The following is a 56,475-nucleotide window of genomic DNA, read 5'->3' on the forward strand; positions in this document are numbered from 1 at the left end:
CAACCGGCCCGCCTGGCGGATCTCCGGGCCGGAACACAAGCCGACCGCGTTCCCCACCTTCGCGATGGCGGCGCTGGCTGGCATCGGCGACCTGCCGGACACGATCATGGACCGGGCGATCGTCATCCGCATGCAGAAGCGCAAGCCGGGCGAGCGGATCACCCCGTTCCGCTCGCGGTACTCCGTGCCGGAACTGCACGCGCTGCGCGACCGGCTGGCCGACTGGCTGGTCCCGCTGCGCGGCACCGTCGCGGGCGCGGTGCCGAAGATGCCCGTCGAGGACCGCGCCGCCGACACATGGGAGCCGCTCGTCATCGTCGCCGATCTCGCAGGCGGGCATTGGCCCGCGCGGGCACGTGCGGCCTGTCTGGCGATGACGCGCAACGAGGTGGTCCAGGACGAGCAGACGACGCTGAAGACGCGGCTGCTGCGTGACATCCGCCGCGTCTTCGACCAGGAGAGCGGCAAGGAGGCTCTGCGTAGCCAGGACCTGCTCGCCGTGCTGATCCAGGATGCCGAGGCTCCGTGGGCGGAGTACGGCACGAAGGGGATGAACGCCTACCACTTGGCCAACCTGCTGCGCGACTTCGGTATCAGCCCGGCCAACTGCCGGTTCGAGAACGGCAGGCAGGCCAAGGCGTACGCCCGTAACCAGTTCGTGGACGCCTGGGCTCGCTACTGCCCGGACCCCGCCCCATCGGTACCCACAGCCGAGGTCCCGGCACGTCCGACCCGGGGCAGGCCGCCCGCCCCTCCGTCCGGGACGCTGCCCACCGGCCCGCCGGGAGGGCCCGCAGGCCCCAGGGCCACTCGCTGACTCCAGGTCCGCATCAATCCGTCGCATCCGTCCCCGCGCAGGTCAGCGCGGGGACGGACCACCTCGGCGTTACGGATCACTCCGTACCTGCGGCCCCCTCCGTACCTGTGCTGACCAGCCACGCGACGGATGCGACGGATGCGACGAAGCCCCACCCCCACGACTGACGGAGCACCCCTATGCCCGAATCGAACGCCGACGACACCACCTCCCGCCGCCGCAGGAAGCTGTTCAGGCTCACCCGACGACCAGCAGCAAGCTGGAGCGAACGAGCCTCTAACGAGGCTTCGTCCGCGCTTGCCCCCGCCCCAGGGGTGGCGGAGGACAAGGCCGAGCGCCAGGGGGCGCCCGAGCCGGGGCAGAGGGTGGCGGAGGACTCTTGCCAGCCCGCCGACTCCGAAGCTCCTCGTACTGAGCCGCAGGCCGACGTCCCACCGCCGGTCGAGCAGCCGTCCTGGCGAGATCTCGACGCCCCCGCGCTGCCCACGCGGATGAACCGCAAGCGCACGGTCGAGAAGCGCGATCAGGAGAAGACCATCCGCTTCACGCGCACGGCGGTTCAGGTGATCAGCGCCGCTGCACACCAGCGCGGTCAGAGGTTCGCCGGGTTCGTCGGGGACGCCGCCCTGGCTGTTGCGCAGGGCAAGGCGGGGATGGTCGGCAGCCCGGAGGACGATCCTCTGCGCCCGCTGATCGAAGCGGTCGAGGCGCAAACCGTCGCGCTGAATCGCATCGGCGGCAACCTCAACCAGATCACCGCAGCCATCAACCGAGGAACCGTGTCCGAGCGCGCCGAGACGGTTCTCGACCGCGTCGAGCAAGCCGCGCAGAACAGCTTCCACCTCATCGACCAACTCCTGGCGGGAGGAAAGGTTCATGGTTCCTGACGTCTCCACCGGCTCCGACAGCTGCGGACTGATCGCCGACCTCTTCGGCCCCGGCCGCCGCGACGAACACACCAACCCCCACATCGTCGCCGCCTGGAACATGGCCGGCGCCCCGGACCCCGGCCGCGACCCGGCAGCCACCTACTCCCAGCTCGCCAAACGACTCGACCACCACGTCGACCTCCGCACCCGCGAGCTGGGCGGCAAGAAGCCGCCACAGCACGTCTGGCACTGCCCGGTCCGCACTGCGCCCGGCGACCGCTACCTCACCGACGCCGAGTGGGCCGAGGTCACCCGCCGCGTCGTGCACGCCACGGGCATCGCCCCCGAAGGCGACGAGAGGGCATGCCGATGGATCGCGGTACGCCACGCCGACGACCACATCCACATCATGGCCACCACTGTCCGCGCCGACGGACGCCGCCCACGCACCCACCAGGACGGCCGACGGGCACAGGCCGAGTGCCGTCGGATCGAAGCTGAGTTCGGTCTGCGCCGCCTGAAGTCCGGCGACCTCACCGCGCCCCGCACCCCCACCGGTGCCGAACGCGCCAAGGCCGAGCGCCAGGGCCAGTCGGTGACGGCACGGCACTGGCTGCGCGAGCGGGCATACGCGGTCGCCGCCGCCGTACACACCGAAGCCGACTACTTCACCGTGCTGCAGTCCCTCGGCATCAAGGTCAAGACACGCCTCGGCCCCGAGAGCGGCGACGTGATCGGCTACAGCCTCGCCGCACCCGGCGACACCAACAGCGCCGGCGAACCCATCTGGTACGGCGGCTCGAAACTCGCCCCCGACCTCTCCATCAACCGCCTCCGCGAACGCCTCCCCGACCAGGAGGTAACCGACGGCCCCAGGTTCGCGGCAGATCCCGCCGAGCCGTGGCAGCACACCATCACCGCGATTCAGACGGCGCACTTCGCCCTCGACTCCGACGACCATGCCGCCGCCCAGGCCCACCTCGCCGCCTTCGGCGACGCCCTCTACAACATCGCCAGCGCCTCGCCCGGCCCGCACCGCGCAGAGCTACGCGCAGCCGCCTCGGCGTTCAACCGCCTGTTGGTGGCCACGGTGATGACGCTGAGGCAATCCCTGACGGGCACGGGGCTGGGATGGGTATGCAGCGTGCTCTGCCACCAAGCCGACCAGACGTCCCGTAGGGCCTCGGCCAAGGGCAAGTCCCAGGTGGTCCAGCCCGCGTGGATCAAGCGGGAGGCGATGAGCTCCTCGTCGATGTGGAGCCGGCCGGTGACGAGTAGGCGAATGATGCGCGGGACGAGGTGACGATAGAGACGAGGGAAGTCTTCCCAATGATCAGGCGTCTTTGCGGCAACCGAGGAAACCAGGTCGTCGCCTATGAGGTGCAGCGGGCCGGAGAGTTCGGCGAAGTCGTGCTCGCTGTAGCAGTACGTGCATCCTGTGACGAGGAAGGGAGCTTCTGAGGCGAAGGCGTGGTCCAGGGCATCGAGAGCTGTCATGAGCTGCTCAGAGCAAGACATGAAGACCTGCCGGGGGACTCCGTCCGGGTGACCGGCGAAGATCGCAGGCTATCAGGCCGTCCCCCGCCTCTCACGGAATACCTCGACGGTCCGAGTGGAGGGGAGCGAAGTTCCGTGAAGGATCTTTCTCCGATCCTCACACGGGCGACTCGATAGGGTCGGGCCATGATGGAGAGTCCCGTGGTCGAGCTGCTTGAGACCGAGTACCGACGTGTTTGGGACCGCTTCTACGACGAGTTCAAGTTCCGGCCGAGTACGAGTTCTTTCAAGTGGCCTGCCATCAAGGAGCCCGTCGCATCGGTTACCTGGAGCCTTGCCGTGCTTGACGACGATCCTGAATACGAGCGTTTGGACCGCTTGGTCGAGGTGGTCGAGCAGGGGCTGAAGTCCTGCATGGGTCGGAGCGGAACACTGCTCGCGCTCGACTGGCAGCACACGTCGTATCGCTTCGCACCGCTGGGCGTCGGCGGCCCCGGGCAGCCGGCCTGGCCTTTGAGCCCGTATCCCGATGGGGATTACTACATCTACCTCTCGGAAGACTTCCGGACGGGCAGTTTTGGGCACCCCTGGGAACAGTCCCTCTGTCTGTTCGGTCAGGAATTCCTCGACGCCGCATCCGCGGAGGTGGAGAAGCTTCTCGGCCAGCCGATCCGTAGGTCCGGCAGGGCAGTCGGCACCGCCTGAGTTGGGCCCCCGACTCCACAGGAACCAGGGAGTCAACCCCACAGCGCATCCTGATGCCCTCGCTGCTCTGCTCGCGGCAGCGAGGGCATGAGCGTCAAACGGCGCGGGCTGTGGGTAACTGCGCGAGCCACTTCGTCACCTCGGTCAGATGCTCGGGCTGCAGCCCGAGATGTGGGTCGGGCTGAACGATCAGTGTCGGCGTTCCGCCGGCGGTACGCTCCGCCGCCCAGTCGTGGTCGAGGCTGGTGAAGTCGTCGTCGATCCAGACGGCGGGGGCGTCTGCCAGCCAGACATCGACGTGGTCGCGTTTCCAGAGGTAGCCGTCGGGGTGGCTGGTGGTGATCTGAGGGCGAGGCAGGTCGAGGTAAGGGAAGCGGGGCAGCCCCAGGAGGGGGCCGATGATCGTGGTGGCGTCCTTGCGCCAGCTCGTGCACCACACGGGGGTGACGATCCCGCTGGTCAGGAGGTCGGTGAGAATGCCGCCCTGTCTCGGGTCGAGCCAGACGAGCACGGGATCGTCAGAGTTCCGACCGGTGGGCAGGACGGTGTGGCGGACGTGGGTGGGCGGGGTGCTGCCGTCGGCGGCCGGGAACGGGATGAGGACGCCGTCGATGTCGAGGAGCAGGTAGGGCAGGGGCATCGTTTCCTCCGTCGGTCAGCGTTTGCGGGCGGTGATCAGGAGGGTGGTGGGCCACGGGTCGCGGCGCGGGTGCCGCAGCTCCACCGTCGAGGTGACGCGCAGGCCGGTCCGGGAGAGGTGGGCTCCCCAGCGGCGGGCGTCGAACTCCCATCGGGCGAGGGGCAGTCGGGTGCGGTCGGGCATGGTGACGTAGTCCTCGCGCGGACGGTCGTCCGTGGATGGATGTCTTCCGGCCCGTGCCGGGTGAGGAACGGAGAAGGCCAGGACACCGCCCGGTCTCAGGCGTCGTGAGACGGCGGTGAGGAGGAGCTCGGGGGCGACGAGGCCGACGGCGCCGAAGACGGAGTAGATCGCGTCGAAGGTCCGGCCGGTGGCCTGCAGGTGGTGCAGTGCGTGCCCGGCGGCAAACGTGGCGCCGTCGATGTGGCCGTAGTGGGAGCGGGCGCGGCGTACCTGGAGGCCGACCAAGTCTACGCCGGTGACGCGGGCCTGGAGGTACTTCGCGAGGTGGGCCACGTTGTGGCCGGGGCCGCAGCCCAGCTCCAGGACGCGTTTGCCGCACAGGTCCCAGCCCAGGATCTCGGCGCCGGGACCGATGCCCGCGTGGGTGCTCCACTCCATCCGGGCAGGCGCGGCAAGGGCGTGTGCGGGGGCAGCGGCTGTGCGCTGGGCTGCGTGGGCGTACCAGGGGGAGACCTGGGCGAGCACCTAGACCTCCAGAAGTTGGACCACGTCGTTCAGGTGGCGGCGGACGACGGGGATGTACGCGGGGTCCTTGGCCGGGTCGTCGATCCAGCGGATGGCCTGCTCCATGAACCACTCCACGGCCCACATGCGGTGCCAGCCCAGTGCCCATGCCTCGGCGGTCAGGCCGCCACGGGCGGCGAGGGCGTCCTCATGACCGCCTGCAGTGACGTATTGCTCCAGGAGCACCCGCATTCGGAAGGGGCTCGGTACGTCGGTGGTGCCGTGGTAGGAGGCGAGGTCGATCAGGCCGGGTCCGGTGAAGGCGCGGGCGAAGTCGAGGAGATGCCAGCCGTTCTCCCCGATGTGGACGCTCGTGGGGTGGAACTCGGAGTGCACCCAGCCGAACGGGTCGAGCGTCGCCCCCTGGACACGGGTCTCGGCCGCGGCGGAGATCTTCCCCAGCGCGGTCTCGATGTCGTCGCAGTCCGTCCAGCGGTCGGTCTTCCGCAGCCGCTGGAGGTGATCGAGGGCTCGGCAGGGCAGGGCTGCGAGGCCGGCACCGTCGAGGAGGGGCAGACCGCCGGCCGGGCGGGCGGCATGGAGCATCACGGCGGCGGCGACACCGTCGAGGTCGTCGGCGTCCCGTACGGGAGTGCCGAGGTCGTCCATGAGCATCCCGAGCCACTTGTCCTGCGTGGCAGTGGCGTGGAGGGCGGGGACCGGGAGGCCGCGCTGGTATGCCGCCCGCAGGGCCTGGGCCTCGCGGTCGAAGGGCTCCTTGGCGTACTTGAAAACGGCTGTGGTGCCGTCGGGGAAGGTGACGCGTTCGACGCCGGACATGCCCCAGACGCGAATCTCGGCACGTTCGGGGAGGGGCTTGCCGACGAGGGTGCACAGGTCGTCCAGCAGGGTGGCGGACAGGCTCTGGTCCATGGGGGTCTCCAGGGGACTGGTGGGCTCCGGGGCGGGCGCGCGCGAGCTGGCCCGCCCCGGAGCCGTACTGGGGTGGGTTACTCGGCTGCGGTCACGCGGCGGGCGTAGACCTGCTCGATCCAGCCCGCCTTGAACTCGGCCAGGTCGTCACGGAAGTTGGCCATCGAGGCACCGTAGGGCGCGACGACGCCGCCGGACTGGTCCGGCACGGACTGGCAGCCGTGCACCAGTCGGCCGCCGAGCGCGGCGTGGGCCTTGATGGACTCGATCCGGCGGTGCTCGTTGAACCAGCCGCCGTGGTAGACCTCGTCCAGCATTCCGCCCGTCTCGTCGTCCAGGTCGAAAACGACGGACGTGGCGGCGGGGAAGAACCAGCACGGGCCGACGTTGGAGATGTGCCCGTCCAGCTCGACCTTGTTGAGCGCCATCAACGTCGCTGCCTCGCGCAACATGCGCAGATGATCGGCAGTGATCTGCGGCAGGCCGAGGCCGGCCAGGTGCTCCTCGCGGAAGAGGTACGAGTACACCCCGTACGCCGTCGCCAGCACGCGGGCCGCGTCGGACGTGGACTCGCCGTGGTTCTTGATGAAGTCGAGCGCGAGCTGCTCGACCGCGCTCTCGGTCGTCTCGTCCACGTCCAGGAGCTGGGCCTTCACCAACTCCCAGTCGGCGACGAGCCAGGTACTGGACTCGAAGCGGAAGAAGTACTCGGCCGGGTCGATGGCGATGCGCCGGCCGTCCACCTGGATGCCAGGCAGGCGGTTCCAGCGGGGGTCGAAGGCGTCGGGCAGCTCGACCGTAATGGTCGCGGTGTCGATGGTGGTCACCGTTTCTCCGTCTCTGATCGTCCGGACCGGGGCACAGGAATGCCCGAGCCCGTTGGGGCGTACGGAACTTGGGGCCGCCCGGCCCGAGAGTGGGGCGGCTGTCGATAAGTGAACCGTCCGCTACGCAGAGTGGGTACGGTGTGACCGAGGTCAAGCGGTATACACGGTTTACGGATTCAGAGCGGAGGCGATCATGCCGACACCGACCAGCGGCAGCTCCCGCCTGCGCGACACGATCAACGCCGCCGGGTGCACGTACGAGACACTCGCCAAGGACGTACGCCGCATCGCCGCCGAGAACGGCGAACTGCTCCAGACCAACAAGTCGGCCATCTCCCACTGGGTGGGCGGTGCCCGCACGCCGTCCGGCCGGGCAGGCCAGTACCTCGCCGAAGCCCTCTCCCGGCGGCTGGGCCGCGTCGTTACCCGAACCGAGCTCGGCCTCCATTCACCCGACACGGAGTCACCACCGGACACCGACCCCGTCACCGCGGTCACCGACCTCGGCCGCGCGGACGTCGAGCGCCGCCGCTTCCTCGCCATCGCCGCCTTCACCACGGCCGGCGTGGCCATGCCACTCCTGCACGACCACGAAGCCACCTCGCGGATGCTCCGTGCCCGCACCGCCCACTCCCTCGTCGGCAGCGACGACATCGACGTCGTACGACAGATCACGGCAGCCTTCAGCGCCGCCGACGAACGGCTCGGCGGCGGGCACGGCCTGACCACAGTCACCGCGTACCTTGCCGACACCGCCGCCCCCATACTGCGCGGCCGCTTCCCCACAGAAGCCTTACGCCAGGCCGCCTTCGGCGCCGTCGCCGAACTCGCCTACCTCGCAGGGTGGAAGCACCACGACCTCGGCCACGAAGGCGCTGCCCAGCGCTACTACCAGGTCGGCTACCAACTCGCCTGCGAAGCCGACCCCCACGGCCACGCCGCCTGGATGATGCGCGCCCTCGCCCACCAGTCCCTCAGCCTCAAGCAACCCCACCACTGTGTGGACCTCGTCAAAGGAGCCCTCACCCGCGGCCTCGGCCACGTGGACGGCCAAACGGAAGCGCTCCTCCACATCACACACGCCCGCGCCTACGCAGCGGTCGGCGAGAACCCATTGGCCGCCCGCGCCCTCCTCCGAGCCGAGGACGCCCTCCTGCGCGAGGACGGTCCCCAGCCCAGCTTCTCCCGCGTCAGCGGCCCAGCAGCCGGCACCGTGGCCAGCCACACCGCACGCACCCTGACCGACCTCGCCGACCACATCGGAACGGAACAGCAGCACCGCGACGCGCTCACCCGCTGGGACCCGGAGAAGTACAAGCGCGTCCACGCCCTCACCCACGCCGACCTCGGCGACAGCCTTGCCGCCCAGGCACGCGCCGACGAAGCCGTCGCCGCCTGGACCCAGGCCCTGGTCCTCATGGAGGGCATGACCTCCGACCGCACCCGCAAGGCCATCACGTCGATCCGCTCCACCCTTGCGGTCTACCAGCGCCGCCGCGTCCCCGGCGCCGCAGATCTCGCCCGCCGCGCCCGCGAGGCCCTCGCCTAACATGCCCAACAACCTGCCCGAAGAAGGGAACTCCGTGACTCAGCAGACCGACAACCGCCCCCCAGCCCTCAAACCGGCGCTCGACTCGATGACGCTGCTGGTTGCGGCCGTCATCGTCCACGACAAGGCCACCAACCGCGTCGTGCTCCTCCAGCGCAGCGAGAACGCCAAGTTCGCCCAGGGCATGTGGGACCTCCCCGTCGGCAAAAGCGAGCCGGGCGAGCCCATCACGGAGACCGCGGTCCGCGAGCTCTACGAGGAGACCGGCCTCACGGTCAAGCCCGAGTCCCTCAAGGTCGCCCACATCATCCACGGCGCATGGGGCGTCGAAGCCCCCAACGGCTTCCTCACGGTTGTCTTCGCCGCCCACGAATGGACCGGCGAACCCGAGAACCGCGAACCCCGCAAGCACTCCCAGGTCCGCTGGGTCGACGCCGACGCCATCCCCGAGAATTTCGTGGACACAACTTCAAGCGCCCTCACCAGGTACCTAGCGGGCGGCCCGGAAGTCTCACTGGATGGCTGGAGCTAGGGACTAAAGGCACTTTGCGGAGCAGGAAACCGCCCTCCCCTCGCTGATTCAGCATCACAGTGCTCCATGAAATTCGGATTCCTAGAAGTTGAGTGCAATGTGAGTAAGGAATTCATCGGCGCCCATTTCATGCGTCGATGCGCCAACCCTCACGAAAAATCGCCCACCGTACGTGATGGGCTTCCCGAGTGATCGCGGCTTCATAACCCAAAGGACCCTGCCATCGCACACGATCGGGCTGAAAGTGTGAGCCAAAGCGGTAGAAAAATCAGAGTCCACTGGAGCGGAACGAATCTTATTCTGCCACTTGAGCCACCACGAGTCGACATCGTGCCCCAGGTGGGCGATCTGCTCCTGTGTCCCTACGACTTGTTTGCCTTGAATCTCGATGGATGACACGCCGAAGAGATCCTCGAGCCGTGCTGCCGCTGAGGTCTTATCCGCAACGCCGATGAGGATGAAACCGCTGGCATCCCTGCCCCAATTAGCCATTCCAACGGCGGCTTGCATTACCTCATCGAAAAGCCCTACGTTTTCGACTGGCGGGTTCGAGAGTTCACAGAAGCCTTGCTTTAGCTCGGCAAGTGGAGCTTCATTTACAGGGCCTTGCAGATAGCTTTCGATCAGGAGTCGAGAATTTAGCTGCTTGGCTGCACTCTTAGGCTCAGGCTTAAAAAACGATTTCCTTAGGCGCCGTTTCACTTCAGGATAGAGAGTTGCCTTTCCAGCCTTCCCCCATGCACTACCCCCAGTGGGGATTGAGAGGCCGCCACCCCAGAAATTATCCAAGACATCCCGGATCGCCTCCATGGAAAGCGGCTGCAACCCATCCACAAATACGAGTTCATAGAAAGAAGCGAAGATTGCCTGGAACTGCCGTTGAGTCCCCTTTTCGTAGGTCTCCAAGTGAACCATGTGGCGGCCGAGAGAGCCGTGATCGCGCATGGCATCGTCGATCAACTCGACAATGGCGACGATGCGTTGCTGCAAGTTTTCGACGCCCACAGCGTTGATTGCCGCCTCGACCTCCGCAGGGGATGCCGACTTGATCCTTCGAGGCAGACCATAGGCTACATCCCGATTCTGCCACCCACTTGTCGGCCAGGGATCGAGAACGGCATCAAGGATCAGGTCTAGGACGACCTCTTCATCGCCAGACGAGCGAATGTCTTCCGCCCCGATGATGTCGTGTCGTGTCCAGAATATCCGATCAAGATCGAGACCGTATTCGAGATCCTTCCGGGAGATGGAGAGCTTCTCCATCTCTCCGAGAGTGAGACTTTCGGTGAAAGTGCCATCACCGCGAATGGTGGCACTGGCACGCCGGACGACATCAACCAGCGGGCCAGTAACACCGGCCTGTCGAATTTCATGCAAACTCAACCGTCTTCCGCCACTGTTAATCCTGCGGAACACTTCATCGATAGATGAAGTGGCAGCATCTCGATAAACCGAGACGGGAATCTGGTAGTTGGCAATCTCCAATGATGCTTCTCGGGGCATTATAGGCTGCTTTTGCTCCAGCTCTCCGGAGTGCAGCTTATCAAGGGTGTCACCCGTAGTCGCCAGATCGAAATACTCGCCTTTATATGGGTACTTATTCTCCATAAAGGAAAAGAAGGCTTCTAGGCGCTGAAGGCCGTCGATCAATTCGTAAATCTCGACGCCGGATTTTTTTCTCTGAGCAAGAAGAATCAGCGGAATCGGTAGCCTATTGACTGCAGAGTCGATTAGTTTCTCTTTTTCGTCCCGCGTCCAAACTAGCTTCCGCTGGTATCGGCGATCGACAATTAGTTTGTTCTTGCAATACTGGTTATAGAGTTGAATGAGGTTCTGTCCCTGCACGGAAAGCTCTGAGCTCTGCATGCGGATCACGCTAGTCCACGGAGCCACGAACTACTCGGTGAATGGCAGAACTGCATGAAGCCTATGGCTTCGCGTCGTGTTGGTGATGAGGAAGCCAGTCGCCTACAGAGGCACGTGCAGGCTCCGGGCAGGCGCTGGGCACCCTATCGTTGTGGTCACGAAGCATTACCACGCCTTCCGTCAGAGGATCCGTACGCCCTTGGATCTCCTCGCTCCAGTGGCGCCTCTCCCCCAGTCCGCACACAGTCCGCAGGACACCCAATCAGGATCGTCGCACCCCATCGCTGGCCAACGGCAAAAGGCCAGGTCAGCGGCCCACGGGGTAGATCCTCGCAGTTCACCGACCTGGCCCATTACTAGGGCCTGTATCGAGTCGTGATCAATCTGCGGGATTCGCCGTCGCTTCGGGGGCGGATCCTGTAGTCCGGTGTGCATGACGCGGAGACAGCTGACGGACGAGGAGTGGGGGTACGTGGAGCCGTACTTGCCGATCGGCGAGTACGGGCCGTACCCCACGAAACTGCGCGAGCAGTTCGAGGGTGTGATCTGGAAGTTCCGCTCGGGCGCGCAGTGGCGGGAGATGCCGGCCGAGTTCGGCGCTTGGCCCACCGTGTACAACCGGTTCCGCCAGTGGCGGGATGCCGGGGTCTTCGAGAACCTGCTGGAAGGTCTGATCGCGAAGGCTGCGGAGCGGGGCGAGGTGGACCTTTCGCTGGTCAGCGTGGACTCCACCACTACACGTGCCCACCACGACGCCGCCGGGATGCGCCTTGATCCGGAGACGCTGGACGCCCTGGAGAAGGCGGCCGAGGAGGAGAGGACCCGCTCAAAGGGGGCGACAGCGAGGAACAAGTCGGGCAGGACACCGACGTCGAGGCCCGGCGGGTCGAACGGCGACGCGTCCGGCGACGCCGCAAGCTCCGCCTGAAGGCCGCCCTGCTCGGCCGCTCGCGGGGCGGGCAGACCAGCAAGGTCCACGTCGCTGCCGACCGCAAGTGCAGACCGCTCGTCCTCACGCTCACCGCCGGACAGGCCGCCGACAGCCCGCAGTTCATCCCCGTGCTCAACAAGGTGCGGGTTCGCCTCCCGGTCGGCCGTCCCCGAACCCGGCCCGACGCGGTCGCCGGAGACAAGGCGTACTCCTCCCGAGGCAACCGCGCCTACCTGCGCAAACGCAGCATCAAGGCAGCCATCCCGGAGAAGAAGGACCAGACCGCCAACCGGAAGAAGAAAGGCCGCCGGGGCGGCCGGCCCCTCACCCACGACGCCGAGCTCTACAAGGACCGCAACACCGTCGAGCGCCTGATCAACAGGCTGAAGGCATGGCGCGGCATCGCCACCCGCTACGACAAGACCCCCGAGAGCTACCTCGCCGGACTCCACCTCCGCGCCTCCATGATCTGGATCAAGGACCTCACGCGAACCACTCATTGATCACAACTCAATACAGGCCCTAGGGAGACCAAGAAGGCTTGATCTCTGGTTAGGCGGTCTGACCTGCGGTTTCGCTGGTCACGCCACCTACCCGCCCGCACCCGGTCCCGCCGGTCGCCGAGAACGGCGTCCGCGCGGGCCGGGTGCGGTCTTTTGCGCCGCGAGGCCGGCCCGTTCTCAGGCCTCGGCCCGGCCGGCCGATTGATACCAGCCACCCGCAAGGGGCTCGTACGTCAGCACCGCACGGTTCTCCCGGTGCAGGAAGTGCGCGGCGACGTCGCGGACCTCCTCGGCCGTGATGTCGAGCAGGTTGCCGAGTGCGCTGCGGGCGAGCTGGGCATCACCGAAGAGCACGGCGTAGCGGCAGAACTCGTCGGCCCGCCCGGCGACCGTTCCCAGCCGGTCCAGCCACTCGCGCTCAAGCTGGGCCTGGGCGCGTTCCAACTCGTCGGGCAGGGGTCCCTCGGCGGCGAATCGGGCCAGCTCCTCGTTGACGGCTGCATCGATGGCCTCGACCTCCCCGGCGGTGGCGTCGCCGACGGCCTTGACGTCGAGCCAGGCCATGGAGGGCGCCCCGACGAGCCGCAGCAGGCCGAACCCGGCCGAGACGGCGAGCCGGTCGCGGCGCACCAGCCGGTTGTGGAGGCGGCTGGACTCGCCACCGCCGAGGACGGTGAGCGCCAGGTCGGCGGCGTCGCAGAGGCGGGTGCCGTCGTGCGGCATCCGGTAGGCGGCCATCAGGGCACGGTTGGGCACGTCCTCGACCAGGTGCCGGCGCTGTTCGCCCGCCATCGTGTCCTCGGGGAGCGCGCCGGAACGCGGCACCGGCCGGCGGTGGTTGGCCGGAATGGACCCGAAGTACTTCTCCACCCAGGCCAGGGTCTGCTCGGGGTCGATGTCTCCGACGACGGAGAGCACGGTGTTGTCGGGGGTGTAGTACGTACGGAAGAAGGCGCGTGCCTCCTCCAGAGTCACCGCGTCCCGGTCCGCGTTGGAGCCGATGGGGGTGTGCCGGTAGGGATGCCCCTGCGGATAGACCAGCTCGACCAGCCGCTCGAAGGCGTCTCCGTAGGGGACGTTGTCGTACCGCTGGCGGCGTTCGTTCCTGACGACGTCGCGTGCCCGCTCCAGCACGCTGTCGTCCACGGCTGCGAGGAGTGAGCCCATCCGGTCGGCCTCCAGCCAGAGCACGAGCTCCAGCTGGTGGGCGGGCACCGTCTGGAAGTAGTTGGCGCGCTCGAAGCTGGTGGTGCCGTTGAGCGAACCGCCGGCTTGCTGCACCAGCTCGAAGTGGCCGTTGTCCATGACCTGGGCCGAGCCCTGGAACATCAGCATGCAGAAGAGGTGCGCCAGGCCCGTACGGCCCTTGGGGTCGTGGCGGGAGCCGGCGTCGTACCAGACGTTCACGGCGGCGACCGGGGTGTTGTGGTCCTCGGAGAGCAGCACGCGCAGGCCGTTGGGGAGGCGGTGCTCGATGATGTCGATGCCCGCTATGGCGGAGGCGGACCGCTCGGCGGCGCCCCTGAGCAGGTCCCCGGCGGCCTGCTGGCGTGCGGCGTGGGCCGCCCCCTGCTGCGCGGCGGCGCCCAGCAGCCGCCGTTCCGCCGTGCGCAGCTGCTCGGCCTCCGGTCCGACCCGGTCGAGGCGGGTCTGCTCGCGCAGTTCCTCCAACTCGCGGATACGTTCCAGGACTTCCGCCTGCAGCGCTCGCTCCCTGGCCTCGGCCTCGGCCAGCTTCCGGCCCACTGTGGCGAGTTCCTCGGCGGGGTCGACGATCTTCTCGGGTGGAGCGGCGTTGTGCGCGAACACGAAGTCCCGGGCCGCGTCGATGCTGCGCTCCTGCGGGATGGGCCGGCGGTCGCGGGCGAGGTTGTCGTGCAGCTGGGAGAACAGCGGGTGCAGCTTCAGCCCGGCCGGCTGGCCGGGAACGCCCGCGTCGACCAGGTCGGCGAGGTACTTGGTGAAATAGGTCTGCGGCTGCGCCGCGTGCGCGTCGGCCTCGTACCAGGCGGTGGCATCGGCGCTGCTGGCGGTCATGGTGTAGGCGCCGGTCCGGGAGGCCCGCTCCAGCACCTCTTCGGGGGAACCGGCGAGGGCGTGGTCGCGGTGGGTGGCCAGCCCGGAGAAGCAGCAGTCGAGCATGACCACCTTGGTGGCGGCGCGGCTGTAGCCCATGCGGCCCGGCGTACGGCGGTGAACGGCAGACTCGTGGTCGCCCGCCGGTGCGGCTCGGTGCGGGAGCCGATCAGCCCCAGACAGAGCTGGTCCTCGTCGTCGATCTGGCCGTGCCCCACGTAGTAGAACAGCGCCACGTCGGTGGTGTCCTCGAACAGGTCGAGCAGACGGTCGGACAGATCACCCGGGCCCGGCTCGTTGGGCAGTACCGCCACCCGGTCCTCCGGCCAGCCGCAGCGCGGGCCGGTGAGCAGCCGGTACATGCGGTTCAGACTGTGCCGGGCGGCGGCGACCGAGGTGAGATGCGTGTAGTCCCACGTGCCGATCAGCACGGCTCGCGAGCGCCCGTAGTCGTGCAGTGGCCGCTGGTCAGTCATCGAGGAGCCGCTCCAGGATCGGCATGACCTCCTCGACGTTGGTGGCGTCGACGGTCACCTTCTTCCCCCGCACCGACACAGTGACGGAAATGTCGCTGCGCTTCGCCCGCAGGTACTGCGGCAGGATCTTGATCACGGTGACCAGTCCGGTGCTGGCGGCCAGCACGCTGAGCACATCGAACGCGCCCTGCTCGCCGGGGCCCGGTGTTCCGGGCGTCCGGCGGACCTCCGCTCCCGGAGGCAGGGCCAGAGTCAGCCAGGTCCGCAGCGAGCCCAGCTCGCCCTGAGGGTGTACGGCCAGCTCCACGCTGTGTGCGGCCTCGGTGCCCATGACGCCCCCGCATCCCGGTGGCGCCGACCCTGCCGACCCTGGCAGGCCCGGGCTCATCACCATCCGCAGGAACTTCGGCGTCCACTCCGCCAACACCGACGCGTTGAGCATCGGATCTCCCTCGGAGACAATCACCACCCAGGAATAACTGTCAAGCGGTGCAATCCAGTTCAGGTCAGGGCCGTTCCGGGCGCGGATGCCGGCCCGCGCGCCGGCGGCCGAGAAGGCCGCCGGCGAGCAGCGCCCCGGCCAGGACCAGCGCGGAGTTGACCAGGATCGCGACCGCGACACCCGACAGGACGGCCTGCGGGCCGCTGTCGCCGAGGCCGGACATCCGGGCGGTGGCGATGGCGCTCATCACCGGGATGCCCAGCGTGATGCCGACCTGCTGGGTCATCGTGGCGAGGCCGGTGGCCAGGCCCTGCTCGTCGTCGGGGAGGCCGGAGGTCGCGGTGACCATGAAGCCGACGATCATCAGCATGTTGCCGACACCGCCGACGAACGTGGCCGCCAGCAGCAGCCAGATCCAAGTCCCGGAAGTGCCGAGCGCGACCAGGGAGAGGGTGGCGGCGGCCTGGACGATACCGCCGGTGACGATGGTCGCCCGGTTGCCGAACCGGCCGACGGCGCGGCCGCCGAGGGTGCCGCCGATGACCGTGCCGATGCCGAGGACGCCGAAGGCGAGGCCGGTGGCGAGGGGCGAGTAACCGAGGACTTCCTGGAGGTAGAGGGTCAGCAGGAAGACCAGGGAGGTCTCGGTGACGAAGGCGATCAAGCCGGTGACGTTGCCCCAGATGACGCTGCGGCGCTTGAGGATGTGTACGGGGACGAGCGGCGCGGCGGCCCTCTTCTCGACGGACCAGAAGCCGATGAGCAGCGCGGCACCGGCGAGCAGCGCGGCCAGGGTGGCGGGCGCGGTCCAGCCGGTCGCGCCGGCCTGCGTGAGTCCGTGGACCAGGAGCAGCAGTCCGCCGGTGACGGTCGCGGCTCCGGGCACGTCGAGGCGGGGCCGTGCGGCCGGGCGCGAGTCGGTGATGACGGACGGGGCCAGGGCGACGACGAGTGCGGCGACGGGCACGTTGACGAAGAAGGCCCAGCGCCAGGAGAGCAGATCGGTGAGCAGTCCGCCGAGGATCGCGCCCGCCGTGAACCCGGCGGACATCAGGGCCCCGTTGAGGCCCAGGGCTCGTTCGCGCAGCGGGCCCTCCTTGAACGCCGTGGTCAGCAGGGCGAGTCCGGCCGGGGTGACGGCCGCGGTGGCGAGGCCCTGGAGGACACGGGCGGTGAGCAGTACGCCGGGGGAGGTCGCCAGCCCGCCCAGGGCCGAGGAGAGGCCGAGGACGACCATCCCGCCCATGAAGACGCGCTTGCGCCCGACGAGGTCGGCGACGCGGCCGAACAGGAGCGTGAACCCGGCGGCGGCCAGGGCGAACGCGGTGGCGATCCACTGCAGGTCCGGGAGGGCGAAGCCGAGCCCCTCGCCGACGACCGGCAGGGCGACGTTCAGGATCGAGAAGTCCACCGCGATCATGAACTGGGCGCCGAGGAGGAGAGCGAGGACGAGCTTCTGCTGGCCGGTCATACGTGGTGCGGCCACCGGCGGGGCCGCGGTGGCCGGGGCACTGCCGGTGGCGCGTGACGGGGTCTGGCTGGGTGCGGACATGGTTGCCCTTCCTCGGGCGGAAGTTTTAACGGTTCTGTAGTTCCGTTAAGATGAGGCGACCGTAGCAGAGGAGAGCGCAGTAATGGAACTGGAGACCCGTTATGACATCTGAGGGTGTGGAACCCGGCACGGTCCGGCCCGGCGGGCGCACCGCCCGGGTGCGGGAGTCCGTCCTGCGCGCGGCGGGTGACGCGCTGGCCGAGCACGGCTTCGACCGCCTCGATCTCGCCGATGTCGCGCGCCGCGCGGAGGTCGGCAAGACGACCGTCTACCGCCGCTGGTCCAGCCCCACCGGGCTGATCGCGGATCTGCTCGACGACATGGCCGAGCAGTCCTCCCCGCGCACGGCGACCGGCTCGCTGGCCGAGGACCTCAGGGCCAACGCCCGGCTCGTGCTCAAGACCCTCACCGACCCGCGCCAGGGCGCCCTGTTCCGCTCCGTGATCGCGGCGGCGACCTGCGACGAGCGCACGGCTCGGGCCCTGCACCGCTTCTACGCGATCCGGCTCAAGGAGTGGTCCGGCTGTGTCACCGAGGCCGTCGAGCGCGGGGAGCTCCCCGCGGGCACGGATCCGGACGAGGTGATCCGTGCCGTGTCGGCGCCGCTCTACTACCGCCTGCTGGCCAGCGGCGACCCGCTCGACGCGGCGGCCGCCGACCGCGCGGCCGACGCCGCCGCGGCGGCCGCGAGGGCGGGTACGTACGTGAGCTGAGCTCAGCCCGCCCGCAGCCGGGCCGCCCAGGGGTGGTCCGCGCCCTCGGCCAGAGTGATCGTCTCGGTCAGCCAGGCGCGCTGGTCGTCACCAAGGACCGGCAGCGCGGCCTCGAAGTCCTGCTCGTCCTTGGGGCGCCGGGACCGGGACTTGTACAGCAGCTGCACCTGCGGCACGACATGGGGGACGCCGTCCTGGGAGACCGCGCCCAGCCGGTCCAGCGGGAGCCTGATCCTGGGGTCGCGCCGGAACACCCAGTCATCACCCGCCATGTCGTCGAGCATGAACTGGACGCGCCACGGCTCGTCCGGGCCCGGCCGGCACCAGATGTCGTGGACGTGTGCCGGCAGGACCTCTCCAGGGTTCCAGGGCCGCAGGGTGCCGGGCGGATCGGCGGCCCACCACTCCCAGCCCGGCAGCATCTGCTGGACGGCGAGCTGGTCGCGGCGCAGCAGGAGTACGTCGATGTCACCATGCTCGCGGTAGGCGCGGCCGACGGCCAGTTCGACCGCGTACCCGCCCGCGATCCACCACGGGCTGCGCAGCGGGGTGAGCAGGTGGACGGTTTCGGCGAGGGGCAGCGGGTCCCAGGGACCCCAGGGGGTTTCCGTACGCATCGGGTTCCGGTCGGCTCGTCGGGGCGGGGCGGGGCGTGTCGGGTTGGGGCGTGTCGGGTTGCGATGGGTTGGGTTGGATTGGGTTCCAGTCGGGGCAGGTCGGGCCGGTGGGGCGACGGCACGCCAGGATGCCCGCCGGGGGTGGTCCGTCCGTCAGCCCGGGGGGAGGAGGTGCCGGTAGCTGTCCGGGTGCTCCCTGAGGTAGGTGGCCAGGTCCTTGGCCGGCCGGCCGGTGAGCCGGGGTACGGCGTCCGAGACGGCGGCCATCTCCCCCGCCGCGATGGCCTCGTACGACGTCACCCAGCCGGCCACCTCCCAGTCCTGCGCGCCGTACCGGGACCGTGAGGCGTAGGCCTCCTCCCGCGTCTGGGGCACATAGGTGATGGTCCGTCCGGCGGCCCGGCTCAGCTCCTCGGCCGCTTCGGCGAGGGTGAACGCCTCGGGGCCGGTCAGGTCGTACGTCACCCCGTCGTGCGCGGCGTCGCCGTCGGGGCCGCCGGCGGGCAGCAGGACCGCGGTCGCGGCGTCGGCGATGTCCTCGTGGGCCACCGCCGCCACCCGGCCGTCCCCGGCCGGGCCGCGCAGCACGCCGTCGGTGCCGGTCATCGCCGGGAGGCCGGCGAGGTACCAGCTGTCGCGCAGGAAGGTGTGGCGGACGCCGGAGACGCGGATGTGCGCCTCGGTCTCCCAGTGGTCCCGGGCGAAGGTGAACGTCGCGTCCGGCGCCGCGCCGAGGAAGGAGACGTACACGATCCGTTCGACGCCCGCGGCCGTCGCCGCGTCCACGGCGCTCACGTGCTCGCGCACCCGGTCCGGGCTCTCGTGCGCCGAGACGAGGAACAGGGTGTGCGCCCCGGCCAGCGCGCGGCGCATCGCCTCCCCGTCGCCGTAGGGCGCGGCCGGTGCGGTGTCGGCGCCGGGCAGTTCGGGCAGCCGGGCCGGGTCGCGGCCCAGCAGCCGGACGGGAACACCGGCCCGGGTCAGCCGCTTCGCGACCCGGCCGCCGAGCGCGCCGCTCGCGCCGGTGACCGCGGTGAGGGGGCCGCTCGTGAGGTCTTCGGAACCGTGCGTGTCGTCCGAGGGGGTCATACGGGGTCGCCTTTCTTGTGCTGCCAGGGGCGCACCTCCACGACAGCGTCGACCGGAACCGGTCCGTAGATGTGCGGGAATTCCTCGCCGCCGGGTGTGACCGACTCGTACCGCACGGGCGCGGGGAGCCGCTCGGTGTCGATGACGAGCACCACCAGGTCCTGGTCGCCGGCTCCGGCCCGGCTCCCGGCGCCGTACAGCATCTCGGCCACACCGGGGAGCTGGTGCGGCAGCGAGCAGTGGATGAAGCCCTCTTCGTGCAGGGTGCGGCCGCGGGTGGACATCTCGTATGTCCCGATCCCGCGGGCCGCCTCCCACAGCGGGCCTTCGGTGAGGTGCAGCAGTTCGGCCATGGGCCAAAACTAGCCGCGCCGACGCGTCCTCCGTGCCATCAGCGCGGCCGCCGATCCCGCGACCAGCAGCGCCGCCGCGATCCCGCCGATCACCCATTCACCGCCATGCGAACCCGTGTTCGGGAGTTCTCCTCCCGGGTGGGGCCGGTGCGGCCAGGAGTGGGTCGGGGTGGGCTCGGGACCGGGGGTCGTCTCCGACGGGGACGGTCCGGGCGTCTCCGACGGGGACGGTCCGGGCGTGTCCGTCGGGGTCGGACCCGGCGTGTCCGTCGGGCTGGGGGTGGGGGTGGGCGTCGGGGTGGGCGTCGGGGTGGGTGTCGGCGACGGCTCCTCGCCGCAGTCCGGCGGATCGCCGTTGAAGGGATAGGCGTGCATTTCCTGGCCGCCCGATTCGCCCTCCGACGTGTGGGTCAGCGAACCAGCGCTGTAGAAGCGGCCGTTGGTGCCGCTCATCATCAGGGTCGCCACACTGGACTGCTGCCCGATCAGCACACTGCCCTGGAACTGACCGGTGCCCTTCAGCCCGATCGTGGTGGCGTCCGGGAAGTTCCACATCAGACGCTCACGGAGTCCGGACTGCGGCAACACACCCATGTACGTGCTGATGTTGCGGGTGCTTCCGTAGACGTTGACCAGCACGGTCGCGTCGTCGGGAACGCCGTTGAAGACGATGCCCTCCTGGCCGCCCGAACCCGTGGTCAGATCGGCGTCCAGCGCGAAGACCTGGACAGCGGAGCTGCCGTCGCCGGTGAAGACGGTCTCGGAGCCGTTGTTCTGCGTCGTTCCGGTCGTCGGGCGCCGGTGGTCCTTGTTGTCGTCGTACGCGTAGCAGTGGCTGGCCGCCGTCAGCTGGTCGCGCAGCGCGGTGTACGGAGCGGCGGCGTCGGCGTCGTGGACCGCGGTCGGGATCACCGTCCCGGTGAGGCCCTGGGCGTATCGCACCACACCGTGTTTGAGCCCCTCCTCGGCGAGCAGCCGCTCATCGGTGGCGACGCTCAGATCGCCGCCCACCGTCAGGAAGTCGGAGTCGTTGGGCGGTGGCACCCGCGACCCCACCCCTGCGACGCCGACGTTGTAGATCTGCGAGGCACCGGCCCGTTTGCTCATGTCGAAGCGGCCGAGGGTGACGATCTTCCCCTCGGCCTCCGCGGCGGCCTCCCTGACCAGGTAGTCACCACCGACGTAGATGTTGATGTTGCTGTCGTGGCCGACCACGGGTCCGTTGTTCGGATCGTTCCAGGTGGCGGGGCAGTCATCCCCCAGGCACGGTCCGAGACCGCCGGGCAGCGGCTCGGCGGCCGCGGTGGGTGCGATGGCCCCCACCATGGCCGCCGCTGCCGCCACCGTCACCGCCACGCGGTGGGCGTTACCGCTCCTGCGCGCTTTTGTTCCCATACAGCGCAATATGCAGCTTTACTGAGTGCTCATCAGCTGTGCCACGCCGGGCGGGCAGCCCCCTTCCGCCGACCGGTCGGCCGGGTCAGCCCTGGACGGCGGCTCGGGCCGGTGCTCGGGTGGGTACTCGGATGGCGGCTCGGTTAGATGCCCGGACGGGTGCTGGACGGTGCTCCCGTCAGCCCGCCAGCAGCTTCGCCTCGGTCTGCGGATCGAGGCCGACCGCGGGCCGGTCGGGCCGCTGCGGTGCGCTGCCGCCCAGTTCACACAGCCACGTCCAGGTGTCGGCGACCGTCTCCCGGACCGGCCGGCAGTGCAGCCCCGTGGCGTACGCCCTGCTGACATCGCCCTGGTGCACGCTGTCGTACAGCTCCCCCGGCGGCAGCCAGACCGGCAGATCGGTCCAGGGCTCCACGCCCGCCGCGAGAATCGCCCCGGTGTCGGTCCAGCGCAGCTCCGCATCGGAGCCGGTGGCACGCACGCAGGCGTCGAGCAGCTCCCCCATCGTGGCGTGCCCTGGGCGGCTGACCAGGTTGTACGGTCCGTGCAGTCCGCTCTCGGCGGCGTCCAGCAGCCATCCGGCGAGGTCACGGGCATCGATGTACTGAAGGGGCAGATCAGGGGTCCCGGGGGCCAGCACGGCTCCGCCGCGGGCAATCCGCGTCAGCCACCACGGCAGGCGGCCGATGTTCTCCCAGGGACCGATGATCAGTCCCGCGCGGACGAGCAGCGCCCGGTCGCCGAAGGCGTCCAGCGCGGCCAGTTCACCACCCCGTTTGGCCAGGGCGTACGAGACGTCCCCACCGTCGTCCGGTGAGGCACCGTCCACCAGCGGACCGTCCTCGGGCAGGCCGGCCGGAGTCGGGTACTCGTACACGGAGCGGCTGGAGACGTACGCGTACCGCCGGGCACGGCTCGACAGCAGCCGGGCCGCGTCCCGTACGGCCGAGGGGGCGCCACTCCAGGTGTCGACGACCAGATCCCAGGTGTACGTGCCGCCCCCCGGCCCCCCGGCGGCTTCGAGGGCGGCCAGAGAGCCCTCGGCGGAGCGGTCGCCGAACAGTTCGGCCGCGCCGGGCGGCGGCGCGTGGTGGCCGCGGTGGAACACCGTGACCTCCCAGCCGCGCGCGAGGGCGTCCTCGGTGACGGCCCGGCCGACGAATTCAGTACCACCCAGCATCAGAAGCCTCATGACGCCGACTCTGCCTCCCCGCGCCCCGGACCGGAACCGGCCTCGCTCTGGGCTGAATCGGGCCCGGCCGGGTCCGTGCTCGGGCACCGCCCGGTCCGCCCAGGCCCTGCCCGGTCCGTCCAGGCCCTGCCCGGTCCGTCCTCAGGAGGAACGGGCGAGCGGGCTCCGGTTGCGCAGCAGCCACTGGTGGTAGCCGTCGGCCTGCCGGGCCGCCTCCCGGTACGCGGCCTCCAACTCCCCGTACACCGCCGCCATGTCGGCGCCCGGCCGGGAGACCAGCAGCAGACGTACGGCGAGCGGGTCGTCGCGCAGCGGGCGGATCGCCATGTCGTCGCGCGGGCCTGAGGTCGGCTGGCAGGGGGCGACCGCCTCGCCGAGGACGACGAGGGAGGCGGCGGTGAGGTAGTCGCCGTGCAGCACGGTCGGCGCGACCCCGGCCGCGCCGAACACCCGCCGCAGACCGTCCCATTCGCCGTCCACCGTGGGGTCGACCATCCACCGGTCGGCGGCCAGGTCGGCCAGGTCGACGACGGGCAGGGCGGCGGCCGGGTGGTCGCGGGCCATCGAGATGAACTGCGGTTCGCGGTCCAGGAGCACCCGCTGCACCAGACCGTCCGGCACGTACAGCGGGCAGCCCTCCACCTCGTGCACGAAGGCGACGTCGAGCCGGCCCGCCTCGACCGCGCGCAGCAGCGCGTGGGCCGACACGTCGACCCGCAGCGAGATGTCCGTGCCGGGCAGCCGGATGCGCAGCCTGCGCAGCCAGTCGCCGACGACCCGGCTGGCGGTGCAGCCGATCCGCAGCCGGGGGCCGCCGGCGCGGGCCGCGTCCGCCTCCGCCTTCGCATCGGTGACCAGGGCGCGCATCCCGTCCACGAGCGGGCGGGCCCGGCTGAGGACGGCGTGGCCGAGCAGGGTGGGGCGGCAGCCGGTGCGTTCGCGGCTGAACAGCTCGGCGCCCAGGGAGTTCTCGATCCGGCGCAGTTGAGTGGTGAGCGAGGGCTGGCTCACGCCCAGTCTGCGGGCCGCCCGGTGCAGGCTGCCGGTGTCGGCGATGGCGCACAGCGCCCTGAGGTGCCTCACCTCAAGCTCCATACCGCCGAGCCTAGGGCGGCGGGACCGCGCCGCACCAGACGCCCCAACCCCATCAAAGGCCTGCAATTCAGCGGTCGTTGGAATGCCGGACACCGCTTGTGCGCTCTCGCGTCATCCCGTCCTCGCCCAGGAGTGGCAGCGGGGTGATAGGGCGGTGTTATCGCCGGTTGGCATCATCCGCCGTGGCTCCGCTTCGCCGACACTCTCTCCGTACCGCCCCCGTCCGAGTCCGATCATCGGACGGGTTCATCGGACAGGTAACTGGTAGGAGACCCCCCATGAGACACCCCAGGACCGTCATGTCGGCCGTGCTCGGCCTCGGCTTCGGCCTCGCCGCCGCGCTGGGAACCGCACCCGCGCTCGCCTCTGCCGCCCCGGCACCTGCCTCTTCCGCCCCCCACGTCGCGTACACCGCCCACTCCGGATCGCACGAGAGCGCCGCCGCCAACAAGGCGTTCTTCGAGGCGGTCGCGAAGTCGGTGGCCGAGAAGCGGGCCGCCCACCCGGGCGTCCAGTCGGTCACCATCGTCTACAGCACGGCCAACGCCCCCAGCTTCCGCACCCAGATAGCCAACAGCGCGCAGATCTGGAACAGCTCGGTCTCCAACGTCCGGCTGCAGGAGGGGTCCAACGCCGACTTCACCTACTACGAGGGCAACGACCCGAGCGGCTCGTACGCCAGCACCGACGGACACGGCAACGGCTACATCTTCCTCGACTACGCGCAGAACCAGCAGTACAACTCGACCCGCGTCACGACCCACGAGACCGGGCACGTGCTCGGTCTGCCGGACCACTACTCGGGCCCGTGCAGCGAGCTGATGTCGGGCGGCGGCCCCGGCCCCTCCTGCACCAACCCGTATCCGAACGCCAATGAGCGCAACCAGGTGAACTACCTGTGGCAGAACGGCTTCGCGGCCGCGCTCGCCCGCAGCGGTTCCTGACCCTGCCGACAGGGCCACCTCGCAGGACGAGGTGGCCCTTCGCGGGTTCGCGGCCCACCGCGGGGCGGGTGCGGCCCGTCCTTCGCGGGGGCGGGGTGCGGCCCGTCCTTCGCGGGGGCGGCGCCGTTTCGGCGGTGTTCGCGACCGTCAGCCCTTGTCAGCTGTTCAGTTCGGTACGGACGAGGGTCAGCAGCTCGTCCTCCGTCATCCCGAGTTCACGGGCGTCGCCGACCATCTCGCGTACCCGCTCCAGCAGCCTTGCGCGGTGCGGGGAGGCGCCCGCGGCGACCACCGCGCCGCGCCCCCGGCGCAGTTCGATCAGCCCTTCCTCGCGCAGCCGCTGGTAGCCGCGCAGCGCCGTGTGCACATTGACGCCCAGCGATTCCGCGAGAACCCGGGCGGCGGGCAGCCGCTCCCCCGGGTCCACCGCCCCGTCGGCGACGGCACGGCGCACGCAGGCCGCGATCTGGTCGCCGAGCGGCACGGTAGAGGTGGGGTCGACCCGGAAGAGCATGGTCATTGTTCCGTTCGACGCTGATCGATCAGGGTGTTGAGGAGCGCGGCAGCGGTCGCCGAGTCATCGACGGTCACCGCGAAGTCCCGTCCGCCGGAGAGCCTTGCCACGATCCCCTCGCCGGAACGGATCATGACGCCGGTACGCCCGGGGCCGATCCGGTAGCCCCAGCCCCCGTACTCGGCCAGGACCTTGATATTACGGCTGCTCGCCGCCTCGATCCTGTCGAGCGGGACTCTTATGCGCGGCCACGGCAGCACCCCGGACACCGTGATGCCGCGCCGGTCCACTGATACGTACGGACGGGCGAAGCTCGCGAAGAGCACCCCCACGAGGAGCGCCGGAACCGCAGCCATCCAGCTCGCGGTGAACATCAGGGCGATCCCGCCCCCGAGCACGGCGAGCGCGAGCGGGGGCAGCCACCAGGTCCCGGCGCTGCGCGCCCACCCCGCGACCTCCCCGTCGGCCAGCGCGATCCGTGCGCCGTCACCGGCCGGCCCGCCACCGGCGGGCTCCTCCGGTGCGGGAAGGAGCGCGGCGAGCAGCAGACCGAGCCCAAAGGCGAGCGCGGCGACTCCCAGGGCCGCGGCCATGTGCCACATCGGGAACGAGACACCCTGCGCCCGGCCCTGCGCGTCCTCGGTGGCATCCACGTTGACGAGCATGACGACCGCCATCAGGTAGCCGAGGCTTCCGGCGAAGGCATAGCCACTGGCGACGAGCGTCCGGTACCCGCGGGCGGTGAACTTCCCCGTGACCGACATCAGGGCCCACAGGGCGCCGGTCCCGACGAACAGGACCGCGATGACCGCGACGTACGAGCCCTGGCTCGCATGGTCGTCCACTTGACCGTCGCCCACGAAGTGGCTGGCCAGCTGCGCGGGCAGCCGGTCACGGCGGGCGGCGAAAAGGATGAGGTCGGCGGCGGGAGCGAGCACGAACGGCAGCACGGCAACGGCCACACGGCCGACATTCCTACGGTTCATCAAAACCTCCATTGTTCGCATGTTAGTAGAACAATAGAAGTGCGGCAATGCGGAACCCGCCTGACGGTGACGCGCTGTCAGGCGGGCTGGGGCGGTGAGTCGGTTCAGGGGGTGAGCGGTCGGGCGGGTTCGAGCGGTCAGGCGGGTTCGAGCGGTCAGGCCAGTTCGAGCGGGAACGCGCCACGGTGGCCGGTGCCCGCGCCCGCCGCCGGCCTGGGCTCGAACTCCGGGCAGCTCCAGGTCTCCTGGACGAAACCGCTGCGCCGGTCCCAGAGATCGAGGACATCGCCCTGGCCGTCCGCGCCGCGGTAGGCGTCCTTGGCACCCCGGAAGCAGGCGAGACCTCCGGAGAGGCCGCGGCCGGGCGCCGGGAAGTAGTCCGAGAAGGCGCAGGCTATACAGGTCTGGAGCCGTACCCCGGGCGGAAGAACCCGCTGGATGGTGGCGAGCGCGGACCCGAAGTCACTCTCGGCCCGATGGGACCGGAAGCCCGCTCCGCCGAACTGCAGCTCCAGGTAGAGGTACGGGTCCGGCCTGCGCAGGGACAGCAGGCAGCTGAGCCTCGCCTGCTGGGCCACCCCGTCCGCGATGACCGGGAACGGCAGGTCCCATTCCAGGACGCAGTCGTTGAGCACGCCGTCCGCCAGGGCGAACATCTCGCCCTGGTCCGGCGTACCCGCCACGGGGCGGAGACCGTCGAAGCTTTCGCCCTCGAAGTCGACGCCCCGGATACGGAGGCGGAGTTGCTGTCCGTCGGTGGTGAGGATGACGGCATCGGATCCCTGCCGGTCCCGGTACCACCCTGCCCACGACTCATCTGTCATGGGCAGGGACTGTAGCCCGTGCCTCCGACACTCCCCCTGCCGCCCTCCACTTCCCCGCGTGGGCCCTGTGACCTCGGCCGATCATCAACCCGCCCGCCGGAGGCCGCCCGTCGCGTCCCGCCCCTTCGCCTCACGCCCCTTCACGTCACGTCCTTCACATCACGTCCTCCACGTCACGCCCCTTCGTTCAGTGCGCCCGGCGGGTGACGAACTCCGCCAGGGCCAGGAGATCGCCCGCCGCGGACAGATCGGGCACCGCGCGGGACAGGTGGTGCACGGCGCGGGCCATCCGGTCCGCTGCGTAGATCTGCGCCCAGTCACGGCCGCCGGCCCGGTCGACGGCGTCGGACGCACGGCTCACCTCCCCGGCCGTGTTCATGGCACCGCGGTAGAGCGCGGCGAGCTCCGTGGCCGCCGGGGTTCCGGAATTGAGTGCGGCGACCACGGGCAGCGACTTCTTGTGGGCGGCGAGATCGGCGCCGACCGGCTTCCCGGTCTGGGCCGGGTCACCCCAGATGCCGATGAGGTCGTCGATGAGCTGGAAGGCCAGCCCCGCCTCCCGGCCGAAACCGTCCATCGCTCCGACGCCACGCTCGTCCGCGCCCGCGTAGAGCGCACCCAGCGCGCAGGCGCAGCCGAGCAGCGCGCCCGTCTTGGCCGTGGCCATGGCCAGGCACTCGTCCAACGAGACCTCGTCCGGGCCGCGTTCCTCGAAGGCGCAGTCGGCCTGCTGGCCCGCGCACAGCTCGATGACGCAGGTCGAGAGCCGGGCCGAGGCGCGCGACGACACCGCACGGGCGTCCTCGGCGAGCAGCCGCTGGGCGAGGGCCAGCATGGCGTCGCCCGCGATGACGGCGTCCGGGATACCGAAGACCGCCCAGGCCGTGGCGCGATGGCGACGGGTTCGGTCCTCGTCGATGACGTCGTCGTGCAGCAGGGTGAAGTTGTGGGCCAGTTCGACGGCGACGGCCGCCCGCACGGCGTCCCGGGGGTCGCCTCCGAGCGCCCGGGTGGCGGCCAGCACGAGCGCGGGCCTGATCGCCTTGCCCGCGCCGCCCGCGGCCGGGCTTCCGTCGGCGTGCTGCCAGCCGAAGTGGTACATGGCGACGCGCCGGATCGATCCGGGCAGCGAGGCGACCGCCGCCCGCAGGTGGGGGTCGACGAGGGATCGGGTGTACTCCAGAAGAGCTGCGGCCTCGTTGCCCTCGGTCGCGGCATCCGTATAGGTCATGGTCAATCGGTCACCCCGGTCGTTGTCGTCCCGGCCGGGTCGCTGTCGCTCCGGGCCGGGGACGTGGGTGGTTGCTGTGGGTACTGCGGACCGTGGCCCGTGGGCCCGGACCCGGGGACAGCCCCGGCGGTCCGGGCGCACGGGCCTGGGGCGTGTGCGGGGAGCCCCGCCTGCCCCGTGGCGCTTCGCCCGCCCTAACGCCAGCGGCTGACCTCGACGTTCTCCAGGACGCCGAGGGCGTCCGGCACCAGTACGGCCGCCGAGTAGTAGGCCGTCACGAGGTAGGAGATGATCGCCTGCTCGTCGATCCCCATGAAGCGGACCGACAGGCTGGGCTCGATCTCGTCGGGGATGCCCGTCTGCTGGAGTCCGACGACGCCCTGTTCGGACTCACCGGTCCTCATGCAGATGATCGATGTGGTGCGGGCGTCGGTGACCGGGATCTTGTTGGACGGGAAGATCGGAACCCCGCGCCAGGCGGACATGCGCTGCCCGCCGACATCCACGCTCTCCGGAACCAGGCCGCGCTTGCTGCACTCCCGGCCGAAGGCGGCGATGGCCCGCGGGTGGGCCAGGAAGAGCTTCGATCCGCGGCGGCGCGAGAGCAGTTCGTCCATGTCGTCGGGACCGGGCACGCCGTCGTGGGGCTGGATCCGCTGGCCGTAGTCGCAGTTGTTGAGCAGGCCGAACTCGCGGTTGTTGATCAGCTCGTGCTCCTGGCGCTCACGCAGCGCCTCGACCGTGAGCCGCAACTGCTGCTCGGTCTGGTTCATCGGCTGGTTGTACAGGTCGGCGACCCGGCTGTGGACCTTCAGCACGGTCTGCGCGACGCTCAGTTCGTACTCGCGCGGCGCGGAGTCGTAGTCGACGTACGTGTGCGGGACGACGGCCTCGCCGCTGTGCCCCGCCGACAGGTCGATCTCCGCTTCGCCGTACTTGTTGGTGCGCTGCTGCGGGATGGCCAGCAGCCCGGCGAGATGCTCGCGCAGCGAGTCGGACCGCTCGGCGAGGTTGAGCACATCCGCCCGCTGCAGCGTCAGTACGGTGCAGTCGGTGACGGCGCGGGCCGAATACTCCCAGAGGGCGTCGCCCTCGATGAGGGCGTGGTCGCCGAAGTACGCCCCGTCGGCATGCACCCCGAGCACCGTCTCGTCCCCGTAGGGGCCGGTGCCGATCTTCTCGACCCTTCCGTGCGCCAGCAGGAAGACCCGGTCCGCCGCGTCACCGGCCGCGGCCAGGAGCCGTCCGGCGGGGATGTCACGCTGCTCGCACCTGCGGGCCAGCTCGGCGAGCGCCTCCTCGTCCCCGAAGTCCCTCAGGGCCGGGAGTTCACCGAGCTCGGCGGGGATGACCGCCACCCGGTCCCCCGTCTGCACGAAGGTCACCCGGCCGTCGCCGACCGAGTAGCTCAGCCTGCGGTTCACCCGGTATGTGCCGCCCTGCACCTGGACCCAAGGGAGCATCTTCAGCAGCCACCGTGAGGTGATCTCCTGCATCTGCGGAGCGGACTTGGTGGTCGTCGCGAGGTTCCGCGCGGCTGCCGTGCCAAGACTCTGCTGCGGCGGCACCTGCACGTTCTGAACCTCTTCACCAACGGACATCTGGCGTCCTCTCGATCATCGGCTGAGCTGCGGAAGAAGCCTTTCAGCACGTGACTCGGCGCGCCATTACACAAAAGAGTGTGACTAATAGGGCTTTGGGCTGGGCACAACGCTGCGCGATGCCCACGGACCGGTTAACTTGCATCTTGAATGCCAATTATCTACGGTGGCGGTCATGCGGCTGACGAGATTCACCGACGTGGCGCTGCGTGTACTGATGCGCCTCGCCGTCGTGGAGAACGAGGACCCGCCGACCACCCGGGAGGTGGCGGCGACCATGGAAGTGCCGTACTCCCACGCCGCGAAGGTGGTGGCCCGGCTCCAGCACCTCGGCCTGGTCGAGGCACGGCGCGGCCGCGGCGGCGGGCTCACCCTCACCGCGGGCGGCCGGTCCGCCTCGATCGGCGGGCTCGTCCGCGAGCTGGAGGGCCCGGGCGACGTCGTCGACTGCGAGGGCGCCACCCCGTGCCCGCTGCGCTCGGCGTGCCGGCTGCGCGGCGCCCTGCGCCAGGCGGCGGAAGCCTTCTACGCCACGCTCGACCCGATCACCGTCGCCGAACTCGTCGCCTCCCCCACGGGACCGCTGCTGATCGGCATCAGCGCCGGACGGCCACCCGGCGACTGAACCGCACCCGCGCCAAAGGGCCCCGCCCCGACCCCCGCCGCACTCCGCACTCCGCGCTCCGCACTCCGCCCAAAAATACGCATCTCAGATACCAATTCAAAACCGAGGAGTCACGATGCTCTCCGAGCCGTCGACCGCCACTGTCCGTGCCACCCTCCCCGCCGTCGGCGCGGCCATCGCAGACATCGCGGATCTCTTCTACCGCAAGCTGTTCGACGCCCACCCCGAGCTGCTGCGCGACCTCTTCAACCGCGGCAACCATGCCTCCGGCGCCCAGCGCCAGGCGCTCGCCGGCTCCATAGCCGCGTTCGCGACCCAGCTGGTCGAGCACCCGGACACCCGCCCCGACGCCATGCTCGGCCGCATCGCGCACAAGCACGCCTCGCTCGGCATCACCGCCGCCCAGTACGACGTCGTGCACACCCACCTGTTCGCCGCCATCGCCGAGGTGCTCGGCGACGCCGTGACCCCGGAGGTCGCGGCCGCCTGGGACGAGGTCTACTGGCTGATGGCCAACGCCCTCATAGCCATCGAGGAGCGGCTGTACGCGCAGCAGGGCGTGCTCGCCGGTGATGTCTGGCGCGACTGGGAGGTGGTTTCCCGGATCGAGGAGACCCAGGACGTCGCCACCTTCCGGCTCCGCCCCGCCGACGGTTCGCCCGCCCCCGGCTTCCACCCCGGCCAGTACGTCTCGGTGCAGTCCGAACTCCCGGACGGCGCACGTCAGATACGCCAGTACAGCCTCTCCTCGGCCCCCGGCTCCCCGCTCCGCTCGATCACCGTCAAGCGGGTGCACGGCGGCGGCGCCCCCGACGGCGAGGTCTCAGGACAGCTGCACGACCGGGTCCGGGCGGGCGACCGGCTCCGGGTGTCGGCCCCGTACGGCGACCTCGTACTGAAGTCCGCCGACGCACCGCTCCTGCTCGCCTCCGCGGGCATCGGATGCACCCCGATGCTCTCGATGCTGGAGCACCTCGCGAACGACGATCACCGCACTCCGGTCACCGTCGTGCACGGCGACCGCTCCCCCGACGACCACGCCATGCGCACCGACCACGCCCTGCTCACGGGCAAACTTCCCGACGCCGCGGCGCACTTCTGGTACGAGAACCCCGAGCCGGGCCACCCCGCGAACCGCACGGGCCTGGTCGACCTGACGGGTCTGGTCATCCCGTCCGGCACCCACGCCTACCTCTGCGGCCCGCTGCCCTTCATGCGGTCCGTACGCACCCAGCTGCTCGCCAAGGGTGTCCCGGCGGCCGACATCCACTACGAGGTGTTCGGCCCCGACCTGTGGCTCGCCAAGGACTGAACCGGGTCCGCTGCTCGGGGAATTGACCGGATCGGCTCGCACACCGCCCGAACAGAGCCCCGTGAACGGCCCACAACTGGCCCGGGGCCTCTTTGCCGGGTACAAGCGCTGTACGGACATACTCCCCACGCGCAAAAGGAGCCGGCCATGTCCTCACCCATGTCCGCGAGCGCCTTCCTCGCCGCCCTGAAGAACGAGGGGCTCACCGTCGTCCAGGTAGGCGACTGGCGTACCCACAACCGCAACCACAAGGGCTCCTGGGGCCCGGTCAACGGCGTGATGATCCACCACACCGTCACCCAGGGCACCGACGCCACCGTCCGGCTCTGCCGCGACGGCCACTCCGGCCTGCCGGGGCCGCTGTGCCACGGCGTCATCGCGAAGGACGGCAGGGTCCATCTGGTCGGCTACGGCCGGGTCAATCACGCCGGTCTCGGCGACGACGACGTCCTGCGCGCCGTCGTCGCCGAGAAGCGCCTGCCGTCGGACAACGAGGCCAACACCGACGGAAACCGGCACTTCTACGGCTTCGAGTGCGAGAACCTCGGCGACGGCAAGGACCCCTGGCCCGACGTCCAGCTCGAAGCCATCGAGAAGACGGCAGCCGCGATCTGCCGCCACCACGGCTGGACCTCCAAGTCGGTCATCGGACACCTGGAGTGGCAACCGGGCAAGGTGGACCCGCGCGGCTTCACGATGGCCTCCATGCGAGCACGGGTCCACGACCGCCTCAAGTAGCCGCCCGCCGGCCCGCCCGGACCACGTCCACAATGGGGACATGCCCGCCACACCACCCCGTCCGCCCGGCCTCTCCCGGCTGCAGCCGGCGCTTCCGTCACCCCTCCAGCCGGCCGAGGACGACCGCTTCGGCCGGCACGGCGTACAGCTGCTGCTCAAGCGCGACGACCTGATCCACCCGGATCTGCCGGGCAACAAATGGCGCAAGCTCGCCCCCAACCTGCTCGCCGCCGCCGGACGTCCCGTGCTGACGTTCGGCGGGGCGTACTCCAACCATCTGCGGGCCACGGCCGCCGCGGGCCGGCTGCTGGGCTTCCGTACCGTCGGCGTCGTCCGCGGCGACGAGCTGGCCCACCGCCCGCTCAATCCCTCGCTCGCCCAGTGCGCCGCCGACGGGATGCGGCTGCACTTCGTGGACCGCCGGACGTACCGCGCAAAGGCCGATCCACAGGTCCTGGCCGGGCTGCTGAGCGCCCACGGGGAGTGCGAGGTCATCCCGGAGGGCGGCAGTAACGCCCTGGCCGCACAGGGCTGCACAGAGCTCGGGCGCGAGCTGCACGGCCGGGCCGCGGTGGCCGCGGTGGCCTGCGGTACCGGCGGCACCCTCGCCGGCCTCGCCGCCGGCCTGGCGCCGGGACAGCGCGCCCTCGGCATCCCGGTCCTGCGCGGCGGCTTCCTGGGCGACACGGTACGGGACCTCCAGCGGGAGGCGTTCGGCGGACCGGCCGGCGCCTGGTCCCTGGACGATCGCTTCCACTTCGGCGGCTACGCCCGCACCACTGTCGCCCTGCACGCCTTCGCGGACGACTTCGAGGACCGGCACGGGCTGCCGGTCGAGCGGCTCTATGTGGCCAAACTCCTGTACGCGCTCACGGTGCTGGCCGAGGAGGGGGCCTTCCCCGCGGGCACCGCGGTCGCCGCCGTGATCACGGGAGGCCCGGACCCGGCCGAGCCGCCCGGAGCCCCTCAGTCCGCCTCCTCCCGGTAGGCCGCCGCCTCCTCCAGGTCGAGGCGCCTGAGCAGGGTCCGCATCATCTCGTCGTCGATGGCCCGCTCGTCCCGCAGCCGCACGAAGACCTCGCGCTCGGCCTCGATCATCTCGCCGGCCAGCCGCCGGTAGGTGTCGTCCGCCGACTCCCCCGTCACCGGATTCGACGCCCCGAGCCGCTCCCACACCGCGTTGCGGCGCCGCTCCAGGACGGTTCGCAGCCGGTCGGTGAGCGGCTGGGGCAGCCGGTTGCGCTCGTCGGTGAGCAGCTCCTCCAGTCGCGCCTCGGCGGCCGTGGACGCCTCGCTCTGCGCCTGCGCCTCCGCGAGGGTCTCGGCCTGCCGGTCGCGCCCCGGAAGCCTCAGGACGCGCACCAGGAGCGGCAGCGTGAGCCCCTGGATGACCAGGGTGCCGATCACCGTGGTGAACGTCAGGAAGAGCACCAGGTTGCGGGCCGGGAAGTCCGCGCCGCCGGCCGTGACCATCGGGATGGAGAACGCGATGGCGAGCGAGACGACACCGCGCATCCCGGCCCAGCCGACGATCAGCGGCGCGGTCCAGTCGGTCTCGGGTTCCCGGTCCCTGATCCGCTTCGACAGCCACCGGGGCAGATAGGTCGCCGGATAGACCCAGACGAACCGGACCACCACGACCGCCAGGAACACCACCACCGCGTACCAGAGGGCGTCCGCGACGGCGTGCGTACCGAGCCCCTTCACCACGAAGGGCAGCTGGAGGCCGATCAGCGCGAAGACCGCGGACTCCAGGATGAAGGCGACCATCTTCCAGACGGCCGCCTCCTGGAGCCTGGTCGCGAAGTCGACCTGCCAGGCCCGGTGGCCCAGATAGAGCGCGACGACGACCACCGCGAGCACCCCCGAGGCGTGCACCCGTTCGGCCGCCGCGTACGCCACGAAGGGGATCAGGAGCGACAGGGTGTTCTGGAGCAGCGCCTCCTTCAGGTGCGTACGGAGCCAGTGCAGCGGCACCATGAGCACCAGGCCGACCGCGACACCGCCGACCGACGCGAGAAAGAACTCGCCGATCCCGGCGCCCCAGCTCATCCCCTCGCCCACGGCCGCGGCGAGCGCCACCTTGTACGCGGTGATCGCGGTGGCGTCGTTCACCAGGGACTCGCCCTGGAGGATCGTCGTGACCCGGGCGGGCAGGCCGACCCGGCGGGCGATCGCCGCGGCCGTGACCGCGTCCGGAGGGGCGATCACGGCGCCCAGCACCAGTGCGGCGGTGAGCGGCAGACCGGGCACCAGCCGGTACGCCAGCCAGCCGACCGCGACGGTCGCGAACAGCACATAGCCGACGGAGAGCAGCGCGACGGGGCGCAGATTCGCCCGCAGGTCGAGGTACGAACTGTCGACGGCGGCCGTGTAGAGCAGCGGTGGCAGCAGGAGCGGCAGCACGATGTGCGCGTCCAGGGTGTACGTCGGCACCCCCGGCACGTACGAGGCGATCAGCCCCATGGCCACCAGAAACAGCGGGGCGGGCACCGGCGTGCGGCGGGCCAGCCCCGCCATCGCCGCACTGGCCGCGACCAGTGCCACCAGTGGCAATGCATCCATCTCACGGTCCTCGCATCCGTCGTAACCTGGCAATCATGAGTGAGTGCCCGCACGTATCAGATCTGCCGCGCCCCGAGCCCGCACCCCTCAGCGAGACCTGTCTCGAATGCCGGGCAGCGGGGACCCACCCCGTGCAGCTGCGGCTCTGCCTGGCATGCGGCCGTGTCGGCTGCTGCGATTCCTCACCGCTGCAGCACGCCACGACGCATTTCAAGGAGACCGGTCATCCGGTGATGCGAAGCTTCGAACCCGGCGAAAGCTGGCGCTGGTGCTTCGAGGACGGTTCGATCGTCTGACGTCTGGGTACGTCAAACCGGCGCCTGTTGTTCGTAATTGACCGCCACAGACCTCTAGCCACTGTGCGTACTCGTGGGCTTACCATGAGTGACAGTCATGGGACGGGGTCCCGGCGACACGGCATCATGGATCGCGATAGCGTCACCGGACCAAGAACCGAAGACGTACCGCATGGCTCCGGGGCACTCTTCCCGGATCCTCGAATGAGTTTGTGCCACCTTGGAGGTGAGGGTGTCCCAGATCGCAGGCGAGCCCGGGAATCAGGACTTCGTAGAGGTCCGACTGCCCGCAGCGGGTGCCTACCTGTCGGTGCTGCGTACGGCCACGGCCGGTCTCGCAGCGCGCTTGGACTTCACTCTCGACGAGATCGAGGATCTTCGCATCGCGGTCGACGAGGCCTGCGCGATCCTGCTTCAGCAGGCCGTGCCCGGCTCCGTCCTCAGCTGCGTTTTCCGTCTCATCGACGACTCTCTGGAGGTGACGGTTTCGGCCCCCACCACGGACGGGCGGGCCCCGGAGCGCGACACCTTCGCCTGGACGGTGCTCTCCGCACTGGCAGGAAAGGTCGACTCCACGGTCGCCGATGACCGCACGGTCAGCATCAGCCTGTACAAACAGCGCGGCGCGGGACCCGGGCCGGCGTGAGCAACGGGAACGGGGACGGTCCTGTGCGGGACGAGACGATCCGACCAGGGGTGGTGCACGCGGCAGGCATCCCGGAGCAGCAGGCCCTGACACATCCGGTGGACGAGGCGGACCTGCCCCGTGCGGTGGACGGGGTGGACGGGCCCGCTGGCCTTACGGTCGTGGTGGAGCAGTCGCAGGCGGAGCGGGCAGGCCAGATGAGCGAGCACGGGCACCACGATCCACACGACCGCAGCGGGGCGCGGGCGTTGTTCATCGAGCTGGGCAAACTCCCCGAGGGCTCGGCCGAGAAGGCCGAACTGCGCAATCGGCTGGTGCGGATGCATCTGCCGCTCGTGGAGCATCTGGCCCGGCGCTTCCGTAACCGGGGCGAGCCTCTGGACGATCTGACCCAGGTCGCCACGATCGGCCTGATCAAGTCGGTGGACCGGTTCGATCCGGAGCGGGGCGTCGAGTTCTCGACGTACGCCACACCCACGGTCGTCGGCGAGATCAAGCGCCACTTCCGTGACAAGGGCTGGGCGGTGCGCGTGCCGCGCCGCCTCCAGGAGCTGCGGCTCTCGCTGACCACGGCGACCGCGGAGCTCTCGCAGCAGCACGGCCGTTCGCCCACGGTGCACGAGCTGGCGGAGCGGCTCGGCATCTCCGAGGAAGAGGTCCTGGAGGGCCTGGAATCGGCCAATGCCTACAGCACGCTCTCGCTGGACGTGCCGGACACGGACGACGAGTCCCCCGCGGTCGCGGACACGCTCGGCTCCGAGGACGAGGCGCTGGAGGGCGTCGAGTACCGGGAATCGCTCAAGCCGCTGCTGGAGGACCTGCCACCGCGGGAGAAGCGGATTCTGCTGCTCCGGTTCTTCGGCAACATGACCCAGTCGCAGATCGCACAGGAGGTCGGCATCTCGCAGATGCATGTCTCGCGACTACTGGCCCGCACTCTGGCACAGCTGCGCGAGCGGCTGCTCGTCGAGGAGTAGCCGGACGGCGCGCGGCCCCGGAGGACCGGCAGCCGCGACGCACGCCGGAGCGGCGAAGGGCTGCCCGCGTTGCGCGCGTACGCGTCAGTCGTCGGTGTCGGGCTCCGCGCCAGGACGGCGGATGCCCAGGGCCTCGATCGTCGCCGGCCTGGCCAGCTGGTACAGCGCGGTCAGGGACATCGCCGCGAGCACGATCCCGGCCGGGATCAGCACGCCGTGCGACCGCAGCAGCGTCCACGCCACCGGCAGCGCGATGATCTGGGTGATGAGGGCGGGCCCGCGGCTCCAGCTGCGCCGCAGCAGCAGCCCACGGGCGGCGAACAGCGGGATCAGCCCGAGCGCGATCAGGGTGAGACCGCCCATTTCGGCCTGTTGCGGGCTGTCGGGGCGGCCGAGCAGCCCCATGACCAGCATGTAGATCCCGCCGATGACGAGGGCCGCGCCCTCGATGGCGTTGAGTCCGGCCACGACCGTGATCCTGGCCGGCTTCGGCGGTGCGGCCGGCGGCGCCGACGAGGGCGCGTTCTGCTGAGTACTCACCCATGCAGGTTGGCACCCCGGACCCGCGAAAGCGAAGCCGGGGCCGTCACACCACCGGAACGTGGCGGCCCGGGCCACCCCGGGCCGCCCCACCGCACCCGGACCGTCACTGTGCGTGAAGGTCATCGGGCAGGACTTCAGGCCGATAACCCGCGGTAGGTAGTCTGGCGGTCATGCGCGCACTTCTTGTGGTCAATCCAGCTGCTACCACCACCAGTGCGCGGACCCGTGACGTGCTCATTCACGCACTGGCCAGCGAGATGAAGCTGGAGGCCGTGACCACCGAGTACCGCGGGCACGCCCGCGACCTGGGGCGTCAGGCCGCCGACAGCGACGACATCGATCTCGTGGTGGCACTCGGCGGGGACGGCACGGTCAACGAGGTCGTGAACGGCCTGCTGCACAACGGCCCCGACATCGACAACCTGCCGAAACTCGCCGTGGTTCCCGGTGGCTCCACCAATGTCTTCGCGCGCGCCCTCGGTCTGCCCAACGACGCGGTGGAGGCCACCGGCGCCATTCTGGACGCGCTGGCCAACCGCACGGAGCGCACCGTCGGCCTCGGCCTGGCGGCCGGCACCCCCGGCACGGAGGACGAATCGGTGCCGGAGCGCTGGTTCACCTTCTGCGCCGGCCTCGGATTCGACGCCGGCGTCATCGGCCGGGTCGAACAGCGGCGCGAACAGGGAAAGCGGTCGACCCATGCGCTGTACGTCCGCCAGGTGCTCCGCCAATTCCTTGAGGAACCGCACCGGCGGCAGGGAATGATCACGCTCGACGTGCCCGGACACGAGCCGGTCACCGATCTCGCGCTCTCCATAATCTGCAATACGGCACCCTGGACCTACCTGGGGAATCGCCCGATGTACGCCTCTCCGAAGGCCTCGTTCGACACCGCCCTGGACATCCTCGGCCTGCAGCGGCTGTCGACGGCGGCGGTCACCCGCTACGCCACTCAGCTGCTCACTTCGAGTCCCGAGAAGGGGCCACACGGTAAGCACGCGGTTTCACTGCATGACCTCACGGACTTCACCTTGCATTCAAAGGCGCCACTGCCTTTCCAGATGGACGGTGACCACCTGGGGGTGCGTACAAGTGTGACGTTCACAGGCGTACGCCGTGCACTGCGTGTGATTGTGTGAGTGGAAGGGACCAAAGTCCTTTAACTCGAACGTTTGGACTGGCTTCCACCCTCTAGAAGTACGGCTGTGACCTAGCCGACACCGAGGAATCAAAAAAAACTTTCCTGAAGGGGTTGTATCCGCCGCCGAGGTTTGCGAATCTCTACATGGCGATCGGGACGGCCCGCAACAACGGCCTCCACTGAGAGCCAGAACCCCTCCTCACTGCACAGGACCACATCCAGTTCATCTGGACGTCGGCCCTACACCTGCGGGGGGATTCGTGAAAGCGTTCACATTCACAAGCCACAGTACGTAATACCAAGGAGAGGTAGCAGCCATGGACTGGCGTCACAACGCCGTTTGTCGTGAGGAAGACCCGGAGCTGTTCTTCCCCATCGGCAACACCGGTCCTGCGCTGCTGCAGATCGAGGAAGCCAAGGCCGTCTGCCGTCGCTGCCCCGTCATGGAGCAGTGCCTGCAGTGGGCGCTCGAGTCCGGCCAGGACTCCGGCGTCTGGGGTGGCCTCAGCGAGGACGAGCGCCGCGCAATGAAGCGCCGCGCCGCTCGCAACCGGGCGCGCAACGCCAGCGCCTGACCGACGCCACCGCTACGAACCTCAGCCAGGCGGCGCGTACGGAGTGTACGCATCACCCCGCCCCCCGAGTCGCAGCGCGCAGTACCCCCGAAGCGCACGTTTGACCAGGAAGCCCGGACCGTCACCAACGGTCCGGGCTTCCTGCTGTGCGCATGTCCGGCAGCGGGGCGCGGTTGTCACCGGCCGGCGCGGACGCGCGGTGCTACTTGTCGGCGCGGACCGGGATGTCGAGGATGACCCGGGTGCCGCGCTCGGGCGCCGGCACCATGCCGAACGTCCCGCCCAACTCACCCTCCACCAGCGTCCGCACGATCTGGAGCCCCAGATTGCCGGCGCGCTGCGGGTCGAACCCCTCGGGCAGACCGCACCCGTCGTCCTGAACGGTGATCAACAGCCGCCCCTCCGTGGGCGAGCCGCCCCGCACCGCGGAGACCTCGACCGTGCCGGACTCGGCGACCGAGAACGCGTGCTCCAGCGCGTTCTGCAGCACTTCGGTGAGGACCATCGCGAGCGGGGTGGCCACTTCGGCGTCGAGGATGCCGAAGCGCCCCATGCGGCGGCAGGTCACCTTGCCCGGCGAGATCTCGGCGACCATGGCGATGACCCGGTCGGCGATCTCGTCGAACTCCACCCGCTCGTCCAGATTCTGGGACAGCGTCTCATGCACGATGGCGATCGAACCCACGCGCCGTACGGCCTCGTTGAGCGCCTCACGGCCCTGCTCGGAGTCCATCCGGCGGGCCTGCAGCCGCAACAGGGCCGCCACCGTCTGGAGGTTGTTCTTCACCCGGTGATGGATCTCCCGGATGGTCGCGTCCTTGGTGATCAACTCGCGCTCGCGGCGCCGCAGTTCCGTGACGTCGCGGAGCAGGACCAGGGACCCGATCCGGACCCCCTTGGGCTTGAGCGGGATGGCCCGGAGCTGGATCACCCCGCCCGCGCACTCGACCTCGAACTCGCGGGGCGCGTACCCGCTGGCGAGTTTGACCAGCGCCTCGTCCACCGGCCCCCGGGAGGGTGCGAGTTCGGCGGTGATCCCGCCGAGGTGCTGTCCGACCAGGTCGGAGGCGAGTCCGAGACGGTGGTACGCGGAGAGGCCGTTGGGGCTGGCGTACTGGACGACACCGTCGGCGTCGAGCCGGACCAGCCCGTCACCCACCCGCGGCGAGGCGTCCATGTCGACCTGCTGGCCGGGAAACGGGAAGGACCCGGCGGCGATCATCTGGGCCAGGTCGGAGGCGGACTGGAGGTAGGTGAGTTCCAGCCGGGACGGGGTGCGGACGGTGAGGAGGTTGGTGTTGCGGGCGATGACACCCAGCACCCGGCCCTCCCTGCGTACGGGGATCGACTCGACCCGTACGGGGACCTCCTCGCGCCACTCCGGGTCGCCCTCGCGCACGATCCGGCCCTCGTCCAGCGCCGCGTCCAGCAGCGGACGGCGGCCGCGTGGCACCAGATGGCCGACCATGTCGTCCTGGTAGGAGGTGGGGCCGGTGTTGGGCCGCATCTGGGCGACGGACACATAGCGGGTGCCGTCGCGGGTGGGGACCCAGAGGACCAGGTCGGCGAAGGAGAGGTCGGAGAGCAGCTGCCACTCCGAGACCAGCAGATGGAGCCACTCGAGGTCGGTGTCACTCAGGGCTGTGTGCTGGCGGACGAGGTCGTTCATGGAGGGCACGCGTGCGAGCGTACCTGTGGACGCGCACAGGTACCGAACCGGACGGCCCGGCCGCACGTGCGGGAAGAAGGGCCGGAAATTGCCGCGTCCCATGGATGGACAGGGGTGAATGGTCTAGTCCACAATGCTGAAGACAGAGCCTCCGCTCTCCCCGCACAGGAGAGCGGAACGAGGTACCCGCGCTCTCTGCCCTGACTGCGCCGGTACCTCTCCCAGGTCGGGGGCACCGCACACCGCCGGCCGGGCGGACCGCCCTGAGGGCGGTCTTACTCCGGGCTGCGGTGCTGGTCGGGCTGAGGGTCCCGGCCCGGCGCCGCGGCCCGCGGGTGTCTTCCGGGCCGTCCGGCCCCCCGGTCAGTGCGTTTCGGTGACCTTCGCGAGCGCGCGCGGGGCGTCCGGGTCCTGGCCGCGGGCGATCGTCACCTCGTACGCCAGCATCTGCAGCGGCAGGATCTCCAGAATCGGCTGGACCTCCTCGGCGACCCCGGCCGTCGGCAGCACGAAGCCCGCTGACGCCGCTTCCACCTGGGCCTTCGGGCCGACCACGAAGAGGTCGGCGCCACGTCCGCGCAGCCGGTCGAGCACCGGCTGAAGGGCCTCGCCGCCCCGGCCGTCGGTGACCACGGCGATCACCGGGGAGATGTTGTCGACCATGGCGAGCGGACCGTGCAGCAGATCGGCGCCGGAGTAGGAGAGCGCGGGGATGTAGCTCGTCTCCATCAGCTTCAGGGCGGCTTCCTTGGCCGTGGGATAGCCGTAGCCGCGCGAGGTGATGACCATGCGCTCGGCGAAGCGGTAGCGCGACGCCAGGACCTTGACCTCGCCCTTGCGGTCCAGGATCGCCTCGGCGAGCTCCGGCAGGATCGCGGCCGCCGCACCGTCGCCGCCGCGCAGTCCCTCCACGAACAGGTACAGGGACAGCAGCGAGGCGGTGTACGTCTTGGTGGCCGGCAGGGCCTTCTCCGGACCCGCCAGGATGTCGATGTGGTACTCGGAGACCGCGGCGAGCGGCGAGTCCGGGTTGTTGGTCACGGCCAGCGTCACCGCACCGGCCTCCCGCGCGGCCCTGGTGGACGCCACCAGGTCGGGCGAGCCGCCGGACTGGCTGACGGTGACGACCAGGACGTCCCTGAGGTCCGGCTTCGCGCCGTACGCGGTGGTGGTGGACATCGACGCCAGACCGCAGGGCAGCCCGAGCCTGATCTCCATCAGGTACTTCGCGTAGAGCGCGGCGTTGTCCGACGTACCGCGGGCGGTGAGCAGGACGAAGCGCGGCTTCCTCGCCGCGATCTCGGCCGCCACCGCCCGGATGACAGGGGCCCCCTCGTCGAGGATGCGCCGGAGCATCGCGGGCTGCTCGGCCATCTCGCCGGACATGATCCGGCCGGGCAGCTCGCCCTCGTCTGCCGGGTACGTGGCGGACATGTCTGGTGCCTCCCGGGGGTCTGCCGATGCGTCGGCCAAGTCGAACACGGGGCCCGGCGGGCCCGCCAGTGGACGGCGCCCGGCGGGATTGCGGGGCGAGTCGCCCACAGTTCGCCCGGCCGGTACCCGGGGGCCGTGTCCGCGTGCGCGAGGTCTGCTAGATTAGGACTTTGATTGGTCTATACCACATGTAGTCACTCCAGATCGGCAGGCCCCGCGTGGAAGTTGTCATCGTCCCGGACGCCAAGGCAGGCGGCGAACTGATCGCGGGGGCCATCGGCGCCCTGCTGAGCCGCAAGCCCGACGCCCTTCTCGGCGTTGCCACCGGCTCGACCCCGCTGCCCATCTACCAGTCGCTGGCGCACAAGGTCCGCTCCGGTGCCGTTGACGCCTCGCGCGCCCGCATCTGCCAGCTCGACGAGTACGTCGGACTGCCTGCGGGCCACCCGGAGTCGTACCGCTCCGTGGTGCTGCGCGAGGTCGTCGAGCCGCTCGGGCTGTCCGAGGCCTCGTTCATGGGCCCCGACGGCTCCGCCGAGGACGTCCAGGCCGCCTGCGAGGCCTACGACAAGGCGCTCGCCGAGGCCGGCGGGGTGGACCTCCAGCTGCTGGGCATCGGCACCGACGGGCACATCGGCTTCAACGAGCCGTGCTCCTCGCTCGCCTCGCGTACCCGGATCAAGACGCTGACCGAGCAGACCCGGGTCGACAACGCGCGCTTCTTCGACAACGACATCGCGCAGGTACCGCACCACGTGATCACCCAGGGCATCGGCACGATCCTGGAGTCCCGCCACCCGATCCTGCTCGCCACGGGCGAGGGCAAGGCCGATGCGGTGGCGCAGACCGTCGAGGGCCCGGTGGCCTCGGTCGTGCCCGCGTCGGCGCTGCAGCTGCACCCGCACGCGACGATCGTGGTCGACGAGGCGGCGGCGTCGAAGCTGAAGCTGGCGGACTACTTCCGCGCCACGTTCGCGGCGAAGCCGCTGTGGCAGGGTATTTAGTCTTCTCCGGTACGCGTGAGGGCCGGGACACCCTGTGGGTGTCCCGGCCCTCTTGTGTGCGGGTGCGTCCGGGTGGACGCGTTGTCCTCAATCGCCGGACGGGCTTGATATGGGCGGACGGGCCGGACTCAGTTCGCCGTGGTGATCGTCTCCGCCGCCGCCAGGCCGCAGACCCTGGCGGCTCCATGGGTGGCGATGTGGAAGGCGCCCCTCGGTTCGGCCTGGGGGACGCCCATCTCGACCACGATCGTGTCCGCACGCGCCGCCAGCAGCGCGTCGAGGGCCTCGGTCATCCACGCATGGCGGTGCGCGTCGCGGACGACGGCGACGATGCGCCGCTCTCCCGCGGCCCGCAGCACATCGGCCGCGAGTGCGTCGTTCCCGCTGCCGTACGTGTCCGTCCCGGTGCCCGGCACCAGCCGGGCCAGTTCGGCGGCGACACCCCAGGGCGTCTCGGCACCGACCGCGATGTTCGCGACCGGGGTGAGGGCTGCGACGTACGCCGGGCCGGTGAGCGGTTCGGCCGTGCCGGTCACCACGACCGCGCGGCGGGCCGCGACCAGGCCGATGTCGGAGCTGATGCCCGTGCTGTCCCCGGTGCCGGGCGCGGTCCCCTCCTGCGCTGCCGCGCCCGGCTCCTGGCCAGTCCCCCCGGCCCGCCGCGTCCAGGACGCGAGGGCCCGTACCCGTGCGGCGGCGTCGGCCAGCCGCTCCTCGGGCAGTTCCCCGGCTCGGACCGCCGCGACCAGCGCGTCGCGCAGCCGGAGGACCGTGCTGTCGTCGTCGAGGCCGCCGCCGACACAGAGCGCGTCGGCGCCCGCCGCGATCGCGAGGACCGAGCCGCGCTCGATCCCGTACGTCGAGGCGATGGCCTGCATCTCCACGGCGTCGGTGACGATCAGGCCCTCGTAACCCAGCTCCTCGCGCAGCAGACCGGTGAGGATCTGCGGGCTCAGCGTCGCCGGGCGGTGCGGGTCGAGCGCGGGAAGCAGAATATGCGCGCTCATCACCGATTTGGAACCCGCCGCGATCGCCGCCCGGAAAGGCACCAGTTCACGGGCGTGCAGGGTTTCCAGGTCCACGTCGATGCGCGGCAGGGCGTGGTGCGAGTCGACCGCGGTGTCGCCGTGCCCCGGGAAGTGCTTGGTGCAGGCGGCGACGCCGGCGGCCTGGAGGCCCTCGACGTACGCGGCGGTGTGCCGGGCGACCAGGTGGGGGTCGGCGCCGAAGGACCGTACGCCGATGACCGGGTTGCCGGGATTGGAGTTGACGTCCGCGGACGGCGCCCAGTTGAGGTTGACACCGCAGTCGGCGAGCCGGCGGCCCAGCTCCTGGGCGACGGCGCGGGTCAGCGCGACGTCGTCGACGGAGCCGAGCGCCAGGTTGCCGGGGAAGGAGGAGCCGTGACGCACCTCCAGCCGGGTGACGTCACCGCCCTCCTCGTCGATCGCGACGAGCACGTCGTCGCGTTCGGCGCGGAGTTGGGCGGTGAGCGCGGCGAGCTGCCCGGGCGTCTCGATGTTGCGGCCGAACAGGCCGACGGAGGAGAGGCCTTCGCCGACCCGGCGCAGCAGCCAGTCGGGGGCGGTGGTGCCCGTGAACCCCGGCTGCAGAACGGCGAGGGCGTCGCGGGTGACGGTGTCCATGGTGGAGACGAGGGTGGTCATGGGTGGCGTTATCCCTTCACGGCACCGGACGTGAGGCCGGTTGCCATGTACTTCTGCACCAGCAGGAAGAAGGCCACGACCGGGATCGCGATCATCGTCGAGGCGGCCATCAGCGCGCCGTAGTCGATGCCTCGCGAGGTCGTGAAGTTCATCAGCCACACGTTGAGGGTGTACTTGTCATTGTCCTGAAGGACGACGTAGGCGAGCAGGTACTCGTTCCACGCGGTGATCAACGAGAAGATCGAGGCGGCGGCGAGGCCCGGGGCCAGCAGCGGGAAGGTGACCCGCCAGAAGGCGCCCATCCGGCTGCACCCGTCGACCATGGCCGACTCCTCCAGCTCCGGCGGAATGTTGATGACGAAACCGCGGATCATCCACGTCGCGAACGGCAGCGTGGAGACGAGGTAGATGACGATGACGCCCCAGTACTCGTTCAGCCCGCCGAGGTCGTTCAGCTGGATGTAGATGGGGATCAGCATCGCCGTCGGGGGCAGCAGCTGGACGACGAGCAGCACGATCATGAAGAACTTGCGGCCGCGGAAGCGGAAGCGGCCGATCGCGAAGGCCGCGATCGTGGCGAGCAGCATGCCGCCGAGGACGGCGACGCCGCAGACGATCAGGCTGGACTCGATGGCCGTACCGAAGTTCGGCTGCTTGATGGCTCGGGAGAAGTTGTCGAAGGTGATCGACGAGGGCCAGAGCGTCTGGTCGTAGCTGCGGATCTCGGCGTTCGGCCGCAGGGAGCTGATGACCAGCCAGTAGACCGGGAAGGCCATCAGCACGAAGGCGATGAGGCCCGCGATGTTGTAGCCGATGCGGTGCTTCTTGCGGTCCGGGCGGAGGACCTGGGGGGTGGAGGCGCTCACTCGACCTCTCCGATCTTGAGCAGCTGGCGCAGGTAGTACACGGCGACGCCGGACAGCAGCAGGACCGTGATGAGCGAGATGGCGGCGCCCTGGCTGAACGAGTTCGACTCGAATGCCTTCTCGAACGAGTAGATACCGAGAACCGAGTACTCCGGTTCCGGCTTGTTGCCGCGCATCAGGAAGATCTGTCCGAAGACGTTGAAGTCCCAGAGCACGGAGAGCGTGGCGACCATCTGGAAGACGGGCTTGATGACCGGCCAGGTGACGTAGCGGAAGATGCCGGTGGTGCCGGCTCCGTCGAGCGACGCGGCCTCCTCGAGTTCCTTGGGAACCTGGGTCAGCGCGGCGTACAGGGTCACGGTGACGAAGGGGATGGCGCCCCAGACGACGACCGCGCCGATGATGACGAAGCCCTGTTTGGGATCGAGGAACCAGTTGTGACCCTGTGCGTCGATCCCCAGGTACTTGGTCAGCACCATGTTGATGACGCCGTAGTCGGAGTCGGCGAACCAGCGGAAGATCGAGGTGGCGACCAGCAGCGGCATCGACCAGGCCGCGACCAGGGCGGCGGTCAGCAGCAGCCGCACCCAGGTGGACATCCGCTGCATGAGCATGGCCAGGCCGAGGCCGACGGCCATGGTGACGGAGACGCAGACCGCCATGAAGATGACGGTCCGCCAGACGACGTCCCAGAACTCGCTGTCGCCGAGGATGTTGGTGAACTGGTCGAAGCCGACCCAGGGTGCCGCCGATCCGGACCACAGCTCGCGGCGGCCCACGTCCTGGAAGGACATGATGACCGTCTTGATGAAGGGCCAGACGAAGACTGCGGCGATGGCGACGAACGCCGGTGCTATGAGGAGGTACGGCAGCAGAGCGCCGGCCTTCCGCGGTTTACGGTTCACGTTCTTCGCAGGCTGAGGATCCGCGCCCTCGGGAGCCCGCGGGACGGACACCGGCGGGTCGGCTGCTTTCATGTCGGCGGCACTCATTGTGCTTGCCTTCCGTTTCGGACCGGGTACCGGAGGGCGGGGATGACAGTCCCTTTCGGGCCCGCCACCCCCGCAGATGATCAGTTGAGCCGGCGGCTCACGTACTCACCGGCTCGGACTCCGTGAGCTCGGGGCTCAGGACTCCTTGTTGATCATCGAGTCGATCTCCGCGTCGGCCTTCTTGGTGGCCTCCTCGACCGACTTGCCCTTGATGATGTCGAGCAGCATGATCTCGAGCGTTTCCTTCTTCTCGATCGCCGTCCAGCCCGGGGCGATCGGGGTGAACCAGGCGTCCGGCACGGCGTTGGCGATGGCCGCGGTCTCCGGCTTGGCCTTCAGCGGCTCAAGCTGCTTGGTGTTGTTCGGAAGGATGTTCTTCGAGGCGAGAACCTCCTCCGACTTCTCGGAGGTGAACATCGAGATCCACTCCTCGCCGAGGTCCTGGACCTTCGACTTGGAGATGGTGGCCAGGTCGGAACCGCCGATGAAGGACGGGAGCGCCTTGCCGTTCGGGCCGGGCATGCCCGCGGTCGCGATCTTGTCCTTCAGCTTCGGGTTGCCGTTGGCCTTGGAGTCGATGACGCTGCCGGCCTCCCAGCCGTTGCCGTAGAGAAGAGCGGTCTTCTCGTTGGCCATGACGTTGGCGTGGTCCGCCTCGTCCTTCGTCTTGTCACCGTGGTTGTACTTCTTGACCAGGTCGACGAAGTCCGTGATGCCCTTCTGGGCCTCGGGGGTCGAGAGAGTGGACTTCCACTCCTTCTTGCCCTCGTCGTACTTGGCGATCTGGCCGCCCTCGGCAGCGACGTAGGACATCGCGGCGTACCAGTAGCGGCCCGGCAGGTACAGCGGCGAGAACGCCTTGTCCTTGCCGTACTTCGTACCGATCTTGTCGAGCGCGGCGGTCAGCTCGTCCTGGGTGGCGGGGAGGGTGTCCTTGCCGGTGCCGGCCTTGAACATGTCCTTGTTGTAGATCGCTACGCGGGCGCCGGCGTAGTAAGGAACGCAGTACTGCTTGCCCTCGAAGGCGCACGTGTCCTTCAGACCCTTGATCCAGGTGTCCGAGTTCTCGTACTTCTTCGGGTCGATCTCGCCGAGTGCCCCGTTGAGGATGTACGTCATGGTCTCGGTGTTGCCGAGCTCCACCACGTCCGGGAACTTGTCGCCGGCGAGGGAGGCGTCAAGCTTCTTGGCCTTGTCGGCCCAGGTCTGGTACTGAACGTTGACCTTGACGTTGGGGTACTTCGTCTTGAACTGGGCATTGACATCCTTGACCAGTTCAGGCCACGTGCTCTGCGCGTCCGACATCAGCCAGACGGTGAGCGATTCCTTGCGGTCCTTCGGGTCCTTCGACGACGCCTTGTCGTCATCCGAACCACACGCTGCGATCGAAACCAACATGCCCGCGACGCCGATCGCCGCGATGAGCTTGCGCTTCACGCCACCCTCCTCAGGGATGCTGCAACCCCTGCCCACCGCGCGAAAAACGTCGACGAGTACTGCTGGGGCTGGAACCTGGTCTTTAATGGTTTAGACCAGTACCGGGAGCTTGGCCTAGACCTTTAGGGGTGTCAAGGGTGTATAAGAAGTGCACTCGCGTCCGTTATAGGACCGACATCTGAGGGAGGGCGACGACCCGTGACCGGACCGTGCCACCATGTGAGCCGCGACAGACGGAGGAGCCGGTGACGGCAGCAACGCAGCAGTCGGGAAGGCGGGCCATGGGTGCCGACGGGGGCAGTACGGAGAACGAGACGGGCGCGAGCGCGGGCACGCGTACCGCGCGCGTACCGAAGTACTACCGGCTGAAGCGACATCTCCTCGACATGACGGACACGATGCCGCCTGGCACCCCCGTACCGCCGGAGCGGACCCTGGCCGCCGAGTTCGACACCTCGCGCACCACCGTGCGCCAGGCGCTCCAGGAACTGGTCGTCGAGGGCCGGCTGGAGCGCATCCAGGGCAAGGGCACCTTCGTCGCCAAGCCGAAGGTCTCACAGGCACTGCAACTCACTTCGTACACCGAGGACATGCGCGCCCAGGGGCTGGAACCGACGTCCCAGCTACTGGACATCGGCTATGTCACGGCCGACGACACGCTCGCCGGGCTCCTCGACATCACCACCGGCGGCCGCGTGCTGCGGATCGAGCGGCTGCGGCTGGCGAGCGGTGAGCCGATGGCGATCGAGACCACCCACCTCTCGGCCAAACGCTTCCCCGCGCTGCGGCGCTCGCTGGTGAAGTACACCTCTCTCTACACGGCCCTGGCCGAGGTGTACGACGTACGGCTGGCCGAGGCCGAGGAGACCATCGAGACCTCCCTCGCCACCCCGAGCGAGGCCGGACTGCTCGGTACGGACGTGGGGCTGCCGATGCTGATGCTGTCCCGGCACTCGCTGGACGAGCAGGGCGAGCCGGTCGAGTGGGTCCGTTCCGTCTACCGCGGCGACCGCTACAAGTTCGTGGCGCGTCTGAAGCGTCCACTGGACTGACCGGGCACCGTCCCGGCGCAGCACCCGAACAGCCCCCGTGGAGCCGCCCCCGCGGGGGCTTCCCGCTCTCCGGACAGCCCTTCCGTACCGCCATTGGTCTCGACCACCTCTGCTGCGCCGGGAGTCGTTCCGGCTGTCCGCTCCCGGCCGGACTACCGTTGCCGGACCGCAATGCGGACAGGGGGTGACGCTGGCCGGAACCCTCGCCTAGATTTCCTGCGCATTACGACAGGTGATCAGCGAGGGGACGGAGTCGCCGCAATGCCAGCAGACCCAGAAGGAAAGCCACCCACCGTCACACCCGTACGGGTGGTCATCGCCCTCTGCCTCATCGCGCCGTTCGTGGCGATGCTCTGGGTGAGTTCGTACGCCAAGATCGACCCGACCTTCATCGGCATCCCGTTCTTCTACTGGTACCAGATGCTCTGGGTGCTGATCTCGACCGCGCTCACGATGACCGCGTACAAGCTGTGGCAGCGTGACCAGCGCGCCCGCAAGGGGGGTGCGTCGGTATGAAGGACGGCGTGAACGGCGTCGCGCTCGGCGTCTTCATCTTCTTCTTCCTGGCCGTCACGGTCGTCGGCTTCATGGCAGCCCGGTGGCGCAAGGCCGAGAACGAGGCCAGCCTCGACGAATGGGGCCTGGGCGGACGGTCGTTCGGCACCTGGGTCACCTGGTTCCTGCTCGGCGGCGACCTCTACACCGCGTACACCTTCGTCGCCGTACCCGCGGCTGTCTACGCGGCCGGCGCGGCCGGCTTCTTCGCGGTCCCCTACACCATCCTGGTGTACCCGCTGATCTTCACCTTCCTGCCGCGTCTGTGGTCGGTGTCGCACAAGCACGGCTACGTCACCACCTCGGACTTCGTCCGCGGCCGGTTCGGCTCCAAGGGGCTCTCGCTCGCCGTCGCCGTCACCGGCATCCTCGCCACCATGCCGTACATCGCGCTCCAACTCGTCGGCATCCAGGCGGTGCTCGACGTGATGGGCGTCGGCGGCGGGGAGAACACCCACTGGTTCATCAAGGACCTGCCGCTGCTGATCGCGTTCGCGGTGCTCGCCGCGTACACGTACTCCTCGGGCCTGCGCGCGCCCGCGCTGATCGCGTTCGTCAAGGACGGGCTGATCTACCTCGTCATCGCCGTGGCGATCATCTACATCCCGATCAAGCTCGGCGGCTTCGACGACATCTTCGCCGCCGCCCAGGAGAAGTTCGCGGGCCCGCCGGGAGGCAAGCCGACCGGCGCGCTCGCACCCGGCGTGAACGGCCAGTGGGGTTACGCCACACTGGCGTTGGGCTCGGCGCTGGCGCTCTTCATGTACCCGCACTCGATCACGGCGACGCTCTCCAGCCGCAGCCGCAACGTGATCCGCCGCAACACCACGATCCTGCCGCTGTACTCGCTGATGCTGGGACTGCTCGCGCTGCTCGGCTTCATGGCGATCGCCGCCGGGGTCAAGGTGGACAACGGCCAGCTGGCGATCCCGCAGCTCTTCGAGGACATGTTCCCCGACTGGTTCGCGGGGGTGGCCTTCGCCGCCATCGGCATCGGCGCACTGGTCCCCGCGGCGATCATGTCGATCGCGGCGGCGAACCTGTTCACCCGGAACATCTACAAGGACTTCCTGAAGCCCGACGCGACCCCCGCGCAGGAGACCAGGGTCTCCAAGCTGGTGTCGCTGCTGGTGAAGGTCGGCGCGCTCGCCTTCGTCCTCACCATGGACAAGACGGTCGCGATCAACTTCCAGCTGCTCGGCGGGATCTGGATCCTCCAGACGATGCCGTCCCTGGTCGGCGGCCTGTTCACCCGGTGGTTCCACCGCTGGGCCCTCCTCGCGGGCTGGGCGGTCGGCATGGTCTACGGCACGGCCGCCGCCTACGGGGTCGCCAGCCCCACCCAGGCGCACTTCGGCGGCTCGTCCAAGGAGATCCCGGGCATCGGTGAGATCGGCTACATCGGCCTGACGGCGTTCGTGCTGAACGTCGTGGTCACCGTCGTCCTCACCTTCGTCCTGAACGCCGTGAAGGCGCCCGCCGGGGTCGACGAGACCTCTCCCGACGACTACACCGCGGACGCGGGCGACCCGGGCGTGAAGGCGGAGCTCCCGCCGGCCACGGCCGGGGCGCCGGGCGGTCACTGACCGCGGAGCACCCGCGCGGGACGTACGGGCCGTCGCATCCTCCCTCCGGAAGGCGCGGCGGCCCTTCCGCGTGCCGGACGCGGGGACCGGGCGTGCCCGGCAATTCCCGCGACCGGGCCCGCGGCGTGCGGCAGACTTCCGCGCATGGACATAACGATCAGGCCGGTCGAGCCGGCCGAGCACGCGGTCCTCGGCCAGATCACCGCCGAGGCCTATCTCGGCGACGGGCTGCTGGACTTCGGCGCCGACGATCCGTATCTGGTGCAGCTGCGGGACGTCGCCCGGCGGGCCGCCGAGGCCGAGGTGCTCGTCGCGGCGGACGCGCGGGGGCGGGTGCTGGGCGGCGTGACGTACGCCCCGCCGGGGAACCGGTGGGCGGACATCGCGGCCGCGGACGAGGCCGAGTTCCGGATGCTCGCGGTCTCCCGCGAGACCCGCGGGGCCGGGGCGGGCGAGGCGCTCGTCCGGGCCTGTATCGACCGCGCACGGGCCACCGCGGGGGTCACGGGGATCGCCCTGTCGACGCAGCCGGCCATGCACGGCGCCCATAGGATCTACGGGCGCCTCGGCTTCGTGCGGACCCCCGAAAGGGACTGGTATCCCATCGACGGGCTCTCGCTGCTGACGTACCGCCTGGACCTCCCGCCGAAGTCATGACATCCCGCCGTTAGGTGGCGCGACACAACATATGGGGGCTGCCGCATCCGACTGCCCCCACATGTATGCTCGTGCTCGCTGTCGCCGCAGGGAAATCCGGTGCGAATCCGGAACTGTCCCGCAACGGTGTGTTCGGTGCGCTTTTGTGCACCCGTGAGTCCGAGGACCTGCCGACAGCGCATCCGGCTCGACCGATCCGGATGCCCAGACGTCCGGGCCTCGTGGATGGGCCGGTGGACGCCGCACGGAGTGCTGCCCCGCCCAGGGCCCGGCTCCGCCCGGCTGCCCCCGTTCCCCCGCCGGCCCAGAGCCGAGCGAGGGAGAGCACCACGTGACCATCGCGCCAGCCGATCCGGTTTCAGCGGCCGAGTCCGAAGCAGCCGATTTCGGAACGGACCGGTCCGCAGCACCCGCGAAGGACGGACCGGGAACCGCGTTGCTGCGGACCCTCACCGACCTCACCGCGGATCTGCCCGACACCGACCCCGGACGCGTCGCCGGCGCCGCACTGCGCGGCCGCAACGCCCGGTCGGACGAGGCCGAGCTGCGCTCGCTGGCCACCGAGGCCGCCGCGGGCCTGATCTCCGAGGACCCCGCCTACTCCCGGCTCGCCGCCCGCCTCCTCACCCGCACCATCGCGGACGAGGCGGCCGGGCAGGGCGCGACGTCCTTCTCCGCGTCGGTCTCCGTCGGACACCGCGAGGGTCTGATCGCGGAGCGCACCGCCGAGTTCGTGACGCTCCACGCGGCCGCTCTCGACGCGCTGGTGGCACAGGCCCTCGCCGACGGCGCCGACGACCGCTTCGGCTACTTCGGGCTGCGCACCCTGCACAGCCGCTATCTGCTGCGCCACCCGCTCACCCGCCAGGTCGTCGAGACCCCGCAGCACTTCATGCTGCGCGTCGCCGCCGGGCTCGCCGAGGACAACTCCGAGCGCGCCCTGGACGAGGTCGCCGCGCTGTACCGGCTGATGAGCCGGCTGGACTACCTGCCCTCCTCCCCCACGCTCTTCAACTCCGGCACCCGGCACCCGCAGATGTCCTCCTGCTATCTGCTGGACTCGCCGCTGGACGAGCTGGACTCGATCTACGACCGCTACCACCAGGTGGCGCGGCTGTCCAAGCACGCGGGCGGCATCGGCCTCTCGTACTCCCGTATCCGCGCCCGCGGTTCGCTGATCCGGGGCACCAACGGGCACTCCAACGGCATCGTGCCGTTCCTGAAGACGCTGGACGCCTCCGTCGCCGCGGTGAACCAGGGCGGCCGGCGCAAGGGCGCGGCCGCGGTCTACCTGGAGACCTGGCACGCGGACATCGAGGAGTTCCTGGAGCTGCGCGACAACACCGGTGAGGACCAGCGGCGCACGCACAACCTCAACCTGGCGCACTGGATCCCGGACGAGTTCATGCGCCGGGTCGACGCGGACGGCACCTGGTCGCTGTTCTCCCCGGCCGACGTGCCCGAACTGGTCGACCTGTGGGGCGACGCGTTCGACGCCGCGTACCGGGCGGCCGAGGCCAAGGGCCTGGCCCGCAAGACGATGCCGGCCCGTGAGCTGTACGGCCGGATGATGCGGACGCTCGCGCAGACCGGCCAGGGCTGGATGACGTTCAAGGACGCCTCCAACCGGACCGCGAACCAGACCGCCGAGCCCGGTCGCGTCGTGCACTCCTCGAACCTGTGCACGGAGATCCTCGAAGTCACCGACGACGGCGAGACGGCCGTGTGCAACCTGGGTTCGGTCAACCTCGGCGCGTTCGTCGCCGACGGCACCATCGACTGGGAGCGTCTGGACGCCACCGTCCGTACCGCCGTGACCTTCCTCGACCGGGTCGTCGACATCAACTTCTACCCGACCGAGCAGGCGGGCCGCTCCAACGCCCGCTGGCGGCCGGTGGGCCTGGGCGCGATGGGCCTTCAGGACGTCTTCTTCCAGCTGCGCCTGCCGTTCGACTCAGCCGAGGCACGGGCCCTGTCGACGAAGATCTCCGAGCGGATCATGCTCGCCGCGTACGAGGCGTCCTGCGACCTCGCCGAGCGGTCGGGTCCGCTCCCCGCCTGGTCCGAGACGCGGGCCGCCCGCGGTGTGCTGCACCCGGACCACTACGACACCGAGCTGAACTGGCCGGAGCGCTGGGACGCGCTGCGCGCCCGGGTCGCGACGACGGGCATGCGCAATTCGCTGCTGCTCGCCATCGCGCCGACGGCGACGATCGCCTCGATCGCGGGCGTCTACGAGTGCATCGAGCCGCAGGTATCCAACCTCTTCAAGCGCGAGACGCTCAGCGGTGAGTTCCTCCAGGTCAACGCCTACCTCGTCGACGAGCTGAAGAAGCTCGGCGTGTGGGACGCGCGGTCCCGTGAGGCGCTGCGCGAGGCGAGCGGTTCGGTGCAGGGCTTCGCCTGGATCCCGGAGGACGTGCGGGCGCTGTACCGCACGGCGTGGGAGATCCCGCAGCGCGGACTGATCGACATGGCGGCGGCCCGTACGCCGTTCCTCGACCAGAGCCAGTCGCTGAACCTGTTCCTGGAGACGCCGACGATCGGCAAGCTCTCCTCGATGTACGCGTACGCCTGGAAGCAGGGGCTGAAGACGACGTACTACCTGCGCTCGCGCCCGGCGACCCGGATCGCCCGTGCCGCGTCCGGCCAGACCGCCGCCGCCCCCATTCCCGTACAGCAGGCGGCCGCGCCCGACGCGGACGCGATCGCCTGCTCCCTGGAAAACCCCGAGTCCTGCGAGGCCTGCCAGTAATGAGCTCCAACGAGACCAAGAACCTGCTCGACCCGGGCTTCGAACTGACCCTGCGGCCCATGCGCTACCCGGACTTCTACGAGCGCTACCGGGACGCGATCAAGAACACCTGGACGGTGGAGGAGGTCGACCTCCACTCCGACGTCTCCGACCTCGCCAAGCTGTCGCCGGGCGAGCAGCACATGATCGGCCGGCTCGTCGCGTTCTTCGCGACCGGCGACTCGATCGTCTCCAACAACCTCGTGCTGACGCTGTACAAGCACATCAACTCCCCCGAGGCGCGGCTGTACCTGTCGCGGCAGCTCTTCGAGGAGGCCGTGCACGTCCAGTTCTATCTGACGCTGCTCGACACCTATCTGCCCGATCCGGACGACCGGGCGGCCGCGTTCGACGCGGTCGAGGAGATCCCCTCGATCCGTGAGAAGGCGCAGTTCTGCTTCAAGTGGATGGACTCGGTCGAGAAGATCGACCGGCTGGAGACCAAGGCCGACCGCCGCCGTTTCCTGCTGAACCTGATCTGCTTCGCGGCGTGCATCGAGGGGCTGTTCTTCTACGGCGCGTTCGCGTACGTCTACTGGTTCCGCTCGCGCGGCCTGCTGCACGGCCTCGCCACCGGGACGAACTGGGTCTTCCGTGACGAGACCATGCACATGAGCTTCGCCTTCGAGGTCGTGGACACCGTCCGCAAGGAGGAGCCGGAGCTCTTCGACGACGCCCTCCAGCAGCAGGTCACCGACATGCTGAAGGAGGCCGTCGAGGCGGAGCTCCAGTTCGGCCGCGACCTGTGCGGTGAGGGCCTGCCGGGCATGAACACCGAGTCGATGCGCGAGTACCTGGAGTGTGTCGCCGACCAGCGGCTCGCCCGGCTGGGTTTCCCCGCGGTGTACGGATCGCAGAACCCGTTCTCGTTCATGGAGCTCCAGGGCGTCCAGGAGCTGACGAACTTCTTCGAGCGCCGCCCGTCGGCGTATCAGGTGGCGGTCGAGGGCACGGTCGGCTTCGACGACGAGTTCTAGATCCTCGCCCAGCTCCTGACGTACGGACGCCGTGCGGCCTTCACCGGCCGCGCGGCGTCCGCCGTTCGCGGCGGGTCGGCTCTCCGGCCCCGTTCCGCCTCCCGGAGCTCGCGGTCGATGCGGCGCTCGCGGGCGATCCCGATCAGCGCCGGGAGCAGGACGAGTGCGAAAACAGCGGATATACCCAGGAGGTTCAGGAATGTGTTCATGCCTCTACTGTCGTCCGGTCGAGCAGAATCCGTCAGTGGCAGGACTGTCATAAGACATCGAATTCCTGCCACACTGGGGAGATGCTGAAGAATGTCGCCGCCCTGCTCCTCGACGAGGTCCACCCCTTCGAACTCGGCGTGCTCTGCGAGGTGTTCGGGCTCGACCGCAGCGACGAGGGCCTGCCGGTGCACGACTTCGCGGTGGTCTCCGCCGAGGGCCCCGTGCTGCAGACCCACGCCGGGTTCACCATCAGCACCCCGTACGGGCTCGACCGGCTGGAGGAGGCCGACCTCATCGCCGTACCGGCCGGCAGCCACTTCATGGACCGGGAGTACCCCGAGGAGGTCCTGGACGCCCTGCGCCGGGCCGTGGACCGCGGTGCCCGGGTACTGAGCGTCTGCTCGGGGGCGTACGTGCTGGGCGCGGCCGGACTGCTGGACGGCCGCCGCTGCACCACGCACTGGCGGCACTCCGACGAGCTGGCCCGCCGCTTCCCGCGGGCCGTCGTCGAGCCGGACGTGCTGTACGTGGACGAGGGCTCCGTCATCACCTCGGCCGGCACGGCCGCGGGGATCGACGCCTGTCTGCACCTGGTCCGCCAGGCCTACGGACCCGCCGCCGCCAACACCATCGCCCGCCGCATGGTGGTGCCGCCGCACCGCGACGGCGGGCAGGCCCAGTACATCCAGCGGCCGCTGCCC

The 56,475-nt window shown here is 69.7% G+C and carries 53 protein-coding genes, 2 pseudogenes and 1 riboswitch (2 of these 56 running past the window's edge); of the genes and pseudogenes, 26 read left to right on the forward strand and 29 right to left on the reverse strand.

Annotated features, from left to right (window positions below):
* From OG322_RS10755 to OG322_RS10770, 4 genes and pseudogenes are all read left to right on the forward strand, one after another.
* A protein-coding gene (locus OG322_RS10755) for a DUF3631 domain-containing protein (RefSeq protein WP_443066540.1) crosses the window boundary here: on the forward strand, positions 1–817 show its 3' portion. It extends 623 nt beyond the left edge of the window; only the last 817 of its 1,440 coding nucleotides appear in the window; its start codon lies off the left edge, out of view; the stop codon is at positions 815–817.
* A gap of 314 nt (positions 818–1,131) precedes the next feature.
* Complete coding sequence (locus OG322_RS10760) at positions 1,132–1,704, forward strand: hypothetical protein (protein WP_123461601.1); 573 nt, start codon at positions 1,132–1,134, stop codon at positions 1,702–1,704.
* Positions 1,694–2,761 (forward strand): annotated as a pseudogene (locus tag OG322_RS10765) (relaxase/mobilization nuclease domain-containing protein); the annotation flags it as partial. The gene OG322_RS10760 and the pseudogene OG322_RS10765, both read left to right, overlap by 11 nt.
* 623 nt (positions 2,762–3,384) lie before the next feature.
* Positions 3,385–3,888 carry a DUF2716 domain-containing protein gene (locus tag OG322_RS10770; RefSeq protein ID WP_241200136.1) on the forward strand — a complete coding sequence of 168 codons (504 nt, stop codon included), beginning with the start codon at positions 3,385–3,387 and terminating at the stop codon, positions 3,886–3,888.
* Between the two features lie 94 nt (positions 3,889–3,982).
* Here the strand turns inward: OG322_RS10770 and OG322_RS10775 are convergent, their stop codons facing one another.
* The 4 genes from OG322_RS10775 to OG322_RS10790 all read right to left on the reverse strand — a co-directional run bounded on the left by OG322_RS10775 (position 3,983) and on the right by OG322_RS10790 (position 6,975).
* Complete coding sequence (locus OG322_RS10775; protein ID WP_329306349.1) at positions 3,983–4,528, reverse strand: HAD domain-containing protein; 546 nt, start codon at positions 4,526–4,528, stop codon at positions 3,983–3,985.
* Positions 4,529–4,543: 15 nt separating this feature from the next.
* On the reverse strand, positions 4,544–5,236 hold the full coding sequence (locus OG322_RS10780; protein ID WP_329306350.1) for a class I SAM-dependent methyltransferase: 693 nt from the start codon (positions 5,234–5,236) through the stop codon (positions 4,544–4,546).
* Positions 5,237–6,148 (reverse strand): aminoglycoside phosphotransferase family protein, encoded by a 912-nt coding sequence (locus OG322_RS10785; RefSeq protein ID WP_329306351.1) that lies wholly within the window; start codon positions 6,146–6,148, stop codon positions 5,237–5,239.
* A 77-nt stretch (positions 6,149–6,225) separates the two neighbouring features.
* Positions 6,226–6,975 carry a hypothetical protein gene (locus tag OG322_RS10790; protein ID WP_329306352.1) on the reverse strand — a complete coding sequence of 250 codons (750 nt, stop codon included), beginning with the start codon at positions 6,973–6,975 and terminating at the stop codon, positions 6,226–6,228.
* 193 nt (positions 6,976–7,168) lie between these two features.
* Between OG322_RS10790 and OG322_RS10795 the strand changes: the two genes are divergently transcribed.
* Positions 7,169–8,524 carry a tetratricopeptide repeat protein gene (locus OG322_RS10795; RefSeq protein WP_329306353.1) on the forward strand — a complete coding sequence of 452 codons (1,356 nt, stop codon included), beginning with the start codon at positions 7,169–7,171 and terminating at the stop codon, positions 8,522–8,524.
* Between the two features lies 1 nt (position 8,525).
* On the forward strand, positions 8,526–9,056 hold the full coding sequence (locus tag OG322_RS10800; RefSeq protein ID WP_329306354.1) for an NUDIX domain-containing protein: 531 nt from the start codon (positions 8,526–8,528) through the stop codon (positions 9,054–9,056).
* Between the two features lie 81 nt (positions 9,057–9,137).
* Here the strand turns inward: OG322_RS10800 and OG322_RS10805 are convergent, their stop codons facing one another.
* Positions 9,138–10,922: a DUF262 domain-containing protein gene (locus OG322_RS10805; RefSeq protein ID WP_329306355.1), complete on the reverse strand. Its 1,785-nt coding sequence runs from the start codon at positions 10,920–10,922 to the stop codon at positions 9,138–9,140.
* A gap of 433 nt (positions 10,923–11,355) precedes the next feature.
* Here OG322_RS10805 and OG322_RS10810 point away from each other — a divergent pair.
* Positions 11,356–12,356, forward strand: a pseudogene (locus OG322_RS10810) (IS5 family transposase).
* 177 nt (positions 12,357–12,533) lie between these two features.
* On the opposite strand, the gene OG322_RS10815 reads toward OG322_RS10810, so the two are convergent.
* From OG322_RS10815 to OG322_RS10830, 4 genes are all read right to left on the reverse strand, one after another.
* Positions 12,534–13,886 carry a M16 family metallopeptidase gene (locus OG322_RS10815; RefSeq protein ID WP_266413100.1) on the reverse strand — a complete coding sequence of 451 codons (1,353 nt, stop codon included), beginning with the start codon at positions 13,884–13,886 and terminating at the stop codon, positions 12,534–12,536.
* A 503-nt stretch (positions 13,887–14,389) separates the two neighbouring features.
* Positions 14,390–14,908: a hypothetical protein gene (locus tag OG322_RS10820; RefSeq protein WP_329306356.1), complete on the reverse strand. Its 519-nt coding sequence runs from the start codon at positions 14,906–14,908 to the stop codon at positions 14,390–14,392.
* Entirely contained in the window at positions 14,901–15,350 is a 450-nt protein-coding gene (locus OG322_RS10825; RefSeq protein WP_124285009.1) for an effector-associated constant component EACC1, read from the reverse strand. Before OG322_RS10825 ends, OG322_RS10820 begins: the two co-directional genes overlap by 8 nt.
* A gap of 64 nt (positions 15,351–15,414) precedes the next feature.
* Positions 15,415–16,902 carry an MFS transporter gene (locus OG322_RS10830; RefSeq protein ID WP_329306357.1) on the reverse strand — a complete coding sequence of 496 codons (1,488 nt, stop codon included), beginning with the start codon at positions 16,900–16,902 and terminating at the stop codon, positions 15,415–15,417.
* 101 nt (positions 16,903–17,003) lie between these two features.
* On the opposite strand from OG322_RS10830, the gene OG322_RS10835 reads away from it, so the two are divergent.
* Positions 17,004–17,615, forward strand: a complete 612-nt coding sequence (locus OG322_RS10835) for a TetR/AcrR family transcriptional regulator (RefSeq protein WP_123461589.1) — start codon at positions 17,004–17,006, stop codon at positions 17,613–17,615.
* 2 nt (positions 17,616–17,617) lie between these two features.
* Here the strand turns inward: OG322_RS10835 and OG322_RS10840 are convergent, their stop codons facing one another.
* The 6 genes from OG322_RS10840 to OG322_RS10865 form a co-directional block, all read right to left on the reverse strand.
* Positions 17,618–18,232, reverse strand: coding sequence for a nucleotidyltransferase domain-containing protein (locus OG322_RS10840; RefSeq protein ID WP_123461588.1), 615 nt, complete (start codon positions 18,230–18,232; stop codon positions 17,618–17,620).
* A 153-nt stretch (positions 18,233–18,385) separates the two neighbouring features.
* Positions 18,386–19,321 (reverse strand): SDR family oxidoreductase, encoded by a 936-nt coding sequence (locus tag OG322_RS10845; protein ID WP_123461587.1) that lies wholly within the window; start codon positions 19,319–19,321, stop codon positions 18,386–18,388.
* Positions 19,318–19,674, reverse strand: coding sequence for a DUF952 domain-containing protein (locus tag OG322_RS10850; protein WP_123461586.1), 357 nt, complete (start codon positions 19,672–19,674; stop codon positions 19,318–19,320). The genes OG322_RS10845 and OG322_RS10850 overlap by 4 nt, the downstream gene beginning before the upstream one ends.
* Before the next feature lie 9 nt (positions 19,675–19,683).
* Positions 19,684–21,069 (reverse strand): choice-of-anchor A family protein, encoded by a 1,386-nt coding sequence (locus tag OG322_RS10855; RefSeq protein ID WP_329306358.1) that lies wholly within the window; start codon positions 21,067–21,069, stop codon positions 19,684–19,686.
* Between the two features lie 178 nt (positions 21,070–21,247).
* Positions 21,248–22,261, reverse strand: coding sequence for an NAD-dependent epimerase/dehydratase family protein (locus OG322_RS10860; protein WP_241200134.1), 1,014 nt, complete (start codon positions 22,259–22,261; stop codon positions 21,248–21,250).
* A gap of 141 nt (positions 22,262–22,402) precedes the next feature.
* Positions 22,403–23,356: a LysR family transcriptional regulator gene (locus OG322_RS10865; protein WP_185095394.1), complete on the reverse strand. Its 954-nt coding sequence runs from the start codon at positions 23,354–23,356 to the stop codon at positions 22,403–22,405.
* 278 nt (positions 23,357–23,634) lie between these two features.
* Between OG322_RS10865 and snpA the strand changes: the two genes are divergently transcribed.
* Positions 23,635–24,300: a snapalysin gene (gene snpA / locus OG322_RS10870; protein WP_241200133.1), complete on the forward strand. Its 666-nt coding sequence runs from the start codon at positions 23,635–23,637 to the stop codon at positions 24,298–24,300.
* Positions 24,301–24,457: 157 nt separating this feature from the next.
* On the opposite strand, the gene OG322_RS10875 is transcribed toward snpA, so the two are convergent.
* The 5 genes from OG322_RS10875 to OG322_RS10895 form a co-directional block, all read right to left on the reverse strand.
* Entirely contained in the window at positions 24,458–24,814 is a 357-nt protein-coding gene (locus tag OG322_RS10875) for a GntR family transcriptional regulator (protein WP_123461581.1), read from the reverse strand.
* A gap of 2 nt (positions 24,815–24,816) precedes the next feature.
* On the reverse strand, positions 24,817–25,800 hold the full coding sequence (locus tag OG322_RS10880) for a DUF1648 domain-containing protein (protein ID WP_266410981.1): 984 nt from the start codon (positions 25,798–25,800) through the stop codon (positions 24,817–24,819).
* 155 nt (positions 25,801–25,955) lie between these two features.
* Positions 25,956–26,624, reverse strand: a complete 669-nt coding sequence (locus OG322_RS10885) for a DUF6304 family protein (RefSeq protein WP_123461579.1) — start codon at positions 26,622–26,624, stop codon at positions 25,956–25,958.
* Positions 26,625–26,811: 187 nt separating this feature from the next.
* On the reverse strand, positions 26,812–27,855 hold the full coding sequence (locus OG322_RS10890; protein ID WP_123461578.1) for a family 2 encapsulin nanocompartment cargo protein polyprenyl transferase: 1,044 nt from the start codon (positions 27,853–27,855) through the stop codon (positions 26,812–26,814).
* 194 nt (positions 27,856–28,049) lie between these two features.
* A complete protein-coding gene (locus OG322_RS10895; protein WP_123461577.1) occupies positions 28,050–29,456 on the reverse strand; it encodes a family 2B encapsulin nanocompartment shell protein in 1,407 nt (468 codons plus the stop codon).
* 175 nt (positions 29,457–29,631) lie between these two features.
* Between OG322_RS10895 and OG322_RS10900 the strand changes: the two genes are divergently transcribed.
* The 4 genes from OG322_RS10900 (at position 29,632) to OG322_RS10915 (ending at position 33,119) form a co-directional block, all read left to right on the forward strand.
* A complete protein-coding gene (locus OG322_RS10900; protein ID WP_124285003.1) occupies positions 29,632–30,081 on the forward strand; it encodes an RrF2 family transcriptional regulator in 450 nt (149 codons plus the stop codon).
* 115 nt (positions 30,082–30,196) lie between these two features.
* Positions 30,197–31,393 (forward strand): globin domain-containing protein, encoded by a 1,197-nt coding sequence (locus OG322_RS10905; RefSeq protein WP_123461576.1) that lies wholly within the window; start codon positions 30,197–30,199, stop codon positions 31,391–31,393.
* Positions 31,394–31,540: 147 nt separating this feature from the next.
* On the forward strand, positions 31,541–32,131 hold the full coding sequence (locus OG322_RS10910; protein ID WP_123461575.1) for an N-acetylmuramoyl-L-alanine amidase: 591 nt from the start codon (positions 31,541–31,543) through the stop codon (positions 32,129–32,131).
* Positions 32,132–32,171: 40 nt separating this feature from the next.
* Entirely contained in the window at positions 32,172–33,119 is a 948-nt protein-coding gene (locus OG322_RS10915) for a 1-aminocyclopropane-1-carboxylate deaminase/D-cysteine desulfhydrase (RefSeq protein WP_329306359.1), read from the forward strand.
* On the opposite strand, the gene OG322_RS10920 is transcribed toward OG322_RS10915, so the two are convergent.
* Positions 33,098–34,696, reverse strand: coding sequence for a Na+/H+ antiporter (locus OG322_RS10920; RefSeq protein ID WP_123461573.1), 1,599 nt, complete (start codon positions 34,694–34,696; stop codon positions 33,098–33,100). The genes OG322_RS10915 and OG322_RS10920 overlap by 22 nt on opposite strands.
* 35 nt (positions 34,697–34,731) lie before the next feature.
* Here OG322_RS10920 and OG322_RS10925 point away from each other — a divergent pair, with 35 nt between their 5' ends.
* The 3 genes from OG322_RS10925 to OG322_RS10935 all read left to right on the forward strand — a co-directional run bounded on the left by OG322_RS10925 (position 34,732) and on the right by OG322_RS10935 (position 36,615).
* The gene (locus tag OG322_RS10925) at positions 34,732–34,992 is read left to right on the forward strand and encodes a UBP-type zinc finger domain-containing protein (protein WP_123461572.1); all 261 of its coding nucleotides are present in this window, start codon (positions 34,732–34,734) and stop codon (positions 34,990–34,992) included.
* A gap of 232 nt (positions 34,993–35,224) precedes the next feature.
* The gene (locus OG322_RS10930) at positions 35,225–35,638 is read left to right on the forward strand and encodes an anti-sigma regulatory factor (protein ID WP_014048265.1); all 414 of its coding nucleotides are present in this window, start codon (positions 35,225–35,227) and stop codon (positions 35,636–35,638) included.
* Positions 35,635–36,615 (forward strand): RNA polymerase sigma factor SigF, encoded by a 981-nt coding sequence (locus tag OG322_RS10935; RefSeq protein WP_398911565.1) that lies wholly within the window; start codon positions 35,635–35,637, stop codon positions 36,613–36,615. Before OG322_RS10930 ends, OG322_RS10935 begins: the two co-directional genes overlap by 4 nt.
* An 84-nt stretch (positions 36,616–36,699) precedes the next feature.
* On the opposite strand, the gene OG322_RS10940 is transcribed toward OG322_RS10935, so the two are convergent.
* On the reverse strand, positions 36,700–37,083 hold the full coding sequence (locus OG322_RS10940) for a hypothetical protein (RefSeq protein WP_329307726.1): 384 nt from the start codon (positions 37,081–37,083) through the stop codon (positions 36,700–36,702).
* A 245-nt stretch (positions 37,084–37,328) separates the two neighbouring features.
* Here OG322_RS10940 and OG322_RS10945 point away from each other — a divergent pair, with 245 nt between their 5' ends.
* Both OG322_RS10945 and OG322_RS10950 read left to right on the forward strand, forming a co-directional pair.
* Positions 37,329–38,297: a diacylglycerol/lipid kinase family protein gene (locus tag OG322_RS10945; protein ID WP_123461570.1), complete on the forward strand. Its 969-nt coding sequence runs from the start codon at positions 37,329–37,331 to the stop codon at positions 38,295–38,297.
* Between the two features lie 319 nt (positions 38,298–38,616).
* A complete protein-coding gene (locus tag OG322_RS10950; protein WP_003953983.1) occupies positions 38,617–38,874 on the forward strand; it encodes a WhiB family transcriptional regulator in 258 nt (85 codons plus the stop codon).
* 202 nt (positions 38,875–39,076) lie between these two features.
* On the opposite strand, the gene OG322_RS10955 is transcribed toward OG322_RS10950, so the two are convergent.
* Both OG322_RS10955 and OG322_RS10960 read right to left on the reverse strand, forming a co-directional pair.
* On the reverse strand, positions 39,077–40,543 hold the full coding sequence (locus OG322_RS10955) for a sensor histidine kinase (protein ID WP_123461569.1): 1,467 nt from the start codon (positions 40,541–40,543) through the stop codon (positions 39,077–39,079).
* A 363-nt stretch (positions 40,544–40,906) separates the two neighbouring features.
* Entirely contained in the window at positions 40,907–41,977 is a 1,071-nt protein-coding gene (locus OG322_RS10960; protein WP_124285000.1) for an SIS domain-containing protein, read from the reverse strand.
* Between the two features lie 218 nt (positions 41,978–42,195).
* Here OG322_RS10960 and nagB point away from each other — a divergent pair, with 218 nt between their 5' ends.
* Positions 42,196–42,981, forward strand: a complete 786-nt coding sequence (gene nagB / locus OG322_RS10965) for a glucosamine-6-phosphate deaminase (protein WP_123461567.1) — start codon at positions 42,196–42,198, stop codon at positions 42,979–42,981.
* 128 nt (positions 42,982–43,109) lie between these two features.
* Here nagB and OG322_RS10970 read toward each other — a convergent pair whose 3' ends face one another.
* From OG322_RS10970 to OG322_RS10985, 4 genes are all read right to left on the reverse strand, one after another.
* On the reverse strand, positions 43,110–44,648 hold the full coding sequence (locus tag OG322_RS10970; protein WP_329306360.1) for a glycoside hydrolase family 3 protein: 1,539 nt from the start codon (positions 44,646–44,648) through the stop codon (positions 43,110–43,112).
* A gap of 8 nt (positions 44,649–44,656) precedes the next feature.
* Positions 44,657–45,514, reverse strand: a complete 858-nt coding sequence (locus OG322_RS10975) for a carbohydrate ABC transporter permease (protein WP_123461565.1) — start codon at positions 45,512–45,514, stop codon at positions 44,657–44,659.
* Complete coding sequence (locus tag OG322_RS10980; RefSeq protein WP_123461564.1) at positions 45,511–46,506, reverse strand: carbohydrate ABC transporter permease; 996 nt, start codon at positions 46,504–46,506, stop codon at positions 45,511–45,513. The genes OG322_RS10975 and OG322_RS10980 overlap by 4 nt, the downstream gene beginning before the upstream one ends.
* A 135-nt stretch (positions 46,507–46,641) precedes the next feature.
* The gene (locus tag OG322_RS10985; protein WP_123461563.1) at positions 46,642–47,943 is read right to left on the reverse strand and encodes a sugar ABC transporter substrate-binding protein; all 1,302 of its coding nucleotides are present in this window, start codon (positions 47,941–47,943) and stop codon (positions 46,642–46,644) included.
* Between the two features lie 281 nt (positions 47,944–48,224).
* Between OG322_RS10985 and OG322_RS10990 the strand changes: the two genes are divergently transcribed.
* The 6 genes from OG322_RS10990 to OG322_RS11015 all read left to right on the forward strand — a co-directional run bounded on the left by OG322_RS10990 (position 48,225) and on the right by OG322_RS11015 (position 55,564).
* On the forward strand, positions 48,225–48,995 hold the full coding sequence (locus OG322_RS10990; RefSeq protein WP_123461562.1) for a GntR family transcriptional regulator: 771 nt from the start codon (positions 48,225–48,227) through the stop codon (positions 48,993–48,995).
* Between the two features lie 261 nt (positions 48,996–49,256).
* Complete coding sequence (locus OG322_RS10995; RefSeq protein WP_329306361.1) at positions 49,257–49,511, forward strand: DUF3311 domain-containing protein; 255 nt, start codon at positions 49,257–49,259, stop codon at positions 49,509–49,511.
* A complete protein-coding gene (gene mctP, locus OG322_RS11000; RefSeq protein ID WP_123461560.1) occupies positions 49,508–51,136 on the forward strand; it encodes a monocarboxylate uptake permease MctP in 1,629 nt (542 codons plus the stop codon). Before OG322_RS10995 ends, mctP begins: the two co-directional genes overlap by 4 nt.
* A gap of 144 nt (positions 51,137–51,280) precedes the next feature.
* Positions 51,281–51,793: a GNAT family N-acetyltransferase gene (locus OG322_RS11005; RefSeq protein WP_329306362.1), complete on the forward strand. Its 513-nt coding sequence runs from the start codon at positions 51,281–51,283 to the stop codon at positions 51,791–51,793.
* A 65-nt stretch (positions 51,794–51,858) separates the two neighbouring features.
* A riboswitch (cobalamin riboswitch) is annotated at positions 51,859–51,982 on the forward strand.
* Positions 51,983–52,124: 142 nt separating this feature from the next.
* On the forward strand, positions 52,125–54,548 hold the full coding sequence (locus OG322_RS11010) for a ribonucleoside-diphosphate reductase subunit alpha (RefSeq protein WP_329306363.1): 2,424 nt from the start codon (positions 52,125–52,127) through the stop codon (positions 54,546–54,548).
* Positions 54,548–55,564, forward strand: a complete 1,017-nt coding sequence (locus OG322_RS11015) for a ribonucleotide-diphosphate reductase subunit beta (protein WP_123461557.1) — start codon at positions 54,548–54,550, stop codon at positions 55,562–55,564. Before OG322_RS11010 ends, OG322_RS11015 begins: the two co-directional genes overlap by 1 nt.
* On the opposite strand, the gene OG322_RS11020 is transcribed toward OG322_RS11015, so the two are convergent.
* Positions 55,561–55,773, reverse strand: coding sequence for a hypothetical protein (locus tag OG322_RS11020; RefSeq protein WP_123461556.1), 213 nt, complete (start codon positions 55,771–55,773; stop codon positions 55,561–55,563). The two genes, OG322_RS11015 and OG322_RS11020, sit on opposite strands and share 4 nt — an antisense overlap.
* Before the next feature lie 81 nt (positions 55,774–55,854).
* On the opposite strand from OG322_RS11020, the gene OG322_RS11025 reads away from it, so the two are divergent.
* On the forward strand, positions 55,855–56,475 hold the 5' portion of the coding sequence (locus OG322_RS11025; protein ID WP_123461555.1) for a helix-turn-helix domain-containing protein. It continues 354 nt past the right edge of the window; 621 of the gene's 975 nt are visible here — the first part of the coding sequence; it begins with the start codon at positions 55,855–55,857; its stop codon lies off the right edge, out of view.

It is taken from the genome of Streptomyces sp. NBC_01260, from assembly GCF_036226405.1.
GTDB lineage: Bacteria > Actinomycetota > Actinomycetes > Streptomycetales > Streptomycetaceae > Streptomyces > Streptomyces laculatispora.

Bases quoted from the DNA above. Each gene is read 5' to 3' on its own strand.
- OG322_RS10775 (WP_329306349.1), bottom strand. From the start codon at position 4,528: ATGCCCCTGCCCTACCTGCTCCTCGACATCGACGGCGTCCTCATCCCG.
- OG322_RS10785 (WP_329306351.1), bottom strand. From the start codon at position 6,148: ATGGACCAGAGCCTGTCCGCCACCCTGCTGGACGACCTGTGCACCCTC.
- OG322_RS10795 (WP_329306353.1), top strand. From the start codon at position 7,169: ATGCCGACACCGACCAGCGGCAGCTCCCGCCTGCGCGACACGATCAAC.
- OG322_RS10800 (WP_329306354.1), top strand. From the start codon at position 8,526: ATGCCCAACAACCTGCCCGAAGAAGGGAACTCCGTGACTCAGCAGACC.
- OG322_RS10805 (WP_329306355.1), bottom strand. From the start codon at position 10,922: ATGCAGAGCTCAGAGCTTTCCGTGCAGGGACAGAACCTCATTCAACTC.
- OG322_RS10820 (WP_329306356.1), bottom strand. From the start codon at position 14,908: ATGACTGACCAGCGGCCACTGCACGACTACGGGCGCTCGCGAGCCGTG.
- OG322_RS10825 (WP_124285009.1), bottom strand. From the start codon at position 15,350: ATGCTCAACGCGTCGGTGTTGGCGGAGTGGACGCCGAAGTTCCTGCGG.
- OG322_RS10830 (WP_329306357.1), bottom strand. From the start codon at position 16,902: ATGTCCGCACCCAGCCAGACCCCGTCACGCGCCACCGGCAGTGCCCCG.
- OG322_RS10835 (WP_123461589.1), top strand. From the start codon at position 17,004: ATGACATCTGAGGGTGTGGAACCCGGCACGGTCCGGCCCGGCGGGCGC.
- OG322_RS10840 (WP_123461588.1), bottom strand. From the start codon at position 18,232: ATGCGTACGGAAACCCCCTGGGGTCCCTGGGACCCGCTGCCCCTCGCC.
- OG322_RS10845 (WP_123461587.1), bottom strand. From the start codon at position 19,321: ATGACCCCCTCGGACGACACGCACGGTTCCGAAGACCTCACGAGCGGC.
- OG322_RS10850 (WP_123461586.1), bottom strand. From the start codon at position 19,674: ATGGCCGAACTGCTGCACCTCACCGAAGGCCCGCTGTGGGAGGCGGCC.
- OG322_RS10855 (WP_329306358.1), bottom strand. From the start codon at position 21,069: ATGGGAACAAAAGCGCGCAGGAGCGGTAACGCCCACCGCGTGGCGGTG.
- OG322_RS10860 (WP_241200134.1), bottom strand. From the start codon at position 22,261: ATGAGGCTTCTGATGCTGGGTGGTACTGAATTCGTCGGCCGGGCCGTC.
- OG322_RS10865 (WP_185095394.1), bottom strand. From the start codon at position 23,356: ATGGAGCTTGAGGTGAGGCACCTCAGGGCGCTGTGCGCCATCGCCGAC.
- snpA (WP_241200133.1), top strand. From the start codon at position 23,635: ATGAGACACCCCAGGACCGTCATGTCGGCCGTGCTCGGCCTCGGCTTC.
- OG322_RS10875 (WP_123461581.1), bottom strand. From the start codon at position 24,814: ATGCTCTTCCGGGTCGACCCCACCTCTACCGTGCCGCTCGGCGACCAG.
- OG322_RS10880 (WP_266410981.1), bottom strand. From the start codon at position 25,800: ATGAACCGTAGGAATGTCGGCCGTGTGGCCGTTGCCGTGCTGCCGTTC.
- OG322_RS10885 (WP_123461579.1), bottom strand. From the start codon at position 26,624: ATGACAGATGAGTCGTGGGCAGGGTGGTACCGGGACCGGCAGGGATCC.
- OG322_RS10890 (WP_123461578.1), bottom strand. From the start codon at position 27,855: ATGACCTATACGGATGCCGCGACCGAGGGCAACGAGGCCGCAGCTCTT.
- OG322_RS10895 (WP_123461577.1), bottom strand. From the start codon at position 29,456: ATGTCCGTTGGTGAAGAGGTTCAGAACGTGCAGGTGCCGCCGCAGCAG.
- OG322_RS10900 (WP_124285003.1), top strand. From the start codon at position 29,632: ATGCGGCTGACGAGATTCACCGACGTGGCGCTGCGTGTACTGATGCGC.
- OG322_RS10905 (WP_123461576.1), top strand. From the start codon at position 30,197: ATGCTCTCCGAGCCGTCGACCGCCACTGTCCGTGCCACCCTCCCCGCC.
- OG322_RS10910 (WP_123461575.1), top strand. From the start codon at position 31,541: ATGTCCTCACCCATGTCCGCGAGCGCCTTCCTCGCCGCCCTGAAGAAC.
- OG322_RS10915 (WP_329306359.1), top strand. From the start codon at position 32,172: ATGCCCGCCACACCACCCCGTCCGCCCGGCCTCTCCCGGCTGCAGCCG.
- OG322_RS10920 (WP_123461573.1), bottom strand. From the start codon at position 34,696: ATGGATGCATTGCCACTGGTGGCACTGGTCGCGGCCAGTGCGGCGATG.
- OG322_RS10925 (WP_123461572.1), top strand. From the start codon at position 34,732: ATGAGTGAGTGCCCGCACGTATCAGATCTGCCGCGCCCCGAGCCCGCA.
- OG322_RS10945 (WP_123461570.1), top strand. From the start codon at position 37,329: ATGCGCGCACTTCTTGTGGTCAATCCAGCTGCTACCACCACCAGTGCG.
- OG322_RS10950 (WP_003953983.1), top strand. From the start codon at position 38,617: ATGGACTGGCGTCACAACGCCGTTTGTCGTGAGGAAGACCCGGAGCTG.
- OG322_RS10955 (WP_123461569.1), bottom strand. From the start codon at position 40,543: ATGAACGACCTCGTCCGCCAGCACACAGCCCTGAGTGACACCGACCTC.
- OG322_RS10960 (WP_124285000.1), bottom strand. From the start codon at position 41,977: ATGTCCGCCACGTACCCGGCAGACGAGGGCGAGCTGCCCGGCCGGATC.
- OG322_RS10970 (WP_329306360.1), bottom strand. From the start codon at position 44,648: ATGACCACCCTCGTCTCCACCATGGACACCGTCACCCGCGACGCCCTC.
- OG322_RS10980 (WP_123461564.1), bottom strand. From the start codon at position 46,506: ATGAGTGCCGCCGACATGAAAGCAGCCGACCCGCCGGTGTCCGTCCCG.
- OG322_RS10990 (WP_123461562.1), top strand. From the start codon at position 48,225: ATGGGTGCCGACGGGGGCAGTACGGAGAACGAGACGGGCGCGAGCGCG.
- OG322_RS10995 (WP_329306361.1), top strand. From the start codon at position 49,257: ATGCCAGCAGACCCAGAAGGAAAGCCACCCACCGTCACACCCGTACGG.
- mctP (WP_123461560.1), top strand. From the start codon at position 49,508: ATGAAGGACGGCGTGAACGGCGTCGCGCTCGGCGTCTTCATCTTCTTC.
- OG322_RS11005 (WP_329306362.1), top strand. From the start codon at position 51,281: ATGGACATAACGATCAGGCCGGTCGAGCCGGCCGAGCACGCGGTCCTC.
- OG322_RS11015 (WP_123461557.1), top strand. From the start codon at position 54,548: ATGAGCTCCAACGAGACCAAGAACCTGCTCGACCCGGGCTTCGAACTG.
- OG322_RS11020 (WP_123461556.1), bottom strand. From the start codon at position 55,773: ATGAACACATTCCTGAACCTCCTGGGTATATCCGCTGTTTTCGCACTC.